Genomic DNA, 57,671 nt, shown 5'->3' on the forward strand with positions numbered 1-57,671 from the left:
TTTGGGTTGCGCGCCGAGGGGCCACCGAGCCAGTGAGGCGTGTCCGTTCACGTGGAGGCTCATCACAAGTTCACCGGTGTCAGGGTCTCCGCTGATCGGAGTGAAGGACACTCCGGTCGGCCAGTACCGTGGGGTTGCACCTTCAGCCATTTCGTGGACTTGTCGGAGGTGCTCGGGGTCCCGGCTTCTTTCCTTCACTGTCGGCGGTGCGATAGCACCTTCCCAATCGAATACCTCATCGGGCAGGTTTTCGTAGGTGTTGACGTCGGTCAACTCGGCGTAGAGCTTGTCGCTGGAAGATCCCGTGCGGAGGATGAGTCCTGTCTCGTCGTCGATGACGAACTCGATGTTCTCCTCGTGCGACGTCGAGTTCATGATCATTGACCACGCGCGCCGGCCATTCACATAGGTTTCGATGGGGGACCTGGCGGGTGTTGTGTTCTTACTGAGGGTGGAGGGCGAGAGGAATGACTCGGGTCCTACAAACAAGAGAGGACTGATTGGTTTCAGGAGGTGAAGTTGGATGTGACCTGTGTTTCGATGCATCTCACCGTCACGCCAACTGAACGCGAGTTCGCCGTTTCGGATCAAGATCGGCTGACCCGATCTTTCGATACGCCATTGGTTACCGGGTCCGTGCCAGAATTCCCATGTGCCCTCGTCGACGTCGCCCGTGCGAGCGACGTATCGGTAGCTCAAGGCCGCCGAGGTATAGAGCATGTCGCTGGCCGCATGACGGCCCATCAACTCGACCCACGATGGAGTGCTTACGGTCATACTCTGCAACGATACGGTCGAGAACCTATGTCTGGTCGCAGGAGCGATCGTAGACCGGTCATCGATCCGCTTTCGGGACGAGCGCCTGACCCTTCCGGTGCGCGCTGGGCGTCGATCTCGTCCCGGTGCAGGTTCCGCTAACGGCGAGTGCTGCGACACTGTGGCCAAAGGGTGGGGATATTCGACAATGTCGTCCTCGGGGATTGGCGCAGGTATACAAGCGCTCCGCACGTCGGGTCATCGACGATTGTCCGGTGTTCAACTTCCCGAGCTTCGACGCCTGCGTCACAGCCCGCGGAGAGAGACGCACCGCTGAATCAGGACGCCCGGGGTGTCATCCGAGACCCGCATCAATTCCAAGCGCGCCGAGTTCGTGACGGCAATCCATTGCACTGCGGTCGGAATGTTCGGCGACCGGGCTCCTCGACCAGTTCGCGTCGGCCCTGAGCACGACCACCCGATCTTCATACAACGACCCGAAACCGAAGGAACCAGAATGAGCCGCTCCGACACCACCGAGACCATCATCGAGTTCGAGCGACTGAGCGAGACACTCGAGGGCCGCCGTCACCGCACCTTCCTGCGGGCCAGGAGCCGGCGCCGCGTCGACGGCAAGGTGGTGCTGATCACCGGTGGGGCCCGAGGCATCGGTTCGGAGACAGCGAAGGCACTCACGGCCAAGGGCGCGCGGGTGGTCGTCACCGATGTCGACGCTGCCGCTTTGTCGGAGGTCGTCGCCGAGATCGGCGCGGACAAGGCCGTCGGTGTCGTCGCCGACGTCTGCGACCTCGCGGCGATGGAGGCGGCGGTGGCCCGGGGCGTCGAGAAGTTCGGTGGTATCGACCTGGTGCTCGCCAACGCCGGGATCGCCAGCTACGGCTCGGTACTCGGGGTGGATCCGGCCACGTTCAAGCGTGTCCTCGACGTCAATCTTCTGGGCGTGTTCCACACGGTGCGGGCGGCGTTGCCGTCCGTCATCGAGCGCAACGGCTACATCCTGGTCGTCTCGTCTCTGGCGGCGTTCGCACCGGCACCGGGCCTGGCGGCCTACAACGCGAGCAAGGCCGGCGCCGAGCACTTCGCCAACGCCCTCCGCCTCGAGGTCGCCCACCAGGGTGTCGATGTGGGGAGTGCGCATATGTCGTGGATCGACACCCCCCTTGTGCGGGAGGCCAAGGCGGACTTCTCCGCCTTCCGGCAGATGCTGAACTCGATGCCCGGCCCGCTGAGCAAGACCACCTCGGTCGACGCCTGCGTGAAGGCGTTCATCCAGGGCCTGGAACGACGTCAGCGCCACGTGTTCGTCCCCGGCTGGGTCGGCATCATCGCTCAGCTCCGCACCCTCGTGAACTCGAGGATCGGCACCCACGACACCCTCGCGCAGGCGTCCCAGCTCGTTCCCCGGATGGACGCGGAAATCGCCCGGCTGGGCCGCTCGACGAGTGCCCGCAACGTCGGCGCCGCGAGCTGACCCGACAAAAACCACCTGGCAAGGCTGACACCCATCGGAATTATCCGATGGGTGTCGGCGCATTCCCAGGCTATGCCGCACCCAGCTACTGACGAATGTGCTTCCCCCAGTAGATGTGTCGGATATTTTCCTAGTCGATGCCGGGTGCGGAGCGGTCGGTATCCGATGCCTCACCGACGAGCTCGGCGAGGGCGAGTGCGACGCGCAGCTCGAGGGTGCGCTTGTCCACGGACCGTCCCAGTATTTCTTCGGCTTGCCGGAGCCGGTAGCTGACGGTGTTCTCGTGAACGCTGAGTCGTTTCGCCGTTCGGCCGCGGCTGCCGTTTTCGGAGAGGTAGACGCGTACCGTCGCGGCGAGCCGGCGGGTGGTGTCGTCCCCCAATGCCAATGAACCGAGCTCGCGTTCAACGAAGGCGCGGGCATGGTCGAGGTCTGCTGTGGCGAGCGAGCGCAGTGAGATGTCGTCGTAGCGGGTGATGCTGCCCGCGGGGCGCCCGGCCAGCTGGGCGACTCGCTGCGCTTGCAGGGCCTCGGCATGGCTGGCGCGAAACCCTGCGATGCCGCGGGCGGGCTCGCCGATCGAGACGCGGACGCCGGGCGCTGTCGCGGTCCGCAGCCGCAGCTCGTCCAGGACCCGGGACGGCACGACGGATGTGGAGCTGATCCACGCTGCAACGGAAAGTATTCCGAGGGGATGGATGAGGGTCTTGCGGCTGCCGAGTGCGGTGGCGATGTCGCGGATGGCGGCCTCGAGCACGGTGAGGGTGTCGCGTCCCTCCTCCTGGCTGTCGAGCCAGGCGATGGCGCCGAGGTGCACCCGGCCCAGTTCGTGGCGCAGCCGCCGGCCCGCCACGTCGATGTCGATGGGCTGTCCGGACAGGATCGTTCTGATCGTCTCGGCCTGGGTGGCGGCGGTGCTGCGCAGCCAACGATCGCGTTCGGCGACGTAGACCTCCTCGACCAGGCAGAGCGCGGCGTCGACATACGCGAACAGCCACGCCGACAACAGTTCGTTCGCGCGGTTCAGCTCGTCCGCGTCGGCCGCGTGGTTCGCGAGGATCGCGTTGAGGTGCGCAGACGTTGCGGCGTGGCCGAGCCGGTAGCTGCGTAGCAAGGTGGTCAGTGGTATGCCGTGCCTTGCACCGTCCTGCGCGTAGGCGAGGGTCGCCGAGCCGAGGCTGGCGGCGTCCGCGGGGTCTTCGCCGGACTGCAGCACCTCGGCGAAGAGGCGGATACTCACTTCGGTGCTCGCCCGGTTCACCTCCAACGCCTCCGCGTTGGCGAGGAGTTCGGGCAGCCGCTCGCTCGTGTAGGCCGCGACCGCGTCGGCGAGCTCGGGGGCACGGGCGGCGAGTTCGACGGCCGCGGGTTGCAGGACCGTCGACCACAGCCGTCGCTCGCGCTCACCGCGGGCGCCCACCCAGCCGGGTTCCATGCATCTCACGCTATCGCTGCGCGTGTGGCGGTGGTGTGGATATTCGACAACAGCGGGCCGGTTTGTTGGCGCGCACGGACAAGCACTCGATGGCCCTGGCCAGCGACTATTGATGCATGCCAAACAACGGAACCGAGCAGCTCCTCACCGGGGCCAGTATGGACGACTACCCGCTGACCCTGACGAGCATCGTCGAGCGCGCCGAGCGGTTTCACACCGACCGAGAGGTGGTGTCGCTTCGGCCCTCGGGGGCGATCACCCGCACCACTCTCGGTGCCTGTGCCGGGCGCGCCCGGCGCCTGGCCGGCGCGCTGACCGGGCTCGGTGTCCGCGAAGGGCACCGGGTGGCGACCCTGCTGTGGAACCAGAGCGAACACCTGGAGCTGTACTTCGCGGTCCCGGCAATGGGCGCGGTCATCCACACATTGAACCCCCGGCTGTTCTCCGACGAACTTGCCTTCATCGTCGACGACGCGCAGGACACGGTGATCGTCGTCGACGAATCACTGCTCGAGGTGTTCGACACCTTCCGCGCCGGGCACGATTTCGCCCACATCATCGTCGTCACGCACACCGGCGAGACCCCCGAGGGAATGCTCGACTACGAAACTCTGGTCGCAGACGGTGAGCCGGTGCAGTGGCCGGAGCTCGACGAACGCCATGCGGCGGCAATGTGTTACACGTCGGGCACCACCGGCCGACCGAAGGGCGTCACCTACACGCACCGGGCCCTGGTGCTCCATTCCCTGGTCGCGGCGCTGCCCGACCAGCTGGCGGTCTCGGCACGGGACACGATCCTGCCGGTCGTCCCGATGTTCCACGCGAACGCCTGGGGCCTGCCGTATGCAGCGGCTCTGGCCGGAGCGCGGCTGGTCCTGCCCGGGCCGCGTCTGGACCCGCACAGTGTGCTCGGCCTGCTCGCCGACGAGCACGTGACGATGACCGCCGGGGTCCCCACCGTGTGGATGGGCATGCTCGCCGCGATCGACGCCGAACCCGACCGATGGGACCTGTCGGCCCTGGACCGCTTGGTCGTCGGCGGCGCAGCGGTGCCCCAGTCGATGTTCGAGGGATACGACCGGCACGGGCTGACCGTCATCCAGGCCTGGGGAATGACCGAAACCGCACCGCTGGGCACGGTGTGCCGACTGCCGGGCAGCCTCGACGAAAGCGAGGCGGACGACCAGTACCGGTACCGCACCCGACAGGGCATCGCCAGCCCCTTCTTCGACATCCGCGCCCGCGACGACGACGGCCGGCTCATCGCGTGGGACGACGCCGCCATGGGCGAGCTCGAGGTCCGCGGCCCCTGGGTCGCGGCGAGCTACCACCGCGGCAAGGGCGCCGACAGCTTCACCGCCGACGGCTGGTTCAAGACCGGAGACGTGGTCCGCATCGACAGCCGAGGGTGCGTCCGGATCTGCGACCGGTCCAAGGACCTCGTCAAGTCCGGGGGCGAGTGGATCTCCTCCGTCGACCTGGAAAACCAGCTCATGAATCACCCCGCGGTCGCCCAGGCAGCAGTCATCGCCATACCCGACGACCGGTGGGGCGAGCGCCCCCTCGCAGTCGTCGCACTGCGCGCCGGGGCCGAAACCTGCGCGGACGAGCTACGTGAACACCTTGCCCAGGAGTTCGCCAAGTGGCAGTTGCCGGACCGCATCGAGTTCGTGGACGCGATCCCCTGCACCGCCACCGGAAAGTTCAAGAAGACCGCACTACGCGACCAATTCACCTCAGCCTGAACAACCACCCCACCCCAGGGTCGACCGACCCGCAACAGAAGGAACCCACCATGAGCCGCTTCGACATCACCCAGACCAACCGCGCCGTCGAACGATTGATCGAAACGACCGACAACAAGCGCCACCTCTACCTCCTGCACGCCTACAACCGTCACCGCTACCTGGAAATGGCCGGACGCTTCGAGGAAATCTTCGCCCCCGACATGACTGTCGCCAACCCCGTCTACCACTTCAACCTGCTCGGCACCACCACCACATTGGAGGGCGCCGACGCCGTCAAGGAGGTCTACCGCGAGTGGACCGGCACGGCCCAGTGCGTGTTCTACGTGGACGACGAGAAGCTTGCGGTCAGCGACCACATGATCGTCTCGACCTCGACGATGTACCAGCAGACCCCCGGCAGTGTCCTCGCGGCCGGCGGGGCACCCGTCGACCCCGACGCCACCTACCTGATGAAGTCCGCCGAGCACATGATCTGGCCCTACGACGACCAGGGCCGCCTGATCGGTGAGGACGTGTGGGAGTACGACGAATCGGTCCGCGAGATCATCGCACTCGATCCGAGCGAGGTCCTCACCGTCGAGCAGTCCGCCGCGCTGCTCGCGCCGCTCATCAAGCCCCTTCCGGCGTTGAACCCGTTCACCGCCTGACCACAAGCGCACGAACATCGCGGTTCCCCTTCGACGACCAAGTCGTTCATCGACGGGGGACCGTGAGCGAGGCTGCGATGCGCAGGCTCATCCCCCGCCGGCCACGGACGTTCGCCAATGAACGCGTGTCCGAACTACACGACATCGCAGTCCCCGCAATCGAAAGCGCACCAGTGACGTTGACAACCCCGATCACCAGTCCCGACGAGCACGCAGCACCGCTCGACCTCCTGCTCACCAACTCCACCCGCGGTATCGCCGGCCGAATGCTGCCGCGCGGGCCGCTGACCCGGCTCGGTGTCAGCCTCGCCAAGCAGCCCCGCACCCTCGCCGGACGCGGCTCCCTCCTCGCCCGCGAACTGGGCGCCATTGCGGCCGGCAAGTCCGCACGGGTTCCCGCGAAGAGCGACAAACGTTTCGCCGACCCGGCGTGGCACGCGAATCCCTTGCTGAAGCGGACCATGCAGGCCTACCTGGCGGCGGCCGACACCGCCGACGCCGTGTTCACCGACGCGGACCTGGACTGGCGGGACTCGGAGAAGGTGCGGTTCGCCCTCGACAACCTCATCGAGGGTTTGGCACCGACCAACAATCCGTTGCTCAGCCCCCTCGGGTGGAAGGCGCTGATCGACACAGGCGGACTGAGCGCGATCCGCGGAGTGAAAGCCTTCGCCCACGACATGGCCTCCCACCCACGGGTCCCCGCGATGGTCGACCCGGACGCCTTCGCGGTCGGGGAAACCGTGGCCACCACCAAGGGGGTGGTGGTGCTGCAAACCCGGGCGTTCGAGCTGATCCACTACGCACCGCAGACCCCGGCGGTGCACGCGGTCCCGCTGCTGGTGGTGCCGCCGGTGATCAACAAGTACTACATCGTCGACATCGCCCCCGGCCGCAGCATGATCGAACATTTCCTGCAGCAGGGCCAGCAAGTCTTCGCGATCTCCTGGCGCAACCCGCAGGCCCGGCACCGCGATTGGGGCTTCGACACCTACGGCGCCGCGATCATCGAGGCACTCGATGCGGTGCAGACGATCGCCGGGACCGACAGTGCGCACCTGCTCGCCACCTGCTCGGGCGGCATCCTCGCGGCCATGGTCGCCGCGCACCTCACCGACATCGGGGAGGGCGAGCGGATCGCGAGCCTCGCGCTGGCGGTGACCGTGCTGGATCAGACCAACGCCGGTTTCGCTGCCGCCGCGATGAGCGACCGCGCGGCCCAGGCCGCCATCCGCACCTCCGCCGCCAAGGGCTACCTCGACGGCCGCACGTTGGCCGAACTCTTCGCGTGGCTGCGGCCGACCGACCTCGTGTGGCGGTACTGGGTCAACAACTACGTCCAGGGCCGCTCACCAGCCGCGTTCGACGTGCTGTTCTGGAACTCCGACACCACCAGAATGGCGGCCGCCCTGCACAAGGACATGGTGCTGCTGGGGACCGGCAACAAGCTGACCACTCCCGGAGCCGTCACCATGCTGGGGACGCCGGTCGACCTGTCCACCGTGACCGCAGACTCCTACATCGTCAGCGGGATCGCCGATCACATCTCCCCCTGGCAAGCCTGCTACCGCAGCGCACAAATGTTCGGCGGCAAGGACAACCGATTCGTTCTCTCCACCAACGGGCACATCGCCGCCCTGGTCAATCCGCCGGGCAATCCGCGGGCCTCGTTCCGGGCCGGCAGGGTCGACGAGTCGAGCGCCGACGAGTGGTTCGAGTCGTCGGAGAAGACCAGCGACTCCTGGTGGTCCGACTACACCGGCTGGCTCGCCGACCGCAGCGGCCCGCAGATCGAGGCGCCGCACACCCTCGGTGGCCGCGACCTCCCCCCGCTCGCGCCGGCTCCCGGCACCTACGTCCACCACAACTGACCGCCGACCGAAAGACCACGATGACCACCCATCTCGACACCCCCACCGCCCTCTTGGATCTGTCCGGACACACACTCGGCACGACCGACTGGCTCGACATCACCCAAGATCAGGTGAACCGCTTCGCCGACGCCACCGACGATCACCAATGGATTCACACCGATCCCGCCCGTGCGGCCGAGGGCCCGTTCGGCGGCACCATCGCCCACGGCTACCTCACGTTGTCACTCGCACCGATGGTCCTGGCGGAAGTCCTCGAGATCGACGACACCACGGCCGCTCTCAACTACGGCCTCAACAAGGTCCGCTTCCCCGCCCCGGTACCGGTCGGAGCGCGGCTGCGCGCCACGGTCACCGTCACCTCCGCCCAGCAGAAACCCGCCGGCATCGAGACGGTGTTCGGACTCACGTACGAGGTCGAAGGCGGGCGGGCGCCCGGCCTGCATCGCCGACGTCGTCGTGCTCTACCGGTGACGGCCGCCCACCCCGGGCCCGTCGAAGAGAGCTATATCGCGGCGGGCGGGCAGCGCATCAGGGTCAGCGTCCGCCGCGGCACCGGGGTGCCGGTCGTCTTGTGCAACGGCATCGGCGCCAGCTACGAGGTGCTCGACCCCCTCGTCGCGCAGCTCGACCCCGATACCACCGTCATCCGATTCGACGTCCCCGGCACCGGCGGATCACCGGTGTCCCTGGTGCCGTATGGCTTTCCGTACCTCGCCTGGATGCTGGGCCGGCTCCTGACCCGGCTGGGCGTCGGCGTGGTCGACGTCCTCGGTCTGTCCTGGGGTGGGGCGCTGGCACAGCAGTTCGCGTTCCAGAATCCGCGGCGCTGCAGGCGCCTGGTCATCGTTGCCTCCGGGACCGGCATGCTCATGATCCCCGGCCACCCCCAGATCCTGGTCAAGATGCTCACACCCCGCAGATTCCGCGACCCCGACTATGCGGCGTCCATCGCCGGCGACCTCTACGGCGGCACCGCCCGCACGCAAAAAGACGACGTCGCCCAACTCTTCCTGAAGCAACTCCACCCCGGATCGAAAATCGGCTACACGCACCAACTCCTCGCGGGATCGGTCTGGACAAGCCTGCCGACACTACCGGCAATACGACAACGGACGCTGATCATCGCCGGAGCCGACGACCCCATCATTCCCGTCGTCAACGCGCACATCATGAAAACGCTTCTCCCACACGCCACCCTGCACCTCCACGACGGCGGACACATCGACCTGATCACCAACGCCACCGAACTCGCCCCAGTGATCGAGACATTCCGTCATACCTAAGAAACCAGCGGTAGCAGCAATACGGAGGGGACGACCGCGCCGGACAGGATGCCGAAGCCGATCTGTTGGCACACCAGGAGGACGACGGTCCCGCGCCGATCGCACCGACTCGGGCGAACGGAGCCATTCTTCATCCCCTCAACCGCTATTGGAGGTCGGCGTAAGGTGTGAAACACCTCATTTGCTCGATCGTGCGAAGCGGTGTGGGCGGTGTCGAATCATCGCATTGCCGGTCCTGAAGACGACGAGCTCTACCAACCAGCCGCGGCCTGTGGTGATCGGTTTCTGATCAACGGCCGGGACTGGGGCGGCGGGTTCTCGTTGGTCGAGCACCGTTTGCCGCCGAGGGTGCTTGCGGCTCCGTTGCACAGGCGCATTGATGGGTGTGCAGTGCTCGTCGATCGCGCGGATGTCAGAATGCGGCGAACTCGCCGTGCTGGCCTATCGGGGACCCGAGCCCTCGCCGACGACGTTCGCCCCGGGAAGGGGTTCGCAACCCGGGTATGCCGCTGCCAGCGGGTCGGTCATCGTGTGCGCCGATCGGGTCCACGAGACCCGATTCTCCACGGCCGGGATGACCGGGCGCCGGCTGCACAGCGGGGTGTGCGTTCCGATCGGCTCCGAAGCGGTGTGGGGTGTGTTGACCGCGCACAGTCGTCGTCCTCGCGAATACACCGACCGTGACCTGACCTTTCTGCGCTCGGTGACGGCGGTGCTGTCCGCGGCGATCCGCCGCATCGAGGCCGAAGCCGCGTTGGTGCACCAGAGCTTGCACGATCCGCTGACCGGGTTACCCAACCGCGCGCCGGCCCGCCGTCGGCTCGACGAGGCCCTGGTCGCCGCGCCGCGCGGCGGCACGCGCGTTGCGCTGTTGTCGGTCGATCTACACGACTTCAAGGTCGTCAACGACAGCCTCGGCCATGCCGGCGGCGACGACGCGCTGATCGTTCTGGCCAGGCATCTGCGGTCGGCGGTGCGCCCGGGCGATACCGTTGCCCGCCTCGGCGGTGACGAATTCGTGGTGGTGTGTGAGGACGTCGCAGGTGCAACGGAGGGGGTGGCAATTGCCGCCCGGATCACCGGAAGCCTCGCCGACCTGACCCGGGCCGAATCTCCCGACTGGCCGATCAGTGCCAGTATCGGTGTCGCACTGTCCGATCCGGAGTGCACCCGCGAAGAACTCGTCCGCCGGGCGGACTAGGATGTATCGGGCGAAAGCTGCAGGGCCGGGCGGTTACGCGCTCTACGACGGCACCTTCTAGGGCGGCAGCAGAGCCCGATCGGTGCACTGCGGCCGACGTGGCAGGAAGTCGCGGCCGCCGATAGGCACCCTAGGGAGGGGAAATTGTCATCTTGACGCGGCTCCCGACCCGTCGAATACTTTCTGGACAGGGCGGATCCCGTCGACCTACGACGAAAAGACTCCGCGCTTCGCCCTTGTGACAGAAAGATATTCGCGTCGTCGACTGCTCGTGAACGCATCGGCGTGTCAGGTCGACCTGCATCAGAGGTGAAAGCGATGAACACGAGTGTGCACGTCGGCACGAAGCCTGCCCAGCTCGGCGTGCGTCCCCGCGACGTCGTGGACGTCGGACGGAATTGAGGCGCCCGATGGCCGATTTCGACTCAGATGCGACCCAGGCGGCGTCGGTTCGTGCGGTCGGCCGCGGGATCGTGGCCGAATTGGACGCTGCCGGGTTCGCAGGTGCCGAGGAGGTCGGCCGGGGCGGGTTCGGTGTCGTGTACCGCTGCCTGCAGCGTTCGCTCGGGCGAATCGTGGCGATCAAGGTGCTGACATCGGACCTGGACCCCGAGAACCGCGAACGCTTCCTGCGGGAGGGGTACGCGATGGGTGGGCTCTCCGGTCACCCGAACATCGTCAACATACTGCAGGTCGGCGTGACCGACGCCGGTCGACCGTACATCGTCATGCACTATCACCCCCGCGATTCACTGGCGGTCCAGATACGCCGCGAAGGTCAGCTGCCCTGGCCGGAGGCGATCAGCATCGGGGTGAAGCTGGCGGGAGCCCTGGAGACGGCGCACCGCACCGGCACGCTGCATCGCGACATCAAACCCGCGAACATCCTTCTCACCGCCTACGGCGAGCCGCAGCTCACCGATTTCGGCATCGCGCACATCGCCGGCGGGTACGAAACGGCCACCGGCGGGTTTACCGGGTCACTGGCATTCACCGCACCAGAGGTGCTGAACGGGGAATCGCCGACCGCGAGGTCCGACGTCTACGGACTGGGCGCGACGATATTTTCACTGATCGCGGGGAGGGCGGCGTTCGAGCGGAAGACCGGTGAGGAACTCGTTGCGCAATTCGTGAGGATCAGCAGCCAACCGGTGCCCGACCTGCGCGCCCAGGGCATCCCGGACGGCGTGTGCGCCGTGATCGAGAGGGCGATGGCGACGAATCCCGCTGCTCGGCCGGGGTCCGCCGAGGAGTTCGGACACGAACTCCAAGCCGCTCAGCGACACATCGGACTGCGTTCGGACGCGATGGCGCTGGCACCCCGGGAGGCCGCGCAGGCGACCGAGGAGCACCCGTCGGATTCCGGTGCCGATGGATACCGTCGAATCCGCTACGAAGGTTCGGACAGCGGTCAGCGTCCGTGGGGCGAACCGACCCAGCAGCTCCAGCCGGATTCCCATCCGTCGGGACCGCCGTTCTGGCCGCCGAATGGCCCGCCGCCCTGGCCGCCGACCGGAGAATCGGGCAGCATCGGAGAGTCCCGCACAGGTCGGCGCGCGGTCCTGACCGTCCTGGCACTGGTCGTCGCGCTGGTGCTGGCCGGCGGCGGGTACCTCGTGCTTCGAGAAACCACCGGCCCAGGCACCGCACGACCTACCGTCCAGGACGCCGGCGCTTCTCCTGCCGTCGACCCGACCGCGGCGTGGCGACCGGTCGAGGATGCCCGTGTTGCCCGCCAGCAGACGGCAACGACAGTCGCGGACGGGACGATCTGGGTCTTCGGAGGGTTGGACGACAACGGCGTCTCCGCCCAGCAGGAGGGCTACGACCCGGCCATCGACACCTGGAAGGCCGGCCCCGACCTTCCGGTCCCGCTCAACCATGCGATGGCTGTCACCTACAACGACGAACCCGTACTGATCGGCGGTTGGAAAGCGGAAGGTCAGAACCTGACCGCGGTCGACTCCGATCAGGTGATGGCCATGCGAGACGGCGGGTGGGTGGACCTGCCGCCGCTGAACGCACCGCGGGCGGCTGGGGCCGCGGCCGTGGTCGGCAACAAGATCGTGGTCACCGGGGGACAGGCGAACGGTCAACTGGTGGCGACGACCGAGGTGTTCGACGGCATGAAGTGGACGACCGTCGCGCCTGTCCCCACGCCACGCGAGCATCTGGCCGGGGTGTCGGACGGGACATATTTCTATGCGATCGGTGGGCGGGATCTGGCGTCGGACCAGAACACCGCAGCGGTGGAACGGTTCGATCCCGCCGCGGGAACGTGGACGACGTTGCCGGCCATGCCCACTCCTCGCGGTGGGCTCGGTGCGGTGTTCATCGACGGCCGCATCGTCGCGGTCGGTGGTGAAGAACCGACTCGCGTGCTGTCGACGGTCGAGGCCTACGACGTGGTGGCCGGAACCTGGTCGCAATTGCCGGCCCTGCGCACACCGCGGCACGGGATGGCGGTCGGCGCGGTCGGCAACACGGTGTATGCCGTCGGCGGCGGTATCAAACCGACACACGCCGAATCGACTGCTGTGTCCGAGGCCCTCCAGCTCGCTCCACGCAAGACCCAGTGGGCGCCGGCGTGGCGTCCGCTGAAGGATGCGCCGATCGCCCGTCAGCAGACGGCGACGGCCGTCGCGGACGGCACGATCTGGGTGCTCGGCGGACTCGCCAATGCGGGGTCGACCCCGAAGGTCGAGGGGAACGACCCCGCCATCGACACCTGGAAGGCGGGCCCCGACCTTCCGGTCCCCCTCAATCACGCGATGGCCGTCGAGTACGGGGGCGAGTTGGTGGTCCTCGGAGGCTGGGTGCCGGAAGGTCCGAACCTCACCGGGATCACGTCGGACCGGGTGCTCGCGCTGCGGAACGGCAAGTGGGTGGATTTGGCGCCGATGAACGAGCCGCGGTCGGCTGGGGCCGCGGCCGTGGTCGGCGACAAGATCGTGGTCGCCGGGGGACAGGCGGACGGCGCGTTGGTGGCGACGACCGAGGTGTTCGACGGCACGAAGTGGACGACCGTCTCGGATATCCCGACCACTCGGGAGCATCTGGCCGGGGTGTCGGACGGGACGTACTTCTATGCGATCGGTGGACGGGATCTGGCGTCGGACCAGAACACCGCAGCGGTGGAACGGTTCGATCCCGCCGCGGGAACGTGGACGACGTTGACCGCCATGCCCACTCCTCGCGGTGGGCTCGGTGCGGCGTTCATCGACGGCCGCATCGTCGCGGTCGGTGGTGAACAGCCGACCAAGGTGCTGTCGACCGTCGAGGCCTACGACGTCGACTCCGGCACCTGGTCACCATTACCACCCATGCCCACGGGAGCTCACGGGATGTCCGTTGCGACGGTCGGTCACACCGTCTACGCCATCGGCGGTGCGTTACGGCCCACCCATGCGGAGTCCACCACGACTGCACAGGCACTGGATTTCTGGTGAGAGTGCCGGCGCCGACGGGTCGATCTTCCACCGGTCACGCACGCTGAATGTCTTCTGACCGTGTAGTTGTGCTCAGTAGAGGGGGACTAGACTTGTCGTGGGAGGGGCGAGTTTCGCAGGATACGGGCCGGGTAGGAAGTGGTTCGTGATGAAGGTGACGGCGAAGGCCACCCGTTGTGGCGGCTGGTGGGTGGTGGAGGTCCCGGGAGTCGAGGCGGCTCTCACCCAGGCGCGGCGGCTCGATCAGATTTCTGCCATGGTGGCGGATGCTGTGCATCTGGTCGAGGATGTGCCGGCCGAGGACATCGAGGTGGTCCTCGACTACGAGATCGGGGATTCGGCGGCGCTCATGGAGGCCCGAGCGGCCCACTTGCAGGTCGAGTCCGCCGCCCACGCGCAGGAATGTGCAGCGCGGGCCTCGCGGGCCGCGGTGGCGCATCTGCGCCGATCGGGGCTTTCGGTGCGTGATATCGGCGTCATCCTCGAGCTGAGCCCTCAACGGGTCTCTCAACTCGACCGCGCCGGCGCTCGTACCCGATGACAGTGCGAGCGACGGGTGCATACTCGGGGCCGTGAAGTCGGTCTCCGAGTGTGGTCCCGGTACTCGTGCTGTCGCTGAGGATTTCGATGTCCGACACCCTCACGATGTTCCTCGCCGGCGACGTGATGACCGGTAGGGGCGTCGACCAGATCCTCCCCTTTCCCGGCGACCCGGAGTTGAAGGAGCGTTGCGTCCGCGATGCCCGCGAGTACGTCGCGTTGGCGGAGAAGCGAAATGGTCGGATCCCCGGCCCCGTCGGGTTCGGGTGGCCGTGGGGTGAGGCGTTGTCGATCCTCGACGCGGCGGCACCCGACGCCCGCGTCGTCAATCTCGAAACGACCGTCACCACGTGTGCTCGATTCGCGTCCAAGGGAATCAACTACAGAATGCATCCGTCGAACCTGGGGGTGCTCACCGCTGCGCGGATCGACGTCTGCGTACTGGCGAACAATCACCTACTCGACTTCGGCGCCGATGGTCTCGTGGAGACCCTCGACGTGCTGACCCGCAACGGCGTGCGGACCGTCGGAGCGGGGCGCACCGTGGCGCAGGCGTGGTGTCCCGTGGTCGTGGGGGGCGGACCGGGTCGTCGGCTGTTGATCTGGGCGGCAGGTATGTCGTCGAGCGGGGTCTCGCCGCACGGCGCGGCCCGCCGGGATCGGCCGGGTGTCGCGTACCTTTCCGAACCCACCGCCGCCGAGGCAGACCGTGTCCTCGACCGGACGCGGCTGATACGGAAGAACACGGACGTGGTGGTGGTCTCTCTGCACTGGGGTTCGAACTGGGGATACGACGTGCCGGATTCGCATGTCGAATTCGCGCATCGGCTCGTCGACGGTGGTGTCGACGTGGTCTTCGGGCACTCGTCTCACCACCCGCGGCCGGTCGAGATCTACCGCGGCCACCCGATCCTGTACGGCTGCGGCGACCTGATCAACGACTACGAGGGTATCGGGGGGCACGAAGGCTACCGCGACGATCTGCGGCTGCTCTACCTGGTGACGCTGGACGCGCGCACGCACGAACTGCTCGAGCTACGAATGGTGCCGATGAGATCCCGGCGGATGCAACTGCAACGCGCGTCGACACGTGACACCGAATGGCTGCGGCGGGTCCTCGACGGGATCAGCCGCGGCTTCGGCACCCGCATCGATGCAGGCGACGACGTCCTCGTCGCCCGCGCGAGGCACGCGAAGTAGAGACCGTCGGGGTACCTTCCGCGGCGCCCGAGTCGAAATCGGACGCCGCCGAAGAGTGGAATCAGGTTACCGATCAGCGTCGACGCCGCCGCGAATCCAGTGCTGGATCCGCCAGATCACGTTGTACAGATTCCACGGTGCGACGTCGTAGGTGTCCCACGGCTGACCGACGTGTGCGGTCCATTCGGGAATCCGCCCACAACAGATCCGGTGATCGAACACGGAATAGAGTGCATTGCAGAATGCAGTACGCATCAGGCTTCTCCTGAGTCGGGGCGGTCCCGGACCGGGACTAGCCTAGGTGCGTTCTGCGCATACGAGCACACTACCGGGCTCCAACGAGAACCTATGGCCCCCACCGCCTAGAATTTCGGGTGCACGGACCCGCAGACGCGGCAATTTCGATCGGCGGAGAGTGGCAATGCAAGTTGGAGCGCTATTCGGGAGATACCGGCTGGACCGTTCGCTGACGGTGGATGTGAGCGGCGAGGTCTGGGCGGCGTTCGACACCGTCACGTCCCGGCAGGTCGTGGTGCGGGTGCTGCCGCCGGATGCTACCGAGGACGACGAATTCTGCGAACGATTCGAACGGGATGTCGGAATCGCGGCGCAGATCCGGAACCCGCACATAGTGCCGATCCACGATTTCGGGCAGATCGGAAACCGACTCTTTCTCGCAACGCCGACGACGCAGGGAACGAACCTGCGGACGATCCTCCAGACCACCGGGCCGATGGAGGTATCACGGGCGGTCGGCGTTGTCGAGCAACTGGCGTCGGCGCTGGAAGCCGTGGGCGCGGCCGGGTTGGTCGAGCAGGAAGTGTCGCCGGCGAATGTGATCGTGCAGGACGGCGGACTGATCCAGCTCACCGACGTAGGGCTCCCCACGATTCTCGGGGCCGCATCGGGCGTCTACGGCCTGACCTGTGTGTTGTACGAGTGCCTCACCGGCGAGGCGTTCCCGACCTCGGCGGTCCCGACGCCGCCCGTCGGCATGGCCGCCGTGATCGCACGCGGGACGGCGGTCGACCCCGCGCGCCGCTATCGGTCGGCGGGCGAACTCGCCGCCGCCGCCCGCGTCGCGGTGCCACCGCAACAGCCTGCCGTCGAGCCCGCTCCCGCGACCCCTCCGATCGACCGGAACCGTCGCCTGATCGTCGCCGGACTTGCGCTCGCCGCGATCATCGCTGTCGCTATTGTCGGTGGCCTGATCATCGGGTCGGGAACATCATCGCCCCACGTTGCCGTGCCTACGCCGTCGTCGAGCGCGGCCGGGCCGGTATCGCCGTCGTCGTCACCGACCGCCATGGCGAACCCGACCGCTGCCGAGCAGGTGCCGCCGGTGCAAGCACCAGCACCGACTCAGGCGCCGGTGGCGGAGGCTCCCATTCAGGAGGAGGCCATACCGACACCGGCGCCGCAATCGCCACCGGTGGTGCCGGCACCCGCACCGCCTCCGGGAGCGTTCGCTCCGCAGGTGCTGCCGTGCTACCCGGGTTACGAGCACACTCCGCCCCCGGACGGTCCGTGTCTCCCGCCCGGCTCGCCACCGGCGAATGCGCCGGCCCCTGCGCCCGCTCCTGCCCCGCAGGTGCTGCCGTGCTATCCCGGTTACGAGCACACCCCGCCCCCTGATGGGCCGTGCTGGGCTCCCGCGGGCCCGTGAAGTCTCACCGACGATTGTCGGTGGCGATCCAGGTGTCGTAGACCTCGCTGACTGCTGCGGCGATCGCCGGACCGTGCAGTGTCCGCGCGGCTCGTGATTGTTCGATTTGGATTCCGCCGGCAGCGTCGATGGTCAGGCGGTTGACGAGGTTGGATGGGGATTCACCGCTATGTCGTTCTCCGGGTTCGGCGACCCGAACACAGATTCCGCTTCCGTCGAGTGCCTTCGCGATCGCGTTCCGGACGTCCGACTTGCGCCGCGCGGGCGCGAGGCCGCCGATGAGGACGTCGTGTCCTCGGTAGCCGTGAAACGACAGCGCCCACCGGAATCGTCTCGCCGACAGGGAGCGTAGAAGCGGAAAGCTGTGCACGCTGAGATCGCTCGAGGAAATGTGCCATGCCCGGTAGGCATTGCCTACCGGTCGCCACCCTTTACACACCCACAGCGTCGAATCGCGTGATCCGAGCGAAGCGACGACCTGTTCAGCCTGCTGATCCGTTCGGGTTTCGATGGCGCCGCCGTGCGGTGCCAGGACCACGAGACGGTGATGTCGCCCGTCGTCTTCGAGCCGCTCGATGAACTCACCCCCGATTTCGGCCTCTTCCTCGGTCATCGCGGAGGCGGTGCACCGAAGGTCGAGAATCACCGTCTGTCCCGGCGCCGCGCCGAGCCGACGACAGCCACCCTCCGTTATCCCGATGGTGTCGATCTCTTCCACATCGGTATCCGGGATCAAAGTGAACAGTGCGGTCGTTTCCCCGTGGCTCACGCGAGCCTGTTGACGCGGCTCCGCTCCCATCCGAGTCAACATCCGCGGGTGAATCCCGATACGTTCGCCGGCGGATGCCCTGGTGGAGTGATCGTGACGGACTGCGAGGCGCAAAGGCATCGAAACCTGCTGAAACGAACGATGTTCGAACACCCTTTCAGGTTAGGCTCGAATCTGTTGTGGGTGCGGTCGAAACAACTAAACCGCCATCGATCTCGACGGGCGAATCCGGTGACTCGATGAAGCCCCCTTGTCGGCAGTCCTCGTGCGGCGAAGACTCGAATCCATGAGTAATAGAGCAGTGGTCAGTCTCACCACCGGTCTCGAGGACGCCGAGAAGGTGACGGTTGCGTTTCTGGTCGCGGTCGGCGCGGCAGAACAACAGCGCGAGACGCTGATGTTTCTCACGAAAGAAGCGGTACGGCTCGCGCTCGACGGCACGATTCAGGGCGTGGCCTGCGAAGGTTGTCCGCCGCTTCCCGATCTGGCGGCACGATTCGCGACCGCGGGCGGCATCTACATGGTGTGTCCGATCTGCTTCGAGGCCAAGCACCTCGACAAAGACGCGCTGGTATCCAATGCCGAACTCGCCGGGACGGTACCGATGTGGAAGTGGATCGGCGACGAAGGGGCGGTGACCTTCAGCTATTGACCGACGGAACGGGCGGGAGCCGGGTCCAGTTACACTGCGCGCGAGGGTGATCGAGTCGATTCGATCAGGGATCACGGGGGACAGGACCGGCAGTGACCGACCGTTACGTACTCGTCGACACCGACGCCGGCGTCGACGACGCGCTTGCATTGCTCACCATTGCACAGCACGCCGGAACCGAAATCGTCGGTGTCGGAACCGTGTTCGGGAACTGCACCGAAATGCAGGCCGCGCGGAACGCCCTCACCGTTCTGTCCGTCGCCGGCATGCGTGGCGTTCCGGTGTGCGTCGGACAACCACGCCCAGGGCCACCACCTGCCACCAGCTCCCCACACGGACTCGACGGACTCGGGGACCGCGGATATCGGCCACCACCGGGCGTGGGCCCGGCGTCCGAGTCCGCCGTCGATCAACTGCTCCGCGTCGCGCAGGACCGGCCCGGTGCGGTGGACCTGCTGTGCCTGGGTCCGCTGGCCAACATCGCCGCCGCTGTCACATGCGACCCACGGATCCTGACCCGCTTCCGTTCGGTCACCATCATGGGCGGCATGGGACCCGTCTCCCGTAGAGCTGTCGTGGCTGCAGAACAGCCACAATTCCTCGAGAAAGGTGACACCAATACCAACCACGATCCAGTCGCGGCCACGGTGGTTGCTGCAGCGCCTGGGCAGATTACTTGGGTGGGAATGAATGTCACCGGCCGACTCCGATTGGCCTGGGCCGATCTCGTCGCTCGTTCCGCGGTGGGAAAGACGGCGACGTTCGTCCGCGACATCACCGAGGACTATCGCCGGTACTGCACGGGCACATATCGCTCCGAGGACCCGATCTACACCGCGCACGATTCCGTCGCGGCCGCCGTGATGCTCGAGCCCACGGTGGTGCTGTCCGCCGTCGGCGCCCAACCCCAGGTGCTCCACGAGGACGGCCGGGCCGCGGTGTGGGGCGTCGCTCCAGCGCAGGGCCCGGCACACCGATTCGTGACCGACCTCGATTTCCGTTCGATCGGTGAGCGGATCACCGCCGCGCTCGACGCAGATCTTCCCCAGCCGGGCACGACCGGCTAGCAGTGCCCGTGTTCGACGGCGTCGACGCCCTCATGCGGAGGCGTCGAGCAGATGCAGTTCCTCCGCCACGATCAGATCGACCTCCTCGCTGGTCAGTCCGGACAACAGATGTGCCGCCAACATCGCTCTCACCTCCTCATGTGCTCCTACTTATTCGTCGGGCACATTTTCGGTAGGTGAATTTCGGCGTCGAACGCGGGAACCCGATCTCGACCGAAGTGGTGTGGGAACGTCTGCGGACGCGGCTACTCGCCGGCGACCGGAACGGCGTCCGCACCCGGTGCGGAGGGATCGAACGGTGGCGGATCGGCCGGGTCGAATCCACCCCGCACCGTCGAGCAGGTTGCCCCCGGTTCCGGGTAGGTGTTCGGGTTCTGTCGCAACGCGGTGAGGAAGTCGGAGATCCGCGGATCGGCTACGTCGTCGAGTTTCAGTTGGTGACCCCACGACTGCAGGGACACCGCCGAGTCGAGACCGGGGTACGGCGACATCAGGGTGTACGGTTCGCCGTCGACGTTCGCTGCCAGAGCCGCGATGTCGTCGTCGTCCAGCCGGTCCGGATCATAGGTCACCCACACGGCGCCGTGCTCGAGGGAGTGCACGGCGTTCTCGCTGCGGATCGCTTCGGGATAGACAATGCCGGTGCAGGTTGCCCAGTACTGGTCGTGTGCACCGCCGAACGGGGGACTCTGGTCGTAGGCCACCCGCTGCGGTGCCTGCACATGGGCGGCGGGCGGATAGTCGACGGTGACGACCCCTTCGATTCCCAGTGACGGATCAGGATTGTCCGCGCTCGGCGAGAAGTCGCGGGCTTCGTCGTCGGCTCCGGAAGTCAGCACGTAGGCGACGACGGCGACCGCTGCCACGACGACCACCACGACCGCCAGTAGCAACCAGGGCAGGCGCCGCCGCCCTGCGGACGGTCGAGATTTCGGGTCCACACTGCGGTCGTTCGTCATTGCCGATCCTTCGTCTCACCGGGTGCCCTGACCGCGCATCCCCATCTGCGAAGCATGGTAGTAGACGGTGAGGCAACGCCCGGTTCCGCGATGACCTGGCGATCTACCGGCGGGCCATTGCTGCGATACGCAGATCGCGGGTCCGCGCCTGGTGGGCGATCATCAGGATCCGCGCCATTTCGGCCTTGCCGCTCTGCACGGCGGTCAGGATCTCGCGGTGTTCCGTTTCGATTTGCTGCAGATTGGAGGAGGCCTGGGCTTCCTCCGCGTCATAGACCCGCAACCGAGCAACGTCTCCGGTAGCGGTGTACGGGACCGTCCGAGTCCGCGCCGATGGTCTCCGGTGTAGACGTCGCGGAAGTGTCTCGAACACAACGTATTCGGTGCGTCGGGACGATTCATCCGCGATGCCCGCGAGAACCACCTCGTTTCGGATTCGAGGACATCCGCGTGAAGCACATCGAGATTCACGGGGTGGAACAGCCGACGGCCGACTCATTGGCTGCGAAATTCGAGGCGTCCTGCCCGATCTACAACACCATCAGGCGGGGAAGTGGAATCGAGTTGACCGTCACTGCCCACTCCTAGCTGGAGTCCTTCGTTCGGACGTGGGTGCCGCAGGAGGTTCAGAGTGACGGGCGCGGGCGGGAGATCGCGGTGTCGATCACGGCGAAGATGTCGCGCTGTTGAACCGTGCCGCCTGCGTCGGCCGTCTGGGCCGCCTCGATCAGATCATCGATGAGGCTGTCGAACAGTAGCGCCGTACGAGGGTCGGTTCGGTGGCCGGGATCGTCGAAGGCATGCAGCGCATCGACCGCGTCGCGGTACCGGCCCAGCCCGTCGGGCGCCGCGCTCACCTGCATCGTTTGCACGTTCATCGTGCTCAGCTCCGAACCATGCTGTTGGACAGCCGGGCTTCGTTCACTGCTCGACTGGCGGGATCGCAGCGGTACTGACCGGTCGTGGTGTGCCGGTAGCCCGGGCCATCCTTGACGACGGCGTGCCCGCAGTAGCGGCATTCGTGACCGGACTGCCCGATGCGGATGGTTTCGATGGTTGGGTACGTGTTGGTGCTCATTGTTCTCGTTCGTCGGTGTGGTGGGTGGTCTGTGACAGTGGGGTTGAACGACTCGGGTGGACTTCGCGGCGCCACTGCCGTAGGCGGCCGCGTCATGCGTATTCGGCGAGGGGTGCGGCCGAACCGACGTGGGCGCGCTCCAGTGCCTCCCAGACGAGGTCGTAGCGCTTGAGGGTCATCTCGTCCGCGTTCGCCAGCAGGGCGTCGAGGAGGGAGTGTGGGTCGTCCTGCCAGGAGTTCAGCGCGGCCGCGACGGTTCTGTTGGTGAACAGACCCGATTGAGCAAGGGCGTGACTCCACTCGTCGAACAGACCGCTGTAGATGCGTTCGACAGCGTCGTGGTCGAATCCCTCGGCGACGAAATCACGCGCGAAGGTTGCCGTGACGTAATCACCGCAGGTAATCGGTTCTGCATTCATCGGTGCGAGCACCCTCCGTCAGTGGCGGCGTCGGACCAGCGGGCGACCCCGGTTTCGTGAGTATGAGACAGGTCACATCGTCGCGCACTGCGGGGAGATGGCGCATCGGCCGTTTCACCGGGGGGTATACCTATCTTCTGGTCCTCGCGGCCCTCGTCGGGCGGGGATACGGACCATTCTGCCTGGTCACGGCCTCTCGGCACCGTGCACCAGATCTCACCCCCGAGGCCATCGAGGGTGTTCCAGCCCGCTGGGGCACTCACCCGGGCGGCATGTATGCGCGGCTGCGGGCGCACGGTGCCACCCACGATCCGACCCTGGATCGCGCCCTTCGCCGGGTGACCGACGGGCCGGGGCGCTACGCCGTTCGTCCGCGGAGATTCAGCGACTCGCGGCGACTCTGGTCCGGTCGTCGTGCAACGCATCGGTGATCCTGCTGCACCCGCCCTCGCGCCTGAGCACCGTCCTGCCCAGCAGCACCAAACCCCACGGGCCTATCACCCATATCGGCCAGGGGTAGATCATCACGCCGGTAGCGAGCGAGACGACGCCCCAGATCGCGATGTTGATTCCTCCGGCGGCGAGCCAAACGAGCCACTCGATCCGCTGGTGACCCGGGATGCGACGACGCGAGGGGTGGGCCGCCGGTGCCACGGGCCGCGCGAGGGCAACTGGCGGGGGTGCCGACGGAAGATCACGCAACACCTGATGCGCCTGCTGCTGGGTCGTCGACTGGTACACCTGTGCCACCCGCTGGTCGAACTCGCCGATGGTCAGTCGCCCCTCGGTGAGATGCCGCCCGAGCTCACCGACGACCTGCTCACGTTCGGAATCGGATATCCGGATGTTGTCCGCGTACTGCATCGGACCCTCCTCAGCGATGACATTCCACTGTGGAATGTCGCTTCTCACTATGATCGATATGCCACAGTGGAATGTCAACCCCCCGACTGCGCGAAGGACCGTGCCATGGCAGAACGTCCCCTCAACGCCACTGCGGCATCGCTCCTCGGGTTCCTGCACGAGGGATCGAAAACCGGGTGGGACCTGGTCGTCACCGCGCAGGAACGCATCGGCAAGTTCTGGTCGATCACGACCAGCCAGGTGTATCGGGAGCTCGCCGCGATGGAGCGTGCCGGGTTGATCGAGGCGGGGGAACGGGGCGCCCGCGAGCGCAAGCCCTACACGCTCACCGAGGACGGTCGCCGGGCGTTTTCGGAGTGGATCGAGCGCGACCCCGGCCCGGAGAACATCCGTTATCCGATGCTGCTCACCGTCGCGTTCGGCGCGCACCTTCCGCCCGAACGGTTGGCCGAGATGCTGGACTCGCACCGGGCAGCGCACGAGCGTCAGCTCGCCGAGTACGAGCGTGACGCCGTGGTCCACGGTTCCAACCGATTCGCCATGGCCACGCTCGACTTCGGCATCGTGTACGAACGTGCAGTACTCGAATGGTTCGATCGCGTCGGGAACCGTCTGGGCCAGGAAAGTCGCTGATAGCCGCGCTGCTCGCCAGTTGCGGGTCTCGGCAGTTCAGCCGATCACGCCGTCCTCGGTAACGACAGCAGTCGGCAGGTCCACCCGTTGCGGAGCGCCGGCTTCGTCGCAGATCACGGTGACGAATGCCGGAAACACTATTCGCCACGAGCCGCCGACGGGCGACAACGCGCTCGCGGCGAATTCGGCCCACTCCTTCGGCAGCAACGTCACTTGTTCGTCCTGCAGCCATTGCGGCGTGGGAATCCGGCGGTTCTGTTCCTCGACGGGATCGACGACGAACCGCACGTCGGTGGCGGTACCCGTTCCGACGTTGCGGAGCCGGAACCGGTCGACGGGGCCCCGAATGCGGCGGACTTCGAACTCGACGTGCTGCGGTTGTGGGAATGCTCGCTGCGCGGCTTCGGCGATCCGGGTCAACGCGGTGACCTGTTCGAGCGCCACGTCCAGTGCAGCCTCGGCCTCGCGCCTGGCCTGATCGGCGAGGGTTGCCTTCCGCCACGCTGCGGCAGCGGTGGCACCGAACAGCACCGCAGCCGCCGCGCCGACCCACGATGCGGTTTCCATGCGCGGAAACTTACCCGAACGCATTTCGGGGAGACTCGCTGGTGATGTCTCCACGAACGGTGAGGCGCAGGCCGACGGACCTTGCCAATCCCACGACTGCGCACAGCGCCAGCACCAGCAGCGCGAGGCTCACACCCGCCACCCTGCCCGTCGGCGGTGCCGCGTTCCGGTCCTCGACGCTCACAGGTTCGTCGGGGATGACGGGCAGGAAGAAGAGTCGATGCGGCCCGGTTTGGGTGAGGACGAACATCCCGTACAGAACCAGCGAGGCCACGGCCGCGAATATCGACTGAGCCGAGGAGAATTCGGGGCCCGGCCGGCTCGTCGTGAAGGTCGGCAGCACCAGGCTCAGGGTAGCCAGTGACGCCACGGTCGCCAGTGCCGCGCCCGTACCCTCCGCATTGAACAGCGCGACCCCGTATCTTCGCGCGCCGACGAACAGAGACAACCCCATGATGCCGTTGACGGTGAGCATCACCGCCGCGAATGCCGTGTCGCGGGCCAACGAGGCCGTCGCCGGACCACCCGAGATCATCAGTGTCACGATCAATCCGACCTCGATGACAGTGACGGCGACAGCGAGAATCAGCGATCCGAACGGCTCGCCGACCTTGTGTGCAACCACCTCGGCGTGATGAACAGCGGCGAGCACTGCGCCGACCAGCACCACCGCCACGACGACCACCAGCACCGTGCCGATGTCCCGGCCCCAGGTCACGCCCAACACCGCAACGGAGACCGGTGGAATCACCAGCGGCCACTCTGCAGTGACCGAACGCCACCCGAACGCCATGATCAGACCTTGCCGGCTCCATCCTCTCGGGTGGACCGCAATGCGGAACCCGCATCACCCATCCGCGGCGAGCCGGCGGTGAGTTGGGCCCGGGCCGACTGGGTTCGGGTGAGTGCGGCTCGCGTGGCGGCCTCAACCGTCATCACGATGAAATCGCGTCGGCGCGAGTCCCGGTCGCGGCCACACGGAAGAGGTGTCGAAAACAGCCGGTCTGCGGTCTGGAGAGCTACCCAGCCGTCGACGAGGGTGATCACGGTGATGAGCAGTTCCTGGGCGTCGCTCTCGGAAAGTTCGGGGACAGCTTCCCGTGCGCTGGCGACTATCGCCTGAGCGTGCTGCTGTCGCGATGCTTCCGCGACAGGCGCCTCGAGTTCGAGTCCTTCCCAGAACAGCAGACGGGTGAAAGTGGGGTGTTCGCGTTGGTAGTCGAATCGGCGACCGGCGTAGTCGGCGATGGCGACGACCCCGTGGCCGGACAGTTCGACAGCGGCCAGTGTGGTTGCGAGTTCATGTTCGAGGACCGCGCTGAAGAACGCTTCCTTCTTGCCGAAGTACTGGTAGATGCGCTCTTTGTTCACGCCTGCTTTCTCGGCGATCCGATCGACACGAGCACCGGCCAGACCGAACGAACTGAACTCTGCAACTCCGGCCTCGATGAGAAGTCTCTTGGTTCGTTCGGTATCCCATGCCACGGCTGCATCCTACGACAACTCCAACTGTCTGGTTGCAATCTGTAAGTCCAGCCCCTACGGTCGAAAGGCAACTGAATAGTTGGAGTTACGAGAAGGGCTACCTCCGGATGGAATCTCTTGCTCTCGCATCTACGGTGGTCGAACATTTCGCTCCGACGACCACGAAGCGCCGGCCTCCACGAACGGAACGTGCCGACGGGCATGCTCTGGATCTCGTGCCGGCGAGGGCCCCGTCCATCCACTTGCGGGTGGTCGTCACCTGGGTGTCCATCTTCCCGCTCGTCACGGTGGGCATGACCGTCATGACCTTGTCGGGTCCGATCACGGCCACCTGGCCGACCTGGTTGCGGGCTTTGTCGCTCACCGGTGTCGTCGTTCCCACGGCGGTGTATTTCGTCGTGCCACGTGTGCTTGCCCTGTCCGTCCGGTGGATGAGCTGGCGGTGCCGGAACGGTACTTCGCGGTGCAGCTCCTGAGTGGCGCGAGCGCGCGCCGCAGATTCATGTCGGAGGGGCGAGGTACGTTCTCGTTGCGACGAAAGAGGTCGCCACTCACACCCACGTATCCGAGGCATTCCGGCTCGGGTGGATACGAGGTGCACCCGCGCCTCGTATCTTGGGGAGTGGCGACCTCTCTCGGCTCGCCACCAGCTACTCGTGGTTTCTACGTGCCGGATCAGGCCGGCTCGGCGGCGACCCGCCCCGCTTTCACCGCGGCGACCAGTGTTGCGTGGTCGGCTTCGGTCTGATCGGCGTAGCTGACGGCATACCGTCCGATCACCTCGTCCAGTTCCGTGTCGCTGGCGAAGTAGCCGGCGAGAACCCGCGGATCGAGCGAGCGGGTATGTGCACGCGCGAGCAGGGCGCCGGCGAGCCGGCCGTAGTCGTCGAGATGGTCTTGCTCGAGACCGGTTGGATCGATGTCCCCTTTGAGGTTTCGGAACTGCCGCACGATGTAAGGGAGGCCGTCGATGGTCGTCCAGCCCAGCAGAATGTCCGATTCCGCCTGCACCAGCCGGGCGCCGTGCACTATCCGCTTGCCCTCGTGTTTCGGCTCGTCGACCGGTAGGTACGCCGACAGTGCGGACGGCCGGGCCTGTTTCAGTTGAAGTACGAGCACCTCATCCCGATTACCGTGCAGCAGGGCGATATAGCTGCGCAGACCGACGCTGCCCGTTCCGACGATCCGGAACGCGACGTCGGACACGGCGAATCGGGCGATCAGGTTCCTGCGGGACTCGCGCAGTGAGTCGACATAAAGTTCCAGACCGTCGGTCACGGCATCGGCGGTTGCGCGATCGACGTGGGTGAGTACCGGCGGATCGGCGATGAACCGTCGTCGGCGTATCCCGGTCTCGTGATCTTCGATGTGAGCGGTCCACTTCGCCGCCACCTTCTCGCTGGTATTGCGCCGCGCCTTCTGTGCGGCCTTGTCGAAGTCGTCGAGCAGAGCCTCGGCCTTGGCCCGCTCGAGCACCGACTTGTCCGGGAGCGCATTCCAGGACTGAAGGAATGGCAGTTCGGCGAGATCGCGAATGGTGCGCCGATACGATTTGACGGCGTCCTCGGCGGCCTCGATGCAGCCGTTCTCGGACACACCGCCTTCACGTCCGGCGAGGACCAGGCTCGCGGCGAGGCGTTTGAGATCCCACTCCCACGGACCAGGGAGGGTTTCGTCGAAATCGTTGATGTCCATGACGATTTGACCGTCCGGTGTCCCGTACAGGCCGAAGTTGGCCGCATGCGCGTCACCGCACAACTGCGCTGTCAATCCGGTAACCCGAGAGTCGGCGAGGTCGGCCGCCATCAGGCCCGCGGCGCCGCGGAAGAAAGCGAACGGGGAGGCGATCATCCGACCGATTCGCAGCGGGATCAGATTCGCCAGCCTTCCTCGATTGCTGGCCTCGACGAAATCGAGCACATCCGGCCGTCCCGCGCCGACCGCGGCGCTCCCGTGCGCACTCGACGGCACAGCGGCACGCAACGCGTCGCCCCGCGCGAAGACGTCGTCCGCCTCGATCTGGGTTCGCAGGTCGACGGCTCGCGCTCGATTCTTCGTCACCTCGGCGACACTATCCCAGGCCCAGTCACCGTGTACCTCGTCAGCATTCGCTCGTCGCCGTCTTCGCCACACGACATTGTGGTGAAAGAGTGGTTATGCTTCGGTTTCCGGTGGTCGGCAGCATCCGGCGCCGGAGACACGTTCCGGCGGCATGCCGTGCCGTCGGGCCTTCCTTAACGGAGGAACGTCATGTCCGCTGAATCCGTCGCCGCCACCCCCGAGCCCGCCGGTGGGCACATCCGATTGACCTCACACAGCGGCGGTGTCGGCGCCCTGTCGATCCACTGGGGAGCACCCACGCCGTCCGAGCGCGGACCGGTGGTCGGTACCACCACCAACCGCGCCCACCGCAACGTGATCGGAACGCACAGCGGCTCGTACAGCATTTACCGGGCACTGGCGGTGGCGTCGGGCGCGCTGTCGCGCCATCACAAGGCCGACCTCACCGATACCGCGCCCACGAACATCATCGGCCCGTACCCGCAGTGGAGCGAGCCCGGCAAGATCGTGAGCCTGGACCCGTGGGGTGCCACGGTGGCCGAGGTCTTCGCCGCCGAGTTGGCGGCGGGTCACGACATCCGCCCGAGCATCGCTGTCACCAAGGCGCATGTGATCCTGCCGGAGGTCATGGAGGCCATCCAGAAAGGTCGCCTGCACCCGGACGGCCGCTTCCTGCTGCCCAGTGGTGCTGCGCTGGTAACCAAGGCGGCGATCGAGCCCGTCTGGCACCTGCCGGGTGTGGCGGAGCGCTTTCACTGCAGCGAGACGGACCTGCGCCGCGTGCTGTTCGAGGAGACCGGCGGCATGTACCCCGAGCTCGTGACGCGCTCGGACCTCGAGGTGTTCCTGCCCCCGATCGGGGGTCAGACCGTGTACATCTTCGGCGATGCTCGTGACCTGGCCGATCCCGGGGTGGAGCTGACCGCACGCGTACACGACGAGTGCAACGGCTCGGACGTATTCGGTTCCGACATCTGTACCTGCCGCCCGTACCTCACGCATGCGATCGAGGAGTGCATCCAGGGTGCGCAGCGCGGTGGCGTGGGCCTGGTGGCGTACTCCCGCAAGGAGGGCCGGGCGCTCGGCGAGGTGACCAAGTTCCTGGTCTACAACGCGCGCAAGCGCCAGGTGGGCGGCGACACGGCCGACCAGTACTTCGCCCGCACCGAATGCGTGGCCGGCGTGCAGGACATGCGCTTCCAGGAGATGATGCCCGACGTGCTGCATTGGCTGGGCGTCAGAAAGATCCACCGCCTGGTCTCCATGAGCAACATGAAATACGACGCCATCACCGGCTCGGGTATCGAGGTCGCGGAGCGGGTGGACCTTCCCGCGGACCTGATCCCGGCCGACGCACGCGTGGAGATCGACGCCAAGATGGCGGCCGGCTACTTCACGCCCGGCGCTGTGCCGGACGCTGACGAATTGGCGAAGGTCAAGGGCCGGGAGTTGGACGGATGAGCGTGACCGGCGTCGGTCCCGTCCTGGACACCGGGCGGGCCGAGGATGCGGCCGCCGCTCTACGTACCACGTCGGCCGTGCGGGAGCGAGCACGACAACTGCTGTCCCGTGCGCGCGAGGGCGATTCACTCTGGTTCGGCGTCGACGACGACGCATTGGAGGCGGCCGCGGCGGAGGTCGCCGCCGTCACGCGTGCCCGCTATCCAGACCTGACAATTCCGTACCACAGCCGCTGGCGCCATTTCGAAGCCGGCGGCGTGGACCGCAAGGCCGAGCTGGATGCACGACTGACCGCGCTGGACGCGCCGGGCCGCGCCCGCGCGATGATCGACCTGGCGGTGGTCAGCGTCCTGCTCGACGCAGGAGCCGGTCCCGACTGGCACTACCACGAGGTGGACGGCGGGCAGCGCTTCGCCCGTTCCGAGGGACTGGGCGTCGCGAGCTGGCACGCATTCCTCGGTGGCCTGTTCTCGAGCGACGCGGCGCACCCGCTGCAGGTCGATGCGGCCGGACTACGCGGGCTGGATACCGACCGGCTGGCCGAGGTGTTCCAGGCCGGCCCGTCCAATCCGTTGGTGGGTCTCGAAGGTCGCGTGCTGCTGCTGCGACGGCTGGGCGAGGCGCTCGCCGCGCAGCCCGAAGTGTTCGGCCCGCACGGCCGGCCGGGTGGCCTGTTCGATGTGCTGGTCGCCCCACAGGGTGCCGCCGCGGCGACGGTCGCCGCCCACGACATCCTGTCGCAGCTTCTGACGTCGCTCTCGGGCATCTGGCCTACGGGCAACGCCATCGGTGCCGAACCGTTGGGCGACGTCTGGCGCCACGACGCGGTGGCCGGTCCGGGCTTGACCCGGGGCTGGATGCCGTTTCACAAACTGTCGCAGTGGCTGAGCTATTCGTTGCTGGAGCCCTTCCAATGGGCGGGCGTTCGGGTGGTCGGGTTGGACGAGCTGACCGGCCTGCCCGAATACCGCAACGGCGGTCTGCTTCTCGACACCGGTGTGCTCCGTCTGCACGATCCGGCCTGGGTTGCACATAACTGGACGGCCGGAGACGAATTGGTGGTCGAGTGGCGCGCGTTGACGGTAGCCCTCCTGGACGAACTGGCCCCGCTGGTGCGCGCACGTCTGGGCGTGGATTCCCGAGAGATGCCGCTGGCCTGCGTCCTGGAGGGCGGCACCTGGGCGGCGGGCCGCGCGCTGGCACAGCGCTCGCGGGGTGGGCTGCCGCCGCTGAACGTCGTCAGCGACGGCACGGTCTTCTAGAAGAAACGAGGACGACTACATGGGCACGGTACACGTGATCGAGCACCCGCTGGTGCAGCACAAGCTCACGATGATGCGCCGTAAGGATGCCTCCACCAACAGCTTTCGTCGACTGGCGAACGAGATCTCCGCGCTGATGACGTACGAGGTCCTCCGCGACATCCCGATGCAGGAAATCGACGTCGAGACACCGCTGGAATCCACCACCGGAAAGGTCATCGACGGTAAGAAGCTGGTCTTCGTCTCCATTCTGCGCGCGGGCACCGGCATCCTGGACGGCATGCTGACAATTGTGCCGGGCGCGCGCGTCGGCCATATCGGTCTCTACCGCGATCCCAAGACCCTCGGAGCTGTGGAGTACTACTTCAAGATGCCCGGCGATCTGCAGGAGCGCGACGTGGTGGTGATCGACCCGATGCTTGCCACCGGCAACTCGGCCGTGGCGGCGGTGGAGCGGCTGAAGGAATGCGGCCCCAAGTCCATCAAGTTCGTCTGCCTGCTGACCTGCCCCGAAGGCGTTGCCGCCCTGCACAAGGCGCATCCCGACGTCCCGATATACACCGCCGCCGTCGACCGCCAACTCGACGAGCACGGCTACATCCTGCCCGGCATCGGGGATGCAGGCGACCGTCTCTTCGGCACCAAGTAGCGGGCCCGGTCTTCACGGGGCAGTGGTTTCCGGCGCTTCGAGTTCGGTGTCCGGGGGTGTGGGGAATCGCAGCGCGAGCGCTGTCTTGATTTCGATGTGACGCAACAGGAAGGCGCGCTCGTCGAGCCGCTTGCGCCGCAGCCAGCCGGTGACTTCGTCGTTGCACTTACTGGCGTTGCACGAGCCGCAGGCCGGGGCGATGTTGTCGAGGGTGTAACGCCCGCCGCGGGACAGCGCCTGCACGCAGTCGCGTTGCAACGGCGTGTCGGTCGCGCCGCAGTATGCGCAGCCACCCCACGCCTCGGTGAGCGCACTCCACTGCTCGGCGGTGAGGTCGTGCTCGACACTCTCCATCCGACGCTTGCGTTTACGGGCGCCCCTGGCCCTGCGACTCCGGTTGACCGCCATCGCCCCAGCGTAGGACTCGGGACGGGTCAACCGGCGACAGGGGGCACGCTCTGTTCGAAGCTGAACACGTTCTCCGGGTCGTAGGTGGCCTTGACCTCGCGCAGCCGCTCGCGGTGCGATCCGTAGTACTCGCGTTCCCAGTCCGACGCGGCGGCGTTGGGCACGTTGACGTAGGCTCCGTCGCCGTAGGGGCGCAGCGCCCGCCAGAAGTCGGCCGCCCAGCCCAGTGCCGTGGAGTTCAGGGCGGGGTCGTTCCAGGCGGCGCCCGGCTCGCAGTAGAACAGCGCGTCGCGGTGCGGGAACGCGGACCCACCAGGCGGAGCGTGCCGGACGGCACCGCCGAAGCTCGAGCAGAAGAAATTGCTCGGCGGGCTGGGCGTGTTGGCCATGTAGTGGACGATCAGATCGATCGCCTCATCGGGGAAAGGTTGGGTGACGAACTGCGAGTAGAACTTCCAGAGGAAGACGTCGTTCGGCCCCCTGTCGACGTCGCCGTACACGGACGGCCAGGGGCCCTCCGTCACGGTCACGTCGGGATTGCCGATCGCCAGCAGCGACCGAAGTTGGTCCTCGAGGTCCCGCCGCGCACCGCCGTACAGCAGTGCAGACAGCTCGACCGCGGTGGAATCGACCTCCAGCGCGCTGGTCAGCCGGTCGTCGGCGACCGGCGCGTCGCGCTGCCACCCGCGAAGCAGGGCGCCCAGGTGGTCGTGACCGGTCCACCTCGCGACGAGGAATGTGACGTTCGAGAGCTCGTGCAGCCTCAACGTGTAGGACGTCGCAATCCCGAAGTTGCCGCCGCCCCCGCCACGGCACGCCCACAGCAGGTCGGAGTTGTTGTGCTCGGTGGCCTCCACGACCTTCGCCGAGCGCGCGCCGTCGGCCACCACCACCTCCGCGGCAAGCAGGTTGTCGCACGCCATACCCATACTGCGGGTCAGTAGTCCGAAGCCACCCCCGAGAATCACGCCACCGAGACCGACGCCGCCCTCGGAGCCGGTCGGAACGACGAAGCCGTGTTGCCCGAGGGCCGCGACCGTCTCCTGCTGCGTCAGCCCCGTCCCGACCGTCGCCGTGCGCGCCGCTTCGTCGATCACGATGCTCTTCATCCGACTGACGTCGACGACCAGCCCGCCGTCGATCGACGACCAGCCCTCGAGGTTGTGGCGACCGCTGCGGGCACGCAGGGCGATGCCTTCCTCTCGAGCCCAGCGGACCGCGTTGACCACGTCCTGCGTGTCACAGCAGAACACGATCGCCTCGGGATAGCGGGAATACAGGCGGTTCCAGCCCACCCGCGCCGCCTCGTAGCCGGAATCGCCGGCACGCACGACGTCACCGGTGAGCATGGTGGTGGTAGTCAGGGGGTTCATCTCTCGGTCAGTGCGAGAAGACATCGGCGTCTCCCGGCTCGGTGTCCAGTACCTCGCGTTTGAAAATCAACAGGTACGCGAAGTACAACCCGCCCGCGAGGAGCAAGCCGACCGCAATCAGGATCGAGGTCAGAGCACTCGAGGGCGAGACGATCACGAACAGCACGACAGCCGACCACACCAGTGCGCTGATCGCGACCGGCAACTCGAAGCGCCCGAGATCGAACGCACCCGCCTTCCGATCCAGTCGCCTCCGCACCGCAAGGTAGAGGACGATTATCGCGCCGTAGAGAACTGCCGAGATGACCGTCCCCACCGTGAGCAACTCCAGAAGGGCGCCACCCGGCAGCACGGCCATGAGGACGACCCCCACGACGACGATCAGGATGGTCGCCGGAATGGGTGTCTGCGTGCGCGGGTTGACCCGACGCATCAGTCGGTAAGCAGGAAAACGTGCGTCGCGCGACATCGCGAACACCATCCGCGAGCAGGTGGCCAGGGTCACCATCCCGGCGCCGAAGAATGCGAACGCGATCGCGACCAGCAGCGACCTCTCCATGACCGGACCCAGCTGATCGCGCAGGATCGCCGCCACCGGCGTGTCACTATCGCTCACCCGGGGGATATCTTTGATCGCGATCGTGAGCGCGATCAGGAACACCAGTCCCAGCACAGCCGCCGCCACGACCGATCCCACGATCGCGCGCGGGACGCTGCGAAACGGATCCTTGGCCTCCTCAGCCATATTCGCCGCGGAGTCGAAGCCGACGAGCGTGGCGAGCCCCATGATCATCGCAGCCATCAACCCGCCGCCGACAGCGAAATAGTTGGGGGCGCCCTCGGTGATACCGCGCGAGGTGAGATTGCCAACCGAGCCCTCGCCCGAGATTGCGACAGCGACGAAAAGCCCGATCGCCAGCACCACCACGATCACCAGTTCGAGCCCCACCGCGCCCGACGTGATCAAGCCGACGAGGCGCGTGGAGAACACGACGAGCACGGCCTGAACAAGCACCACGACGAGCGTGATCATGCGCGCCGTGCCCTCGTCCGGCTGCATGCCGAACAGTGGCATGAGGGCGCTGCTTGCCATCGCATTGTCGACCGTCACCACGCCCAGCGCCAGGTAACAGAAGGTCAGCCAACCGAACAACCAGCCGACTTTCGGGTTGGCCAGCCGCGAGGCCCATTGGTAGGAGGAGCCGCTGAGTGGGATGCGGGCCGCGAACTGGGCGATCACGAGCGCCACCAGGGTCTGCCCCAGCGCCACGATGACCCAGAGCCAGATCCCCACCGGCCCCGCGTCTCGAAGCACGTCGTCGTAGGTGCCGAAGATCCCGACCGCCACCGAGATGAATGCGAACGAGACAGCGAACACCTGAAAGGAGCCCAGAGTTCGCTTCAGCTCCGGTTTGTAGCCGCAATCTTCACATTCTTGATCGGCGCTCTGTGCGCCCATCACGTTTTCTGCCGTCATCTCGGCCGCCTCACGTTCAGTCGGGAACTGCGGAGAAGTCGATTCGCTTGAAGCGACCCGTCACAACGAGACCCGTTCCACGATCAGAGCGAGACCGGTCTGTTTCATCCTCCACCTCATGGATTCGGATGTCATCGATGGTTCGTCTTTCTAAATACTCCGAGATGCGCGCGGGGCGCGTCAGCGCACACGTCTCGGCCGCCGAGGCCAATGGCCCCGGCGGCCGCGAGAGAGTGCTATCGATCCAGAGTGAGTCGGTGTCGACCGGATGTCACATCCAGGGCATATCGGGATCGAGCGAGTGGGAGATTACCCCGTCGTCGGGCTCGAGGGGGTAGTAGACCTGGTGGATGGTGGCACCCTGCTGGGAGTTCACGGTCGCGGCGGCGGGGCCGTAAAGGGTTGTGCCGCCAGGCTCGACCAGAGTGGTGCCGGGCTCGACGAGGGTCACCTGCGGGGGCACGTCTTCGTCGGGGGCGTCGCAGGCGACCATGGGCCACGCGTTTGCGCAGCCGATTCGGTCCCTGACCTCGACCTTGTACGGCGAGAGTCCGGATTCGGGGGAGACGACTTGCGGGAACGTCGACTGGGCGGGTGCGGCGGCGGCAGTGGCGCTCTGGGCCATGAACATTCCCAATCCGAGGGCGGCGCCCGTTGCGGCTGCTGCGGCGATGCGTGTCTTCGTCGAGTTCATTGCGTTGCTCCTGAGTGTGGTGTGTGAATTTCCGTGTCCCTTGTGGACGAACACCAGTCTTCGCCGGAAGGGGGGTCCGGCAACGCCCCCTGAAGGGGTGGTCGGACATCCATCCAGGGGTGGATGTTTCCACCCCTGGGGGTGTTTCGCATTCACGAAAGAACAGTGCTCTGCCGCGGTCGGCGACGTCAGAGGTAGAGGTCGACGAGGGTACTGATCACCGACCAGTGCGTCGTCCGTGCCCGCACGGTCCTCAACTCGGGGTAGACGATGCGGAAGGTGCGCGCGAGGGCGACGCTGAGTCCACCGGTGATGTCTGGAAGTCCCGATCGGGTTTGGGTTGCGAGGACGCCGTCGAGGGGCGGGTAGTCGGCCAGTCGTTCGACGATCGGATCTACCCGGAGGCCGGGTCCGAGTTCGCGGAACAATCCGATGTTCTCCTGCAGGCCTCGGGTGATCGGCAGGTCGGTGGGTTCGACGATGTGCCGGTGCTGGGCGGCCGCGCTCTCCTGCGCGACGAGGAGCAGATCGTAGAGTTTCGCGGTGACGACGTCGTCGAATCGGTGAAAGTCGTCCCGGACGACGCCGAGACTGGCGACGTCCCGGAAGATGTCCGCGAACTGGTCGAACGTCATGAGCGTCCCATGGCTTCCGGCCTCCGCACGTTCCATGAGGTGATCATCCTCCGTGATGCGGTCACACATCCGACGAACCGCGCGCAAATGATGCCCGGTCCGGAATCCCGTTGTCCGGCACGATGTCCAGCGTCCGCTGCGAGTGCTTCCCTGGCCGGGCCCCGTAGAGAGAACCTGTCCTACCTGGCCGGTCGGCCCATGGGTTGTGCAGGACCACGACCAGCGAGTACAGCGAAAGGTATGACGTCGACGAAATGGACGCGGTGGTTGCCGTTGGCCGCCGTCGCGGTGCTCGTCGTCGTGCTCGCGGCGAGCGGGATGGTTCCCGTCTGGCCTGGACTGCTGCACCTGGTCGCGCTGCCACCGCTGGATCAGTTCACGGACCTGCGACTTCTGCTGGTGCGTACCGACTCGTGGCCGCAGTTCCTGGTGCTGGTGGGCCTGGTGTCGGCCGTGCGGGTCCTGCTGATGGCCTGGCTTCTCGGTGGACTCGATGCCCGACGCCTCCGCTTCGCCGCGATGTTCTACGCGGCGGCGTTCGGCCCCGTCCTTCTTGCGGCGCTCGGTGACGCGACCGCCTACGCGACGCTGTACTCGCGGGCGTTCTGGCCGGCGGTGGCGTTGGTCGGACTGCTGGTCGTGATCCTCGGCCCGGTCCCGTGGCAGGGCGGGGTCACCCTGCGCGAGGCGATGGCGCGGGCGTGGCGCCGCGGCCTGCGGATCGAGGTGATGGTGCCATACTGCGCGGCGGTCCTCGGGCTCGGCGCTCTGGCCGACCGGGCCCCGGCCCTCACCGTGCTGCTCGTGCCGGTCTCGGCTGTGGCGACGGGACTGACGGTGTGGGCGATGGACCGTGCGCCGGTCACCCGGCCCGTTGCGGCGCTTGCTGTCGTGCTCGTCATGGTGACGGCGGCGTCGGTGATCTTTGTTCGGACACGAGGATATGACGATCCGGAACCCGGATCCCGACAGGCCGGTTCGCTGTTCCTCATGTCCGGAATCAATTCGCGATCGGGGCAGGGGAGCATCCCCCGGGCCGACGTGCACCGGCTGGGTTACGAATGCGATCAGGTCTACTACTTCTCCTACGCCGGCCCCGGCGACGGGCAGCCGCAGCGCGACTCGACGTGTCCGATCAGGTCGGGGGCCCCTTACGAATCTGCCGACACGCAGCGCCCCGTCGAGGAACAGGTCGCGTTGTTTGCCGAACAGACCGCGAACCTGCAGCGGCCGTTGACCGTTGCCGCACATTCCCACGCCGCGTGGATTGTGTGGGACGCGGTTGCCACCGGGCGGGCGCAGGTCGATGTGCTGGTGCTGGTGGGCGTCTTTCCGCAGACCCCGCTCGGCTTTCCACCCCCGGATGGCGATCGACGGGGCAGGGTGTTCGGCGACCTGTTGCGGTGGGCGGCGCCGGTGACTGACCTCGTCTTCTTCCACTTCGACCCCGACACGCCCGCGGCGCGGCAACTGCTCGGCACCGCGGGCAGTGCGCAGGCCATTCTCGGCGAGCCGCTGCCTGGGGAGGTGCGTGTTCTGAGTATCACCTCGGCTGCCGATCTTCCCCTGATGCCGCACGGCTGGCGGCTGGACGTCGAACGCAATGGCTGCCCGGTCCGCGCCGCGCACTCCGCGTTGCCCACCTCGGCTGCCTTCGACGACGAGGTGATCCGGTTCCTGGACCACCGGGATTCTCCACCGTGCCCGATGTGGCGGGACTGGGGTGCGGTCGTGATGCACGCGTTCGGGGTGCCGCCGAGTGGGAGCTGACAGACAGCGGTGCGACTCAGCTGTCCCGACCGACGACACCGAATTGTGTCGAAGCGGACGAGGCGATTTCTCGGACGCCGGAGCACGCCGCGGAGTTAAATGGAATGACGCAGGCGTAATGGATTTCGGCAGCGAGTAAGCCCAACTCAAGGTCCGCCGCCGCCCGCTCCGGTCGCGTCTCAACCGTGCGGGAGGCATAGCGTCGGGGTGCGCGATGATCGAAGCAGTGACAGGGCTCCTTGCGAGGAGAACCGAACCCGCCGATGCCCGACCCGATCCGCCCGAGCACATCGATCACGATGAAGGTGTCCGCGGTGTCGCACTCGGAAGACTCCTGGCGGTCGCGATGTTGACACGAGCGCAGGCTGCACTACTCGTCGCGGATGCGCTCGATCAGCTCGAACTGGCGCGCGGCGAGGGGCCCTACCCATTCCGCCTCCGGAACGCGACGGTGTCCGACGCCGGGCATCTCACGATCGAGTGCGCGGGCAGTGCGTCCCGGCGAGACATGAACGAGGCGGTGGTCGAACTTCTCCGCAGCATTGCGACGAACTGTCCCGGTACGGCCCTGGCCGACCGGTTGCACGAATCGCTCGCCGAAACAACAGATCTGGATGCGTTGGTGCACCGGGTTCGTCAGGCGATCGCACCCGACGTCGACCCAGCCGAGGAGAGAAGGAAACGCTGCCAAATTGCCGGGCTCGTCGCGGCCACCACAGGACGGCCGCGTCCGGACACAGGGGTGGTGGAGGAGCGGACGGACGTCCGGGACTGGCCGTATGTGGCGACGGGTTCCACGCTCGCACCGTCAGGCTGGTTGCCACCGGTCCGGAATCCGTGGCATCGCAAAAGGAGACGGCCGTCGCGGCGACAGGGAGCACTCGGCCTGATCGCGATCCTGATACTCGTCGCTGCAGCGTGGATGGCTCCACGGGTGTGGTCGGAGCTGCGCCGGGGATGGGACGCCGTCCTGAATCCCGTGAATCCCTCGGAGCAGAATCAGATTCGGCCCGTGTCGCCGCCTCCACCGGAACCCCGGGCTGATCAGCCACCGCCGGTGACGAACGATGTCGGCCGGCCGCCGCCGCCCGTCGACATCGGTGCCCCCGGGAGTGCGGGGCCGATCACCCTCGTCACGGTCACGCGCGCCAACGGGGAGTGCCTGCCCGGGCAGGCGTGCGCGATCCGAGTCGACATTCGCCTCGATCCGGCAGCAGCTGTCGGCAGTGTGACCTGGCGGGTGAACGTGTACGACCGCTGTACCGGCGAGGTGCGGCCCGCCAGCGAAGTGACGCTGCCCGTTCAGCCCGGGTCACAACAGGTCTACGGCATCGTCCGGACCGATCTGCCGCCGGGCGCTGCACTCGCCCTCGCGGCCGTCACCAGCGCCCCGGCGACGGCCGCGTCCGAGCCGCTGCTGGTGCCCGCCGAAAACGCTCGCTGCTGAGCGCCGGGGGAGGGGTGGGATGCACGACGACAAGCACGACGACAAGCAAGACGACAAGCACGAATCCGACCCGTGGATCGTCGGTGCGGCGATCGTTCTCGTCGTGCTCGGCCTTCTGAATTTGCTCTCGACAGGGAAGACGGCAGACGCTGTTCGCCACACGCTCTTCGCCGTTGCCGGTCTCGGCATCATGTATGTGGTGTCCCGCCTGCGGATGAGTGATCTCCGCGCCTTCGGCTGGGCAGTGTTCACCGTGGCGACCGTGTTGCTGGCGGTCGTGCCGCTCGCGGGGGTCGCGACCAAGGGTGCTCAACGCTGGCTGGACTTCGGCGTATTCACCGTCCAGCCGTCCGAACTGGCCAAGCTCGCCCTGGTTCTCGTGCCCGCGAGCATGCTCGCCGGTGGGTTCACGCTGGCACGATTCATCGCGACCTTGGCGATCGGGGGCGTACCCATTGCACTCGTCGCACTCCAACCCGACCTGTCGACTGCCGTCGTTCTCGTTGCGACGGCAGGATTCATGCTCATCCTCGCCCGCGTCCCGCTGCTGCCCCTGGTTCCGTTGTTCGTGCTGGGTCTCGCGTCGCTTCCGCTGGCCGTGCTCTTCCTCCGCCCCTACCAGCTCGAACGGGTCCACGTGTTCCTGTCGAGCAACGCCGACCCCGCCGGCGCGGGATGGGCCGAGTTGCAAGCGAACATCGCGATCGGCAGCGGTGGCCTGTGGGGGCTGGCGCGCGACCCGATGTACGCGGTGCGGGCCGAGTATCTTCCCGAATCGGAGCACGATCTCGCGTTCGCCAGCCTGGTGTACGGGTGGGGTTTGATCGCCGGGTTGGCTGTCGTGGTGGCAACGTCGGTCATCGTGTGGCGGGCTGCACTCTCCGCGCGCACGGCGCGCACGCGCGAGGCCGCACTCGTCGCGGCCGGAATCGGCGCGTTGTTCGGCATCCACGCGCTGGTGTCGATCGGTCAGAGTCTGTCGCTTCTGCCCCATACCGGCATGCCGATTCCCCTCTTCAGTTACGGGGGCACCGCCGCCATCGTCGGTTTCGTCGCCATCGGACTGGTGCTCGCGGTGCGCCGAGACGGCGTCGCGCGACCGCTGTGGACCCCGGATCCCCGACGGCGACGCCGCCCGCGTGGAATGTCGGCGGGCACCCTGACGATGACCGCGGCACTCGTCGCGATGTCGGTGTTCGCCTGGCAGTTGCAACACGACCGGGGTACGGAATTCCGGGCGATGAGCGACCAGCAGATGATGCGGTGCATCCGCCTGCCCGCAGAGCGCGGACTGATCCTCGACCGCAACGGTATTCCGCTCGCAGTCAATGTCGCCGAGTACGCCGTGGCGGTGGTCGCTCGGATGTTCGAGGAGAACGACGACGACACCCGCAACCGGTTGGCCGCTCTGCTCGCCACGTCTCCCGACGAGTTGGCGGGCCTCATCGAGGCCGGTGGCGAGGGGGAGTCTCAGGTGGCCGTGGGCAGGGTCGCGCCCGACCAGGCGCGGCGCATCGTGGATGCGCGACTGCCCGGTGTGCTCGTGGTGCCGTCCGGTCGCAGGCAGTACCCGTACGGTGCCGTGCTCGCCTCTGTCCTCGGACACGTCGGCGTCGCCGACGCCGACGACATGGAACGCTGGCCGCATCTCGTACTCGGGTCACGCGTCGGCAAGGCGGGACTCGAGAAGCAGTACGACGCTCTGCTCCGCGGCAGCGACGGCAAGCAGTGCATGTATGTCGATCCGTCCGGGCATCCGGTGGCCGCCGGCGAACGCGTGGACCCGGTACGGGGCCACGATCTGCGCCTGCACCTCGACATCGGGGTCCAGAACCTGGCCACCGACGCGCTCGTGGAGGCGATGCGCACCAGTAAGGGCGACCTCGGTGCCGCCGTCGTGATGGACGCGCGGAACGGAGCCGTGCTGGCCCTCGCCAGTGTCCCGGGGGCCGACAACAACGTCTACGGACCTCCGGCCGACCTCGTCGCCCTCGCGGCGCAGAGTCAGACTCCGGGGCCGAGCCCGTTGCTCAACAACGCCACCCAGACCGCGGTCCCGCCCGGCTCCACCTTCAAGATCGTCGTCGCGGCGGCGAATACCCAGTACCCGGTGCTGTCGCCGGACACGGTGATCGACACCGGCGCCGCCTACACCTACGGCGGCCACACGTTCCGGAACTGGCAACCGATGGGCCCGCACAATCTGCTCCAGGCGATTCAGTGGTCCGACAACGTCTACTTCTACAAGCTCGGTGAACTCTTGGGCCCGGAGAAGATGGCGGACGTCGCGGGGCAACTCGGCGTCGGCCGGCGGTCCGGGATCGACCTGCCCGGCGAGGCCGAGGGGTTCCTCGGCACCCCGGAGAACGTCGGAAGTATCGGGGCCACCTGGTATCCCGGGTCGACCCTGTTGATGGGTATCGGACAGGGCACCGTCAGCGCGACCCCGATACAGGTGGCGCGCTGGACGTCGGGGATCGCCACCGGCGCGATGGTGACGCCCCAGCTCGCCGCGGCGTACGGGTCGGACTCGGTGCCCATACCGACAGCGGCGCCGCAGCGTCTACCCTTCGCCGACCTGCTCGGTCCCGTCCGGGCAGGCATGCGGGCGTCCGCGTCGGCGGGGACCGCCGGGCAACTCGCGGACCTCCCGGTCCCGGCAGGCGCGAAGACCGGCACGGCGGAGGACCCGTCGGCGCCCGGAGAAGGACTGAACGCCTGGTTCTCCGCGGTCGCGCCTTTCGACGCACCCCAGATCCAGGTGTCGGTGCTGATCCGCGGTGGTGGCTTCGGGTCGGCGACGGCGGGCCCCGTGGTCAAGAAACTCCTCGACCACTACTTTCCGCGACCACCCGCGCCGGCGCCGATTCGGTGATCAGGCGCTGTAGGCGGCAACCACCTCAGGGTGCACCAGACAGGCAGTAGCGCCCTCGGCGACGCAGGTGAGCGGGCGCTCGGCGGTCTTCACCGGGAATCCGAAGGACTCTTCGAGCAGCTGGGACAGCCCGCGGAGCAACGCGCCGCCACCGATGACGAGCAGCCCCTCCGACATCACGTCACCGATGGCCTGCGCGGGGAGGTCGTCCAGGCATTCCGTCAATGTCTGCACGATTCCGGTTGTCGTGGGCCGCAACGCCTCCACGATCTCTTCGGTCTCGAGTGTCACCAGGCGTGCGCGGCCGGTCACGGCGTCGCGGCCCTCGACGACGAGCGACTGCCCCTCGGCGCTGTCGGGTTCACCCAACTTGGCACGCTCGGCGGTGAGTTCGCCGACGACGATCTTGTGCTCTGCCTTCAGGTACTGGTATAGCGCGTTCGTCAATTCGTCGCCCGCGACGCGGCAACTACGGTGAGAGAGAATGCCACCGAAACAGATGGCGGTGACTTCCGAAGTGCCGCCGCCGATATCGACGACGAGGTGTGCGCGTGGTTCCATCGGGTTGATTCCGCAACCGAGCGCACCCGCCACCGGCTCCGGTACCAACCCCACTTTCCGCAAACCGGACTCGTGGCCGACCTCGAGCAGGGCCCGACGCTCGAGCGGGGTGGCACCCGCGGGGACCGAGATGACTCCCTTGGGCCGCAGCCCGTATCGCCTTGCAGAGGAGACCCGTTTGATGACGGCCGTGACGAATGCCCGCGCCGACTCCAGGTCCACGATCACCCCGTCGCGCATCGGTCGAACCGGCGTGATTCCGATAGGAGTGCGGCCGACGAGACTTCGCGCCTCCGTGCCGATTGCGAGAGCACGGTGCGGATCCTTCGTTCGAACGAGCATGAAGGACGGCTCGTTCAGTACGATGCCGTCGTCGGGAGTTCCGACGACAGTGTTGGCAGTTCCGAGATCGATACCAAGTCCACCCACGTCGGCCTCCAGAGGGATTCCAGCGAGATGATGTTGATGTTACGCAGCCGCAGCGTCGTTCGGAAGGTATTGCGTGACACCGAAGACTCCCGGCAGCGATCAGGAGGGCCGCGGGATGTCCTCGGTGCGTCGTCGTGCCCGCTCCCACGGCCACGTCATCAGGGCCCACACCGCGAGAATCAGTGTCGTCGCGCTCAGTAGGTACAGCGGCCAGGGACCCAGAACGTCCAGAAGGGTCGCGGTGGCGGGCTTTCTGTTGAGGAAGCCGTAGTTGGTTCCGGCGACGCGGTTGAACGTGAAGGTCACTGCCGCCCAGACGACGGTGACCAGGACCGTGAACCGGTAGCTGCGCCACCGGGGCGGCATCCTTCGACCCCACGTCAGATAGATGGCCGCCCAGACCACGAGCAGGTGAATCGCCCAGAACGCGAGGAACTGGTAGTGGGGGAAGTCCGGGCCGGTCAGAACAGGTGAGATCAACGCCTGGGTGCTCAGCACGAGTCCCCAGTAATACGTGAGCGCGTAGGCCCACTGCGCCCGGGACCACAGGGCACAGGCCGCCGCCACGGTCGCGAGATCGGTCAGGCGCAGCGGTACCGAGCCGTCGATCGTGGGCGGAATCGAGAAATGAACCAGCGTCGCGCCGTATATGGCGGCCGTCAGCACCGCAAGGACTCGGCCCAGGCGCCGGGCTTGCGATTCGGTCTGCCTCCGTCCGAGCCAGACCAGAACCGCGGCCCCCACGACGAAGAGCGCGATCATCGCCCAGTACGACGGGCCGTACGCCGTGAATTCCCTGTCCGATGAGAACACTCTCGATCAGCTCCGCACCGTCGTCACACGAAATCGAAAACCGGTGGGAGAACGCCGACCATCAACGCCGCCCACACGCCGAAGACGGGAAGGTAACGGGTCTGCCAGCGTTCGGTGGAGCTGAATCCGCGGCGGCCACGCAGGAACCCGAGGATGAGATGAGCCGACCACGTCAGGTTGACGAGGAGGACCAGGTTCATTCCGAGTGCCGCCACCTTGTTCGGGGTGAAGCCGAATTCCGCGATGCGAGTCAGCATGGCGAACAGCATCAGCAGGTCGACCGCGAGGGCACTGACGACGAGGACGAGTTGGAGGCGGTCGAACAGGTCGGGCGGCAGGTAGGGGTCACGGGCCGAAATTGCGTACAACAGCAATCCCAGGACGACGACGAGGATGAGATCCATCAGGATCAACAGGTTTCGGTCGACGTCGACGACGCTGCCGGTCGTCGCGAATGCCGTCAGCAGCACCAGCAGCATGAGTGTCGTCAGCGGGGTGAACACGCGGGTGAGGACAGGGGCGATGTTCTCGACCACATTTTGTTTCGCCTCCACGAGCCATGCGGCGACGATGACCGCGCCGGCCGCTCCGAACGGCAGCACCCAGTCCTCGATGAACCACTCGACGCTCAGGCCGAGCGCGTCGAACGCACCGATCGTCAGGCCGATGAGGACGCCGCCGCCGAGGGCGAGGAGGGTCAGGTAGACGACCCATTCGCCGGTGAAGCGGATGAAGTCCATTCGCCGCCGGTCCGATCGCCACTGACCGCCGACATATGCGAGGCCGACGGCGAACCACAGCGCGATCGGTGCGTGGATCGCCGCGATCACCTCGGTGGAGCCGTTCGATGCGAACGGGAAGACGTTCAGCAGTACCGCCGCCAGCGCGAACGGCACCAGCAGTACCGCGGCGAGGCGGGGTGTCATCTGTCGCTTCCAGGCGAAGTATCCGGCGAGGAACGGAAGAACGAACAGGCTGAGATTGCGCGCGAGGTCCTGCTCGTCGAGTGTCGCCACGCCTGCCTTGACCGACAGTGCCGCGCCGACGGCGAGCCCGAGAACGACGAACAGCTCACGTGTGGGGCGAGTGCCGTCGCCATCCGACGCCGCGGGCATCAGGACGAGTTGCTTCCACAGCCGATCGGAGTGCTCGCGAGCGAACTCGCGGGAGATGTCGTCGACGTTGCCCATGCGTTTGACCGCTACCAGGAATGCCTCGTCGGTCCTCAGCCCGGCGGCGGACAGGTCCGAAATCTGATCACGGAGATGGTCTTCCATCTCGTCGGTGTCGGCCGCGGATATCGCGTGACGGCGCTCGACGTAACCCCGCCACTGACCGATCTGCGATTCCAGCTCCTTGTCGGTATCCATCACGACCATCCTTCGACGGTGGCGGGGGGTAGTTGGACGGAGCGCCACACCTGGCTCAGCGCGTCCGCGACGACGTCCCATTGGGCGCGTCGTTCCGCGAGCATCTCCCGGCCCGCAGCGGTGATCGTGTAGTGCTTGCGCCTTCGCCCGCTGTCGGAAGCCCCCCACGACGCCGACACGTACCCCAATCTTTCCAGGCGATGCAGGAGGGGGTACAGCATTCCGTCGGTCCACTGAATCCGCCCGCCGGACAGGTCGTTGACTCGTTTCAAGATGGCGTACCCGTAGGACTCGCCTTCCGCGAGAATTCCGAGCACGAGGGGAGTGGCCGAAGCCGCCACCAGATCCTTCTCGATATGCATAGAACCCCTATCCCTAGATCTGCTAGTCATTAAACTAGCAGAGCGGATCGGGGGTCGGTGCGCAGCTCGCGGAAGCCGAAAGCGACAACCTGGGGTTGACGCTCGCTGTGCGTCAACCTAGAGTTGACGCATGGAGAATTCGGATCGCACAACCCCACCCATCCGACTCGACGAGCTCATCGACGCGATCAAGAAGGTGCACGCCGAGGCCCCGCTCGAGCAACTCGCCGACGCGGTCCTCGCCGCCGAACACCTCGGTGAACTGGCCGACCATCTCATCGGCCACTTCGTCGACCAGGCCCGCCGCTCGGGGGCATCGTGGACCGAAATCGGAAAGAGCATGGGCGTCACGAAGCAGGCCGCGCAGAAGCGGTTCGTCCCCAAGGATCCCGGGCAGGCCTCCGACCTCGACCCGAATCAGGGATTCAGCCGGTTCACTCCGCGCGCACGACAGGTGGTGGTGATCGCGCAGAACGAGGCCAGGGCGGCACGCAACGCCGAGATCCTGCCTCAGCATCTCGTCCTCGGACTCCTGGCCGATCCCGAAGGACTCGGCGCCCGGGCGATCGCCGCGCAGGGCGTGGAACTGGATTCGGTCCGGCACGCCGCGACCGCGACGCTGCCCCCCGCCGCCGAGGAGGTGCCCGCACTCGTTCCCTTCGATGCTCAGTCACGCAAGGCGCTCGAACTGACGTTCCGTGAGGCACTACGTTTGGGGCACAACTACATCGGCACCGAGCACATCCTGCTGGCCCTGCTCGAGGTCGAGGACGGGGTCGGTGTGCTCACCGGACTGGGTGTCGACAAGGCTGCCGCCGAGGAGAACATCGCCGCCAACCTCGACGCCATCGTCGCCGCCCGCGAAAAGGAGTGACCTCGCAGGGGCTCCCTCACCGCCGCGGTGCTCAGGTGAAGGGCGTCCCGCCGGTGACGCCGAGCACTTCTCCGGTGACGTAGCTGGATTCGTTCGATGCCAGGAATACGTACGCCGGTGCCAGTTCGGCCGGCTGGCCGGGTCTGCCCAGAGGCACGTCGTCCCCGAACTGCCGATAACCGTCGGCGGGCATCGTCGCGGGGATCAACGGCGTCCAGATGGGCCCCGGTGCAACGGCATTGACCCGGATTCCCCGCTTCGCCACGTCGGCCGCCAATCCCTTGGTGAAATCGATGATCCCTGCCTTCGTGGTGGCGTAGTCGAGAAGCCCGGGTGACGGATTCATCCCCTGGATCGACGAGGTGTTCACGATCGTCGATCCAGGATCCATGACCGCGACGGATTTCTTGCACAACCAGAACAGCGCGTAGAGGTTCGTGCGCAGGACACGATCGAACTGCTCGGTGGTGATATCGGCGATACCACCCGTCTGCACCATCTGAAAGGCCGCGTTGTTCACGAGAATGTCGAGACCGCCGAGTTCACGGACCGTCAGGTCCACGAGAGTCTGACAGTGGTCCTCCGACGTGATGTCGCCAGTCGCGACGACGCCTCGTCGTCCGGCCTCTTCCACCAGTCGCACGGTCTCCCGTGCATCCGACTCCTCGTCGTCCAGACAACTGACCACGACATCCGCACCCTCGCGAGCAAACGCGATCGCCACCGCTCGCCCGATGCCCGAATCCGCGCCGGTGATCAGGGCGCGGCGACCGTCGAGGCGACCGCTTCCCCGATAGGACTTCTCGCCGTGATCCGGGGCGGTCACCATGTCGGAGGTCAGTCCCGGGTGCGGCAGCTCCGGTTGGTGTTCGCGATCGGGGGCGGGGTACTGCGTAGTGGGATCCTGCCGGGCGTACTGGTCGGTCATTCTCGTACCCTTCTTCGTCTTCTGTCGAATCGGCAAGCAGGACTGATAAGTTCGCCGAATCAGAGGCGCTTCCCGCCACGCTTACCCCTTCCTGAGCACCCGGAAACCGGCTGCATCCGCGACCGGAAGCCGTGCGTCGACAGATCAGGGCAGGGGGCCGGTTTCCGACAGTGCGGTGTTTCCGCGTAGGCCGTGAGCGTCTTTGCCGGGGGAGGCGCCGAACAGACGGCGGTATTCGCGATTGAACTGTGAGGGGCTGTCGTAGCCGACGTGATGCCCGACGCTGGCGACGTCACCGGGGTGACCGGGGGAGTATCAACGGGATGTCACCCCTCAATTCGCCGGCAATATCCGCCGAACCGCGCGAATCGTGGCCGCCGGGATCGCCGGATGCCACACCTCGCGATCAGAGTAGGACCAGGCGTACGTCGGACTGCCGTCGCAAATGCAGTCGAGTAGTCCCGGCTCGTCGAGTTCATCGGCCGACCATTCGTACAAATGCTGCAGCCGCGGCCCGATCAGACCGTAGTCCAGCATCTCACCGACGTTGTGCTCAGCGGCGACATACGCCGCGACGTCGTCTCCGAGGGGATATCGGTCGGGAAGGACCCGAGAAAGGGACAGGAAGATCCCGGTCATCGAGAGGCGAGGATCTCCCAGAATGGGGCCGGCCGGCGCGAGCCGCCCCAGCGCCAGACGCGGCGCCGCGACCAGGGCATGGGCGTAGAGAACACGGAGCAGTACCACGTTGAGAAAGAAGCGCTCCGGACGGCTCTCGGTACAGGCAAGGTCGCGATGGTCCAGGTAGGCGGAGGCAATGCTCGCATTGTGGGCCCGGTACCACGTACGTGCGGTCGGATCGGCAACGAACAGCATCCACAGATCGACCGTGTGCGAGGACGGCGTCCCTCCCATTCCGCCGCTCCGGGCGACGGCCTCGCAGCCGTCGCGCATCAGCCGTTCGTTGACCGCTCGCCACCACGGACTGCCGGGCGGCATCGCACCGAGCGGCGCCAGCACGCCGCGACCGATCTGCCAGCGCATGAACGACAGTGCCGCCCGGCGGAACGGCAAGTGCCGGGGTGCGTTGCCGATCGGACCGTGATAAGTACGGGCGATCAGCGCGAGTCGAGCTGCAGGATCGTCACGCACAGCGTGGACCTGATCGACTGCCCACTCTGCGGCGGAACGTCGCGAACTCACGCTCCCTATTGTCGGACCCGCCGGTCCGAGGAGGAAGGGTGCGATTTCTACTCGGCCCCCTCGCCGGTCGGCCGCTGATCGGTTGCCGACACGGAGAGAGGTAACCGGCCAGGCCTGCCGAGGCGCCGAAGCCATCGTGCCGAGACACGCGCGGGACTACGGTAGCTCCTCGACGGTCACCCATCTCGGGTCTATCCCGGCCCGAAATCCCTTCCACGACGGATGGCGGAGCCGCCGGTCCAGGGTGAACTCGCGGTACTCGACGGTGCCGACGAGAATCGGTTCCACCCAGCGCGCGTGAGTGGCAAGCTCATCGGGAACATGATTGTCGAAGGGGCTGGTAGGGCGCTCGAGTGGCCGGAGCAGCATGAGCGTTCGGCGCCGGTGGGATTCGGTGAAGCCGGAGCCGACGTGCCCGACGAATATCAAGCCGACCTGGTCCGCGTGGGCACCGACGATCAGCGACCGCAGACCGCCGCGGCTGGTCGCTTCCCACCCGCCGACGACCACTTCGGCGCTGTTGCGTAGCGGAGTTTTGATCCAGTCCGGTGAGCGGCGTCCGGGGCGATAGGGCGAGGTCATTCTCTTGGCGACAATTCCTTCATGGCCGTGCGCGTCGGCCAACCGGAGCATGTCCTCGCCGTCGACGTCGACCCAGTGTGGCGGGACCAGCAGAGCCTCACCCTCCAGACCGAGGTTCAGGTCGGCCAGGAGTTGTCGGCGCTCGAGGTACGGCCACCGCAGGATCGGCGCCCCGCGGTGCACCAGCAGATCGAAGATGTTAAAGGCGACCGGTACGGCGCGCTGCAGCGCGGCCGGTGGATCCTGGATGGGGGTCCGCTGTCGGAGCAGGTCGAAGCGCGGTCGGCCGCTGCCGGCAGCGGGCGCGACGATCTCACCATCGACTGTTACGCCTCGGCCTGGGTTGATCTCGGAGAGTCCGGCGGCGATCTCCGGGTATGCGGCGGTGATGTCGGCGCCGTCGCGGCTGAACAGGTGCACCGCGGCCGGGGTGACGGTGGCGACGGCGCGTACACCGTCGAATTTCATCTCCACCGCCCAGTCGTCTCCACCCGGCGGTGAGCCGAGCGTCGCGAGCATCGGTTTCACCGGGCGGAGAGGTAGTGCGGGCTGATGGGCGGGCACAATGCTGATTCTCCCCCCTCGTTCTGCCCCGGCGCGGCATCGCCCGGATCGACGTCAGGTGGATGCCGATCACCCTCGCCACACTCCACATCCCGCCAGAACTGCCGACCCCAGCTATCTCAGCGATACGGTCGTCGGAGCACGCGACAAAAAGCCGCCCACCGACGCTAATCAGTGTTTCTGGCGTGCTGGCGGTGCCGCTCGCGGAAACGAGCGCGGTGCCGCTCGAGGACGACGACGTCGGTATCGCGGAGAGCCTGCCGTTGTCCGCGGGCGATGGCGTATCGCACGGCGGCACTGCGCCGCCGCAACATCTGTGCGTGGGTGGCTGCGAAGTCGTCGTCGAACAGAATCGCTGCGGCCTCGTCGCATTCGATCAGCACCCACTCGTACGCCAGCCGGGCCGGGGCAGCGTCGTCGAAGAACAACGGCATCACCGTGTCGTCGACGAGGTGGAAGGGAATGCGCGCGATTCGGTACTGGAGGCGGCCGAGCGCTCGTGCCGCGGCTGCGACTCCCATGCATTCGATGGTAAGTGGTACGACGTGCACGCGGTATCAATTCCGCTGCCTCACAGTCGGACCGGGTTCCTTGTGAGCGGCCCGCCGCTCAGCCCGCCGACAATTCCGCTGCTGAGGATCGACACGCAACCAGGTGTGCCGACAATCGACCGGATGGTGTAGCAGACAGTGGACACACTATGCGACCACGTCGAGTTCCCTCGGTCCTGACACCCAGCACGTGTCGCTGTCCGTGTGCGTGCCGTGCCCCGTCACCTGCATGTCATCAGGCTGCTCGACGACGGCACGTCGAGCACACTGGGCAGCTCGCATGCTCCGCGGAAGTGCTGGCGGCTCTGCGCGGGCGAATTCCCACACCGGAGGGGAGCGCGGCCTAGGGTCGGAAGCATCCGGTCTTCGTCGGCGTCGTAGAAGGAGGTGACAATGTCACCTGCGACTCTGGTGTGTCTGCCGTACGCGGGGGTGGGCGCGTCCTTCTTCCGCGATTGGCAGAGTTGTGCGCCGCGTGGACTCGACATCCTCCCCGTGCAGCTACCCGGCCGCGAGGAACGCTTTGGTGAGGACCTGCTCACCTCGGTCGACGCCGCCGTCCACGACATTGCGCCGCGCGTGCTGCCGGTCCTCCGGGAGTCTTCCGAGGTGGCCGTGTTCGGGCACAGCCTCGGTGCGGTCCTGGCCTATGAGCTGGCGCATCGCCTGACCGCCGACGGAGGCGTCGCGCTGACCCGCCTGTTCGTGAGTGGATCGCCAGGTCCGGCGACCGTGCGGGAGATCCGGGCGTCGTCGTTGGCGGATGAGGAATTCCTCGACCAGGTGGGTGAGCTGGCCGGGTACTCCCACCCTGCGCTGGCGAACGCGGAACTGCGCGAGCTGCTGTTGCCCGTCGTCCGGGCCGACGTCGAGATGCACGAAAACTATCGGCCACCACCACATCCACCGCTGGACGTCCCGATCACCGCCCTCCGAGGGCGGGGTGATCACCTCGTCGGTGCCGCTCAGTTGGCGGAGTGGGCGGCGACGACGACCGCGGGGACGTCGGTGATCGAGGTCGACGGCGGACACATGTACCTGACCGAGCACCCGCACGCGCTGGTACGGCTGCTTGCCGCGCAGCTCGCCGAGGACGCTCGGTGAGCGCCGACCTCGCCGGAAAGACGGCCTTCGTGACCGGCGCAGCGCGGGGTATCGGCCGTGCCTGTGCCGTCGAGTTCGCGGCGGCTGGGGCCGATCTCATGCTCGTCGACATCACCCGGAATCTGGCCGGGGTGCCGTACCCACTCGGTTCGCAGAGTCAGCTCGACTACACCGCGGAGTTATGCCGCGAGCACGGTGCGACGGTTCTGACCCAGGCGGTGGATGTCCGCGAGCTCGCAGAGATCACGGCAGCAGTGCAGGTCGCACACGAACGATTCGGTCGCCTCGACGTGCTGCTCAACAATGCGGGAATCGCCGCACCGTCCGGAAAGGTCGCACACGACATCACCGAATCCGAGTGGCGTCTGATGATCGACGTCGACCTCTCCGGGGCGTGGCGGACCATCGCGACGGCCGGACGGATCATGGTCACCCAGCGCAGCGGAAGCATCATCAATGTCGCCTCGACGGCAGGGCTCGTCGGGTACCGCCACTTCGCCGGGTACGTTGCGGCGAAGCACGGCCTGGTCGGCCTCACCAAGGCCGTCGCCCTCGACTATGCGCCGAGCGGGGTCCGGGTGAATGCGCTGTGCCCGGGATCGGTGCGGGACAGCAGCGAGTACGAAGGGCGGATGCTGGCGGAGATCGCGCGCTCCCTGGGTGTCGGCGTCGATGAGCACGAGTCGGTTTTCGTGCAGGCCCAGCCGACCAACAAGCTCGTCGAACCCGGCGAGGTCGCGGCAGCGGCGCGGTGGCTCGCGTCCGACGATGCGCGTGGAGTCACGGGTGCCGTGGTGACGGTGGATGGCGGCTTCACGGCCCGGTGAGAACGATGAGTCCGTGTCCGCAGGCCCCAGTCGCCGCGCGTCTGTCGACTACGATTGCTTCATGCACCAATCTCCTTGGGGGAGGTCTGGACCGGTGCGCACGGCGTTCGGCCATGCGATGACGGTGCGGGTGCCCCGCGGAGTGAGCTCGGACATGCTTGCGGTGCGGTGGGGTACGGCGTCCCGTCGCTGGTGGGAGCGCGCGACCAGGCCGACGCGGCTATGGGTGGTGGATGTCCTGGCCGGTTCGGCGTCGGAGGAGGCACGACGCCGGCTTGCCGCCGAGTGCCGGCGGCCCGTCGCTGTCGATGGTCCGGCGGTGCGCGCCGTCGTGATGCAGTACCTCGACCAGGTGGCCGATCTGGTCGTGGTTGCCGACCGCCGTGATCTCGACACTGCCTCGCTCACGCTCGTGTGTGACGTGCTCGTCGGCGCGCGCGACGCCGACACGGTGACCGCGAATCCCGTGGGTCGACATCGGCACGGTCGGGCACTGGGTGGATGGAGCGCGGAGGTACTGCGTTCCTCCCACCCGCTGGTCGCGGCCCGTGAGGATATGACGGCGACGGTGGCCGCTGCCGCCGCGGTGGTGACCGGTAGGCGTGACGACCTCTCCGCGGTGACGGTTCCGGTGTGGCGGGTCGACCGGACGCGGCCGCCACGAACGCTCGGCGGATTCGAGAGCTGGGTCGACCTGGCCTTCCACACTTCCCTGGACCGCGCTCTGGCCGAGCTGGTCGAGGAAGTGAAAAGCTCACGGCAACATGAGGTCTCGTGGGACTTCGCGAAGATTGGAGAAATGGGCAGTACGGCAACCGGGGTGCTGGGGACGGTTACGCGTGACTCCGGACGTGAGTACCTCCCCTGCCAGACGGCACCGTTTCCACTGACACTCGTACCGGTGGTCGACACCGGCGGGCGCGTCACACTGGAGGTCTACGCCGACCCGGTGACTGTGGACGCCGACACGGCGGCGCGGTTTGGGCAATGGGTCGCCCGGGTGGTGGACGGACTTCGCGACCCGTCACCGGGACGACGTCGTGTGTTCGGCGCGGCGGTGGCACCGGTGGGTGCCGGTGTGCGAGCGCCTGTCTCCGGCGGGAGGATCGAGGATCTCGTCGTCCGGCACGCTCACGAGCGTCCCGACGCGGTCGCGGTGACCCATGGCCGGCGCACATTGACTTACCGTGCACTCGAGGAGCAGTCGGCCTGGATGGCGCGAGGTCTTCACGATCGGGGAGTCGGCCCAGGGGACCGGGTCGGAATCTGTGTGGATCGGTCGGTCGACCTCGTCGTGACGATGCTTGCGGTGTTGCGCAGCGGTGCGGCGTTTGTTCCGATGGACGTGCGGCATCCTCCGGATCGGCTCGCATACACGGCGCGTGATGCCGGTGTCCGATTGGTCGTGACCGAGTTGGAGGGCGAAGTCCGGTGGGCCGGAGTACCGGCGGTGACGCCGGCGGAGTTGCCGGGATCGGTATCGGGCCCGGGTGACGTGGATTGGGCTGTGGGAGGCGACGGCGCCCCCGCCTACGTGGTCTACACGTCGGGGTCGACGGGTCGGCCGAAAGGCGTGGTGATTCCGCATCGTGCCGTGCCGGCGCTGATGTCGGCCACCGCAACCGAATTCGCGCCGACTCCCGGGGACACCTGGTCGATGTTCCATTCGCCCGCCTTCGATTTCTCGGTGTGGGAGATCTGGGGCTCGTTGTCGACCGGTGGCCGACTCGTGATCGTGCCGTACTGGATCTCGCGGTCCCCAGTGGAGTTCCACACATTGCTCGCCGACGAACGCGTCTCCGTCCTCAGTCAGACGCCGTCCGCATTCGTCCTCCTGGCCGCGGCTGACCGGGATCTCGAGCCGCTGTCCGCGCTCCGCCTCGTCGTGTTCGGCGGTGAGACTCTCGACCCCCGGGTGGTACTGCCGTGGCTCGACCGGTATCCGGAATCACGATGCCGGTTGGTGAACATGTTCGGGACGACGGAAACCACCGTGCACGTCACCGCGCACACCGTGACGCGGCGCGACGCCCTGACCGGGTCGCGCACGGTGGGGAAACCACTACCCGGCTGGGAGACGGCGGTCGCGGACGAGTTCGGCGATCCTCTGCCGAACGGTCTGACCGGTGAGATCTACGTCGGCGGGGCCGGTGTCGCGCTCGGGTACCTCGACCGCGCCGGACTGACGGCCTGCCGCTTTGTCGCTGCACCCGGCGGGTCCCGCTGGTATCGCACGGGCGATCGCGGAAGAATTTGTGGCGACGGCAGCCTCGAGCATCTCGGTCGCGTCGACGCCCAGGTCCAGATTCGCGGGTTCCGTGTGGAACTCGACGAGGTGCGTTCCGTGCTCCTCGACGATCCCGTCGTCACGGCAGCGGCCGTGGTGCCCTCGGGAAGGTCGGAAGACCCGGCCGGAATCGCGCTCGACGCCTACGTCGTTCCGGGCGGGTCCGCTGCGGCCGGGGAGACGGAGACGGTCGCAGCGATACGCGAACGCGCGGCCCGATTCCTACCGGAGCACATGGTGCCCCGTTCTATCACCCTGGTCGACGCTTTGCCGCTCACCATCAACGGAAAGCTCGACGTGGCAAGGCTTCCCGATCCGGTCCTTCGGTCTCTGCCGCTCGATGTCGTCGAACCGCAGGACGGTGCCCCCCTCACTGATGGTGGAACAGCGCACATGCTCACCGACATCTGGGAGTCGGTGCTGGGAGTCCCGGTGTCGCTGGACGACAACCTCTTCGAGCTCGGAGGGAACTCGCTGTGCGCGATCAAGGCCGACGGCATGATGCGGCGGCTCGGCCTTCCGGCCCTCCCGATGCGGGAGCTGTACCGGCACCCGAGCATCCGCGGAATCTGCGGCACTCTGGCGCGGCTCTACCCGCCCCGCCCGGATACGTAGTTTTCGACGAGCATGCCGATCGCACGTGCTGGTTTCGGTTGCATCATGTCGTTGTGTCCGCACTCGACGTGTTCTTCCTGCACGGTGCCGGTGATCGAGTCGCCCCATCCGTCGTCGACGGACGGCGCGCTGCCGGCGCGGGGACCGACGACCGCGGTGATCAGAAGCGCGTCCCCGCGAAAGACTCTCGGGGCGAATCGCGTCGACAGCCGGGTCGACCGGTCATATCCCTCGGCGATGCGCCGCAGCTGGTCTGCCGTCACGGCGGCTGCGGGACCGTAGGCCTCGCCGAGGCGGTCGTGGGCGTCGGAGTACGTGAGCGGTCGGGCGTCGTCGCCGGGTCCGACGTCGACCCCCAGCCCACGCAGAAGGTCGCCGACGTCCAACGGGTCGGGTTCCGCAGTCGGTTCGCCCACGTAGCTGTCCAGGAGCACGAGGGACGCGACCTCCTCACCCCGGTCCTGCAGCTCGGTGGCCATGGCATGCGCGATCAGACCGCCGAGCGACCAGCCGAGCAGATGATACGGTCCCGCCGGCTGGACGGCACGGACCTCGTCGAGGTATCGGTGCGCCAGGTCCTCGATCGAGTCGTAATCGGGGCCGCCGCCGAGGGAGGGCAACTGCAGTCCCCACACGGGCCGGTCCGGTGAGAGATGGCGCACCATGCCGGTGTATGCCCACGCCAGGCCCATCCCGGCGTGGACGCAGAATAGAGGTGCGAGCCGGTCACCACGGCGCAGCGGCACGACAACCCGGAGAGCTTCGTCGGTGGTGCCGGGCACTTCTGTGGCGAGGCGGGCCGCGAGCCCCGCGGGAGTGGGGTCCAGGAAGAGGGCCGGAAGCGGCACCGGCCGGCCCAAACGGAGCTGCAGGCCCGCGGCGACGCGGACCGCGGACAGTGACGTGCCGCCGAGCGCGAAGAAGTCGTCCTCCACTCCGATCGGGCGGTCCTCGCCGGTGTCGACGACTTCCGCGAAAGCCTCGACGACGGCCCGCTCCACGGCCGTAGACGGTGCACGGAATCGTTCGGGCCGGGGACCGAACTCGGGTTCGGGGAGGGCCGAGCGGTCGAGCTTGCCGGCCGGGGTGAGCGGCACCTCGTCGAGTACGACGACCGCGGCGGGAGCCAGATACGGCGGAAGCTGCGCGGACAACGCCGTGCGCACCGCACTCGCGTCGACGTCCGCGCCGTTCGCACCGCGGACGTAGGTGACGAGTATCGGTTGCCCGTCCGGACCGGTTCGCCCGACGGTGGCCGCGAAACCGATGTCCGCGCGCGCCGTGAGGATCGAATCGACCTCGCCTGGTTCGACCCGGAATCCGCGCACCTTGATCTGGAAGTCGGTGCGGCCGAGGTGTTCGAGCGTGAGGTCGGGCCGGGTGCGTACCAGGTCACCGGTGCGGTACATCCGCGACCCGGGGGTGGCGAACGGGCAGGCGACGAAATGGGTCGCCGTCGTGGCGGGGCGAGCGTGGTAGCCGCGGGCCAGGCCGGGCCCTGCCAGGTACAGCTCACCCGGGGTTCCCGGGGGAACGGGATGCAGCCGGGCGTCGAGGACGGCGGCGGTGAACCCGCGGACGGGGCGCCCGATGGTGACGGGTTCCGCCGGTGCCAGTGGTTCACTGACATGCGACCAGATCGTCGTCTCGGTCGGACCGTACAGGTCGAGCATGCGTCGGCGGGGCGCCCATCGCCGGACCAGGTCGGTCGGGCACGGTTCACCAGCGACGGCGAGGACCCGCAGCGAGTCGAGTCCCGTCGGCTCGAGCGTGGCGAGCGCGGTCGGGGTAATGAACGCGTGGGTGATCCGCTCAACGGCGAGGATGTCCGCCAAGGCCGCCCCGCCGAAGGTCAGCGGGGGTACGAGCACGACCTGGGCACCCGCACAGAACGCCATCGTCAACTCGAACAGCGACGCGTCGAAACTGGGGGACGCGAGGTGCGAGACCCGCGCATCGGGCGTGACGTGGAGGTGGTGACGTTCTTGCTCGAACAGGTTTGCCAGACCCCGGTGCGACACAACCACGCCCTTCGGGGCGCCGGTGGACCCGGACGTGTAGATGAGATAGGCGGGGTTGTCCGTGCGCAGCGGAGCTGTGCGGTCGAGGTCGGTCACCGGCGTGGCAGGAAGGTGCCGCATCTGCGTCTCGAAGTCGGGATCATCGAGCACCAGCCACTCGACCGTGTCGGGCAACTGTGCGCGATACCCAGCGACGGTGAGGCCGAGCACAGCGCCGGCGTCGGCGAGCATATGGGCGATCCGGGTGGGCGGATACGTCGGGTCGACGGGTACCGACGCCGCACCCGAGCCGGCGACCGCCCACACGGCACGGACCCACGCGATCGACCGCGGCAATGCCAGGGCGACGAACCTTTCCGGTGCGGCACCCCGAGCGATGAGCAGCCGGGCGAATTGCGCGGAGTCGGCGCCGAGTTGGCGATAGGTGAGCGTGCGACCGGCATCGGACACGGCCACCCGGTCGGAGTGCCGCTCCGCCGCCCCGGCCAGCAGGTCGGGCCACACCCGCGCCGGGAGGCCGGGCGGTCCGGAGACAGGTGCGTCCTCGTCCTCGTCGCCGAGCGTGAGGTCTCCGACCGGGTCGTCCGGGTCGGCGACGACCGCCGCGACGAGACGGGTCAGACGATCGGCGAAGCCCTGCACGGTCGCGGCGTCGAAGATGTCGGTGGCATAGGTGAATCCGGC

The 57,671-nt window shown here is 67.1% G+C and carries 52 protein-coding genes and 2 pseudogenes (2 of these 54 running past the window's edge); 26 read left to right on the top strand and 28 right to left on the bottom strand.

Features of this window, described 5'->3' with window-relative positions; genetic code table 11:
* Positions 1 to 777, bottom strand: the 5' portion of a protein-coding gene (locus QM841_RS25050; RefSeq protein ID WP_283334163.1) for a hypothetical protein. 132 nt of this gene lie to the left of the window's left edge; the window shows 777 of its 909 coding nt (coding positions 1-777); the start codon lies at positions 775 to 777; the stop codon falls past the left edge of the window.
* Positions 778 to 1,273: 496 nt separating this feature from the next.
* Here QM841_RS25050 and QM841_RS25055 point away from each other — a divergent pair, with 496 nt between their 5' ends.
* The gene (locus QM841_RS25055) at positions 1,274 to 2,248 is read left to right on the top strand and encodes an SDR family oxidoreductase (protein WP_283334165.1); all 975 of its coding nucleotides are present in this window, start codon (positions 1,274 to 1,276) and stop codon (positions 2,246 to 2,248) included.
* Positions 2,249 to 2,378: 130 nt separating this feature from the next.
* Here QM841_RS25055 and QM841_RS25060 read toward each other — a convergent pair whose 3' ends face one another.
* Positions 2,379 to 3,683 (bottom strand): PucR family transcriptional regulator, encoded by a 1,305-nt coding sequence (locus QM841_RS25060; protein ID WP_283334167.1) that lies wholly within the window; start codon positions 3,681 to 3,683, stop codon positions 2,379 to 2,381.
* A gap of 116 nt (positions 3,684 to 3,799) precedes the next feature.
* Here QM841_RS25060 and QM841_RS25065 point away from each other — a divergent pair, with 116 nt between their 5' ends.
* From QM841_RS25065 to QM841_RS25105, 9 genes and pseudogenes are all read left to right on the top strand, one after another.
* Positions 3,800 to 5,428, top strand: a complete 1,629-nt coding sequence (locus QM841_RS25065) for a long-chain fatty acid--CoA ligase (protein ID WP_283334168.1) — start codon at positions 3,800 to 3,802, stop codon at positions 5,426 to 5,428.
* 50 nt (positions 5,429 to 5,478) lie between these two features.
* Positions 5,479 to 6,078 carry a hypothetical protein gene (locus tag QM841_RS25070; protein WP_283334170.1) on the top strand — a complete coding sequence of 200 codons (600 nt, stop codon included), beginning with the start codon at positions 5,479 to 5,481 and terminating at the stop codon, positions 6,076 to 6,078.
* A 173-nt stretch (positions 6,079 to 6,251) separates the two neighbouring features.
* Positions 6,252 to 7,949, top strand: coding sequence for a PHA/PHB synthase family protein (locus tag QM841_RS25075; protein ID WP_283334171.1), 1,698 nt, complete (start codon positions 6,252 to 6,254; stop codon positions 7,947 to 7,949).
* A gap of 20 nt (positions 7,950 to 7,969) precedes the next feature.
* A pseudogene (locus QM841_RS25080) lies at positions 7,970 to 8,423 on the top strand (MaoC family dehydratase).
* Positions 8,420 to 9,235, top strand: coding sequence for an alpha/beta fold hydrolase (locus QM841_RS25085; RefSeq protein ID WP_283334173.1), 816 nt, complete (start codon positions 8,420 to 8,422; stop codon positions 9,233 to 9,235). Before QM841_RS25080 ends, QM841_RS25085 begins: the two are co-directional and overlap by 4 nt.
* Positions 9,236 to 9,614: 379 nt before the next feature.
* Positions 9,615 to 10,436, top strand: a complete 822-nt coding sequence (locus tag QM841_RS25090) for a sensor domain-containing diguanylate cyclase (protein ID WP_283334175.1) — start codon at positions 9,615 to 9,617, stop codon at positions 10,434 to 10,436.
* A gap of 410 nt (positions 10,437 to 10,846) precedes the next feature.
* Entirely contained in the window at positions 10,847 to 13,885 is a 3,039-nt protein-coding gene (locus QM841_RS25095; protein WP_283334177.1) for a serine/threonine-protein kinase, read from the top strand.
* A 148-nt stretch (positions 13,886 to 14,033) separates the two neighbouring features.
* Positions 14,034 to 14,426 (top strand): hypothetical protein, encoded by a 393-nt coding sequence (locus QM841_RS25100; protein WP_283334226.1) that lies wholly within the window; start codon positions 14,034 to 14,036, stop codon positions 14,424 to 14,426.
* An 86-nt stretch (positions 14,427 to 14,512) separates the two neighbouring features.
* The gene (locus QM841_RS25105; protein ID WP_283334179.1) at positions 14,513 to 15,625 is read left to right on the top strand and encodes a CapA family protein; all 1,113 of its coding nucleotides are present in this window, start codon (positions 14,513 to 14,515) and stop codon (positions 15,623 to 15,625) included.
* A gap of 66 nt (positions 15,626 to 15,691) precedes the next feature.
* Here the strand turns inward: QM841_RS25105 and QM841_RS25110 are convergent, their stop codons facing one another.
* Complete coding sequence (locus QM841_RS25110; RefSeq protein WP_009472838.1) at positions 15,692 to 15,880, bottom strand: hypothetical protein; 189 nt, start codon at positions 15,878 to 15,880, stop codon at positions 15,692 to 15,694.
* A gap of 166 nt (positions 15,881 to 16,046) precedes the next feature.
* Here QM841_RS25110 and QM841_RS25115 point away from each other — a divergent pair, with 166 nt between their 5' ends.
* A complete protein-coding gene (locus tag QM841_RS25115) occupies positions 16,047 to 17,291 on the top strand; it encodes a serine/threonine-protein kinase (protein ID WP_283334182.1) in 1,245 nt (414 codons plus the stop codon).
* Positions 17,292 to 17,295: 4 nt separating this feature from the next.
* Here QM841_RS25115 and QM841_RS25120 read toward each other — a convergent pair whose 3' ends face one another.
* Positions 17,296 to 18,180, bottom strand: a complete 885-nt coding sequence (locus tag QM841_RS25120; protein ID WP_349307416.1) for a poly-gamma-glutamate hydrolase family protein — start codon at positions 18,178 to 18,180, stop codon at positions 17,296 to 17,298.
* A gap of 166 nt (positions 18,181 to 18,346) precedes the next feature.
* Here QM841_RS25120 and QM841_RS25125 point away from each other — a divergent pair, with 166 nt between their 5' ends.
* Positions 18,347 to 18,712: a DsrE family protein gene (locus tag QM841_RS25125; RefSeq protein ID WP_283334186.1), complete on the top strand. Its 366-nt coding sequence runs from the start codon at positions 18,347 to 18,349 to the stop codon at positions 18,710 to 18,712.
* A 92-nt stretch (positions 18,713 to 18,804) separates the two neighbouring features.
* Positions 18,805 to 19,779 carry a nucleoside hydrolase gene (locus QM841_RS25130; protein WP_283334187.1) on the top strand — a complete coding sequence of 325 codons (975 nt, stop codon included), beginning with the start codon at positions 18,805 to 18,807 and terminating at the stop codon, positions 19,777 to 19,779.
* 245 nt (positions 19,780 to 20,024) lie between these two features.
* Here QM841_RS25130 and QM841_RS25135 read toward each other — a convergent pair whose 3' ends face one another.
* Positions 20,025 to 20,738, bottom strand: a complete 714-nt coding sequence (locus QM841_RS25135) for a thioredoxin-like domain-containing protein (protein ID WP_283334189.1) — start codon at positions 20,736 to 20,738, stop codon at positions 20,025 to 20,027.
* A gap of 103 nt (positions 20,739 to 20,841) precedes the next feature.
* Positions 20,842 to 21,021: a hypothetical protein gene (locus tag QM841_RS25140; RefSeq protein ID WP_283334191.1), complete on the bottom strand. Its 180-nt coding sequence runs from the start codon at positions 21,019 to 21,021 to the stop codon at positions 20,842 to 20,844.
* A gap of 167 nt (positions 21,022 to 21,188) precedes the next feature.
* On the opposite strand from QM841_RS25140, the gene QM841_RS25145 reads away from it, so the two are divergent.
* Entirely contained in the window at positions 21,189 to 21,326 is a 138-nt protein-coding gene (locus tag QM841_RS25145; RefSeq protein WP_280784237.1) for a hypothetical protein, read from the top strand.
* A 38-nt stretch (positions 21,327 to 21,364) separates the two neighbouring features.
* Here the strand turns inward: QM841_RS25145 and QM841_RS25150 are convergent, their stop codons facing one another.
* The 4 genes from QM841_RS25150 to QM841_RS25165 form a co-directional block, all read right to left on the bottom strand.
* Positions 21,365 to 21,616: a hypothetical protein gene (locus QM841_RS25150; RefSeq protein ID WP_283334193.1), complete on the bottom strand. Its 252-nt coding sequence runs from the start codon at positions 21,614 to 21,616 to the stop codon at positions 21,365 to 21,367.
* Between the two features lie 5 nt (positions 21,617 to 21,621).
* Positions 21,622 to 21,816 (bottom strand): hypothetical protein, encoded by a 195-nt coding sequence (locus tag QM841_RS25155; RefSeq protein WP_105413888.1) that lies wholly within the window; start codon positions 21,814 to 21,816, stop codon positions 21,622 to 21,624.
* 92 nt (positions 21,817 to 21,908) lie between these two features.
* Positions 21,909 to 22,235: a hypothetical protein gene (locus QM841_RS25160; RefSeq protein ID WP_280784239.1), complete on the bottom strand. Its 327-nt coding sequence runs from the start codon at positions 22,233 to 22,235 to the stop codon at positions 21,909 to 21,911.
* A 381-nt stretch (positions 22,236 to 22,616) separates the two neighbouring features.
* Positions 22,617 to 23,099, bottom strand: coding sequence for a DUF1707 SHOCT-like domain-containing protein (locus QM841_RS25165; RefSeq protein ID WP_283334195.1), 483 nt, complete (start codon positions 23,097 to 23,099; stop codon positions 22,617 to 22,619).
* 105 nt (positions 23,100 to 23,204) lie between these two features.
* On the opposite strand from QM841_RS25165, the gene QM841_RS25170 reads away from it, so the two are divergent.
* Positions 23,205 to 23,732 (top strand): PadR family transcriptional regulator, encoded by a 528-nt coding sequence (locus QM841_RS25170; RefSeq protein WP_283334197.1) that lies wholly within the window; start codon positions 23,205 to 23,207, stop codon positions 23,730 to 23,732.
* 36 nt (positions 23,733 to 23,768) lie between these two features.
* On the opposite strand, the gene QM841_RS25175 is transcribed toward QM841_RS25170, so the two are convergent.
* From QM841_RS25175 to QM841_RS25185, 3 genes and pseudogenes are all read right to left on the bottom strand, one after another.
* Positions 23,769 to 24,299, bottom strand: coding sequence for a hypothetical protein (locus QM841_RS25175; RefSeq protein WP_283334199.1), 531 nt, complete (start codon positions 24,297 to 24,299; stop codon positions 23,769 to 23,771).
* Between the two features lie 79 nt (positions 24,300 to 24,378).
* A pseudogene (locus QM841_RS25180) lies at positions 24,379 to 25,092 on the bottom strand (calcium:cation antiporter); the annotation flags it as partial.
* A gap of 2 nt (positions 25,093 to 25,094) precedes the next feature.
* Positions 25,095 to 25,784, bottom strand: a complete 690-nt coding sequence (locus QM841_RS25185) for a TetR/AcrR family transcriptional regulator (RefSeq protein ID WP_283334201.1) — start codon at positions 25,782 to 25,784, stop codon at positions 25,095 to 25,097.
* A 215-nt stretch (positions 25,785 to 25,999) separates the two neighbouring features.
* Here QM841_RS25185 and QM841_RS25190 point away from each other — a divergent pair, with 215 nt between their 5' ends.
* Positions 26,000 to 26,260 (top strand): putative antibiotic biosynthesis monooxygenase, encoded by a 261-nt coding sequence (locus QM841_RS25190; protein WP_283334202.1) that lies wholly within the window; start codon positions 26,000 to 26,002, stop codon positions 26,258 to 26,260.
* A 199-nt stretch (positions 26,261 to 26,459) separates the two neighbouring features.
* Here the strand turns inward: QM841_RS25190 and QM841_RS25195 are convergent, their stop codons facing one another.
* On the bottom strand, positions 26,460 to 27,845 hold the full coding sequence (locus tag QM841_RS25195; protein ID WP_283334203.1) for a DUF2252 domain-containing protein: 1,386 nt from the start codon (positions 27,843 to 27,845) through the stop codon (positions 26,460 to 26,462).
* 189 nt (positions 27,846 to 28,034) lie between these two features.
* Here QM841_RS25195 and QM841_RS25200 point away from each other — a divergent pair, with 189 nt between their 5' ends.
* From QM841_RS25200 to upp, 3 genes are read left to right on the top strand one after another with little or no spacing between them, the layout of a single operon-like run.
* Positions 28,035 to 29,306 carry a GTP cyclohydrolase II gene (locus QM841_RS25200; protein ID WP_283334204.1) on the top strand — a complete coding sequence of 424 codons (1,272 nt, stop codon included), beginning with the start codon at positions 28,035 to 28,037 and terminating at the stop codon, positions 29,304 to 29,306.
* Positions 29,303 to 30,568 (top strand): URC4/urg3 family protein, encoded by a 1,266-nt coding sequence (locus QM841_RS25205; protein WP_283334205.1) that lies wholly within the window; start codon positions 29,303 to 29,305, stop codon positions 30,566 to 30,568. The genes QM841_RS25200 and QM841_RS25205 overlap by 4 nt, the downstream gene beginning before the upstream one ends.
* A gap of 19 nt (positions 30,569 to 30,587) precedes the next feature.
* Entirely contained in the window at positions 30,588 to 31,217 is a 630-nt protein-coding gene (gene upp / locus QM841_RS25210) for a uracil phosphoribosyltransferase (protein ID WP_105413894.1), read from the top strand.
* A 12-nt stretch (positions 31,218 to 31,229) separates the two neighbouring features.
* Here the strand turns inward: upp and QM841_RS25215 are convergent, their stop codons facing one another.
* The 5 genes from QM841_RS25215 to QM841_RS25235 all read right to left on the bottom strand — a co-directional run bounded on the left by QM841_RS25215 (position 31,230) and on the right by QM841_RS25235 (position 35,840).
* A complete protein-coding gene (locus QM841_RS25215; protein WP_283334227.1) occupies positions 31,230 to 31,571 on the bottom strand; it encodes an HNH endonuclease in 342 nt (113 codons plus the stop codon).
* 80 nt (positions 31,572 to 31,651) lie between these two features.
* Positions 31,652 to 33,022: an FAD-binding oxidoreductase gene (locus QM841_RS25220; RefSeq protein ID WP_283334206.1), complete on the bottom strand. Its 1,371-nt coding sequence runs from the start codon at positions 33,020 to 33,022 to the stop codon at positions 31,652 to 31,654.
* On the bottom strand, positions 33,006 to 34,475 hold the full coding sequence (locus tag QM841_RS25225; RefSeq protein WP_280784255.1) for an APC family permease: 1,470 nt from the start codon (positions 34,473 to 34,475) through the stop codon (positions 33,006 to 33,008). The genes QM841_RS25220 and QM841_RS25225 overlap by 17 nt, the downstream gene beginning before the upstream one ends.
* 271 nt (positions 34,476 to 34,746) lie before the next feature.
* Positions 34,747 to 35,169: a hypothetical protein gene (locus QM841_RS25230; RefSeq protein ID WP_105413897.1), complete on the bottom strand. Its 423-nt coding sequence runs from the start codon at positions 35,167 to 35,169 to the stop codon at positions 34,747 to 34,749.
* Positions 35,170 to 35,357: 188 nt separating this feature from the next.
* Entirely contained in the window at positions 35,358 to 35,840 is a 483-nt protein-coding gene (locus tag QM841_RS25235; protein WP_283334207.1) for a DUF1931 family protein, read from the bottom strand.
* A gap of 204 nt (positions 35,841 to 36,044) precedes the next feature.
* On the opposite strand from QM841_RS25235, the gene QM841_RS25240 reads away from it, so the two are divergent.
* The 3 genes from QM841_RS25240 to QM841_RS25250 all read left to right on the top strand — a co-directional run bounded on the left by QM841_RS25240 (position 36,045) and on the right by QM841_RS25250 (position 41,896).
* Positions 36,045 to 37,574 (top strand): hypothetical protein, encoded by a 1,530-nt coding sequence (locus QM841_RS25240; RefSeq protein ID WP_283334208.1) that lies wholly within the window; start codon positions 36,045 to 36,047, stop codon positions 37,572 to 37,574.
* Between the two features lie 214 nt (positions 37,575 to 37,788).
* Positions 37,789 to 39,021, top strand: a complete 1,233-nt coding sequence (locus QM841_RS25245) for a hypothetical protein (RefSeq protein WP_349307417.1) — start codon at positions 37,789 to 37,791, stop codon at positions 39,019 to 39,021.
* A gap of 19 nt (positions 39,022 to 39,040) precedes the next feature.
* Positions 39,041 to 41,896, top strand: coding sequence for an FtsW/RodA/SpoVE family cell cycle protein (locus QM841_RS25250; RefSeq protein ID WP_283334210.1), 2,856 nt, complete (start codon positions 39,041 to 39,043; stop codon positions 41,894 to 41,896).
* On the opposite strand, the gene QM841_RS25255 is transcribed toward QM841_RS25250, so the two are convergent.
* From QM841_RS25255 to QM841_RS25270, 4 genes are all read right to left on the bottom strand, one after another.
* Complete coding sequence (locus QM841_RS25255; protein WP_283334211.1) at positions 41,897 to 42,886, bottom strand: rod shape-determining protein; 990 nt, start codon at positions 42,884 to 42,886, stop codon at positions 41,897 to 41,899. It abuts the gene before it with no gap.
* A 99-nt stretch (positions 42,887 to 42,985) separates the two neighbouring features.
* Positions 42,986 to 43,699: a YwaF family protein gene (locus QM841_RS25260; RefSeq protein WP_283334212.1), complete on the bottom strand. Its 714-nt coding sequence runs from the start codon at positions 43,697 to 43,699 to the stop codon at positions 42,986 to 42,988.
* 23 nt (positions 43,700 to 43,722) lie between these two features.
* Entirely contained in the window at positions 43,723 to 45,069 is a 1,347-nt protein-coding gene (locus tag QM841_RS25265; RefSeq protein ID WP_283334213.1) for a permease prefix domain 1-containing protein, read from the bottom strand.
* Positions 45,069 to 45,431: a PadR family transcriptional regulator gene (locus tag QM841_RS25270; RefSeq protein ID WP_105413904.1), complete on the bottom strand. Its 363-nt coding sequence runs from the start codon at positions 45,429 to 45,431 to the stop codon at positions 45,069 to 45,071. Before QM841_RS25270 ends, QM841_RS25265 begins: the two co-directional genes overlap by 1 nt.
* Before the next feature lie 130 nt (positions 45,432 to 45,561).
* Between QM841_RS25270 and QM841_RS25275 the strand changes: the two genes are divergently transcribed.
* Positions 45,562 to 46,305 (top strand): Clp protease N-terminal domain-containing protein, encoded by a 744-nt coding sequence (locus tag QM841_RS25275; RefSeq protein WP_283334214.1) that lies wholly within the window; start codon positions 45,562 to 45,564, stop codon positions 46,303 to 46,305.
* 31 nt (positions 46,306 to 46,336) lie between these two features.
* Here the strand turns inward: QM841_RS25275 and QM841_RS25280 are convergent, their stop codons facing one another.
* The 4 genes from QM841_RS25280 to QM841_RS25300 form a co-directional block, all read right to left on the bottom strand.
* Positions 46,337 to 47,233 carry an SDR family oxidoreductase gene (locus tag QM841_RS25280; protein WP_280784264.1) on the bottom strand — a complete coding sequence of 299 codons (897 nt, stop codon included), beginning with the start codon at positions 47,231 to 47,233 and terminating at the stop codon, positions 46,337 to 46,339.
* A gap of 333 nt (positions 47,234 to 47,566) precedes the next feature.
* A complete protein-coding gene (locus QM841_RS25290) occupies positions 47,567 to 48,436 on the bottom strand; it encodes a hypothetical protein (protein WP_283334215.1) in 870 nt (289 codons plus the stop codon).
* Positions 48,437 to 48,592: 156 nt separating this feature from the next.
* Complete coding sequence (locus QM841_RS25295; RefSeq protein WP_283334216.1) at positions 48,593 to 49,582, bottom strand: ATP-dependent DNA ligase; 990 nt, start codon at positions 49,580 to 49,582, stop codon at positions 48,593 to 48,595.
* Between the two features lie 167 nt (positions 49,583 to 49,749).
* A complete protein-coding gene (locus QM841_RS25300; protein ID WP_280784267.1) occupies positions 49,750 to 50,103 on the bottom strand; it encodes a hypothetical protein in 354 nt (117 codons plus the stop codon).
* A gap of 423 nt (positions 50,104 to 50,526) precedes the next feature.
* Here QM841_RS25300 and QM841_RS25305 point away from each other — a divergent pair, with 423 nt between their 5' ends.
* The 3 genes from QM841_RS25305 to QM841_RS25315 all read left to right on the top strand — a co-directional run bounded on the left by QM841_RS25305 (position 50,527) and on the right by QM841_RS25315 (position 54,966).
* A complete protein-coding gene (locus QM841_RS25305; protein ID WP_280784268.1) occupies positions 50,527 to 51,237 on the top strand; it encodes a thioesterase II family protein in 711 nt (236 codons plus the stop codon).
* On the top strand, positions 51,234 to 52,064 hold the full coding sequence (locus QM841_RS25310; protein WP_283334217.1) for an SDR family oxidoreductase: 831 nt from the start codon (positions 51,234 to 51,236) through the stop codon (positions 52,062 to 52,064). Before QM841_RS25305 ends, QM841_RS25310 begins: the two co-directional genes overlap by 4 nt.
* A gap of 94 nt (positions 52,065 to 52,158) precedes the next feature.
* A complete protein-coding gene (locus tag QM841_RS25315; protein ID WP_283334218.1) occupies positions 52,159 to 54,966 on the top strand; it encodes a non-ribosomal peptide synthetase in 2,808 nt (935 codons plus the stop codon).
* Here the strand turns inward: QM841_RS25315 and QM841_RS25320 are convergent.
* The coding region annotated (locus QM841_RS25320; protein ID WP_283334219.1) for a non-ribosomal peptide synthetase crosses the window boundary (this coding region is incomplete at its 5' end): on the bottom strand, positions 54,942 to 57,671 show 2,730 of its 3,316 nt. The annotated region continues 586 nt past the right edge of the window. The genes QM841_RS25315 and QM841_RS25320 overlap by 25 nt on opposite strands.

This window comes from Rhodococcus sp. IEGM 1307, from assembly GCF_030056915.1.
GTDB classification, from domain to species: domain Bacteria; phylum Actinomycetota; class Actinomycetes; order Mycobacteriales; family Mycobacteriaceae; genus Rhodococcus_F; species Rhodococcus_F opacus_D.

Bases quoted from the DNA above. Each gene is read 5' to 3' on its own strand.
- QM841_RS25055 (WP_283334165.1), top strand. From the start codon at position 1,274: ATGAGCCGCTCCGACACCACCGAGACCATCATCGAGTTCGAGCGACTG.
- QM841_RS25060 (WP_283334167.1), bottom strand. From the start codon at position 3,683: ATGGAACCCGGCTGGGTGGGCGCCCGCGGTGAGCGCGAGCGACGGCTG.
- QM841_RS25065 (WP_283334168.1), top strand. From the start codon at position 3,800: ATGCCAAACAACGGAACCGAGCAGCTCCTCACCGGGGCCAGTATGGAC.
- QM841_RS25070 (WP_283334170.1), top strand. From the start codon at position 5,479: ATGAGCCGCTTCGACATCACCCAGACCAACCGCGCCGTCGAACGATTG.
- QM841_RS25090 (WP_283334175.1), top strand. From the start codon at position 9,615: ATGGGTGTGCAGTGCTCGTCGATCGCGCGGATGTCAGAATGCGGCGAA.
- QM841_RS25095 (WP_283334177.1), top strand. From the start codon at position 10,847: ATGGCCGATTTCGACTCAGATGCGACCCAGGCGGCGTCGGTTCGTGCG.
- QM841_RS25100 (WP_283334226.1), top strand. From the start codon at position 14,034: ATGAAGGTGACGGCGAAGGCCACCCGTTGTGGCGGCTGGTGGGTGGTG.
- QM841_RS25105 (WP_283334179.1), top strand. From the start codon at position 14,513: ATGTCCGACACCCTCACGATGTTCCTCGCCGGCGACGTGATGACCGGT.
- QM841_RS25110 (WP_009472838.1), bottom strand. From the start codon at position 15,880: ATGCGTACTGCATTCTGCAATGCACTCTATTCCGTGTTCGATCACCGG.
- QM841_RS25115 (WP_283334182.1), top strand. From the start codon at position 16,047: ATGCAAGTTGGAGCGCTATTCGGGAGATACCGGCTGGACCGTTCGCTG.
- QM841_RS25120 (WP_349307416.1), bottom strand. From the start codon at position 18,180: ATGCCTTTGCGCCTCGCAGTCCGTCACGATCACTCCACCAGGGCATCC.
- QM841_RS25125 (WP_283334186.1), top strand. From the start codon at position 18,347: ATGAGTAATAGAGCAGTGGTCAGTCTCACCACCGGTCTCGAGGACGCC.
- QM841_RS25135 (WP_283334189.1), bottom strand. From the start codon at position 20,738: ATGACGAACGACCGCAGTGTGGACCCGAAATCTCGACCGTCCGCAGGG.
- QM841_RS25150 (WP_283334193.1), bottom strand. From the start codon at position 21,616: ATGAACGTGCAAACGATGCAGGTGAGCGCGGCGCCCGACGGGCTGGGC.
- QM841_RS25155 (WP_105413888.1), bottom strand. From the start codon at position 21,816: ATGAGCACCAACACGTACCCAACCATCGAAACCATCCGCATCGGGCAG.
- QM841_RS25160 (WP_280784239.1), bottom strand. From the start codon at position 22,235: ATGAATGCAGAACCGATTACCTGCGGTGATTACGTCACGGCAACCTTC.
- QM841_RS25165 (WP_283334195.1), bottom strand. From the start codon at position 23,099: ATGCAGTACGCGGACAACATCCGGATATCCGATTCCGAACGTGAGCAG.
- QM841_RS25170 (WP_283334197.1), top strand. From the start codon at position 23,205: ATGGCAGAACGTCCCCTCAACGCCACTGCGGCATCGCTCCTCGGGTTC.
- QM841_RS25175 (WP_283334199.1), bottom strand. From the start codon at position 24,299: ATGGAAACCGCATCGTGGGTCGGCGCGGCGGCTGCGGTGCTGTTCGGT.
- QM841_RS25200 (WP_283334204.1), top strand. From the start codon at position 28,035: ATGTCCGCTGAATCCGTCGCCGCCACCCCCGAGCCCGCCGGTGGGCAC.
- QM841_RS25205 (WP_283334205.1), top strand. From the start codon at position 29,303: ATGAGCGTGACCGGCGTCGGTCCCGTCCTGGACACCGGGCGGGCCGAG.
- upp (WP_105413894.1), top strand. From the start codon at position 30,588: ATGGGCACGGTACACGTGATCGAGCACCCGCTGGTGCAGCACAAGCTC.
- QM841_RS25215 (WP_283334227.1), bottom strand. From the start codon at position 31,571: ATGGAGAGTGTCGAGCACGACCTCACCGCCGAGCAGTGGAGTGCGCTC.
- QM841_RS25220 (WP_283334206.1), bottom strand. From the start codon at position 33,022: ATGTCTTCTCGCACTGACCGAGAGATGAACCCCCTGACTACCACCACC.
- QM841_RS25225 (WP_280784255.1), bottom strand. From the start codon at position 34,475: ATGACGGCAGAAAACGTGATGGGCGCACAGAGCGCCGATCAAGAATGT.
- QM841_RS25230 (WP_105413897.1), bottom strand. From the start codon at position 35,169: ATGAACTCGACGAAGACACGCATCGCCGCAGCAGCCGCAACGGGCGCC.
- QM841_RS25235 (WP_283334207.1), bottom strand. From the start codon at position 35,840: ATGGAACGTGCGGAGGCCGGAAGCCATGGGACGCTCATGACGTTCGAC.
- QM841_RS25240 (WP_283334208.1), top strand. From the start codon at position 36,045: ATGACGTCGACGAAATGGACGCGGTGGTTGCCGTTGGCCGCCGTCGCG.
- QM841_RS25245 (WP_349307417.1), top strand. From the start codon at position 37,789: ATGATCGAAGCAGTGACAGGGCTCCTTGCGAGGAGAACCGAACCCGCC.
- QM841_RS25250 (WP_283334210.1), top strand. From the start codon at position 39,041: ATGCACGACGACAAGCACGACGACAAGCAAGACGACAAGCACGAATCC.
- QM841_RS25265 (WP_283334213.1), bottom strand. From the start codon at position 45,069: ATGGATACCGACAAGGAGCTGGAATCGCAGATCGGTCAGTGGCGGGGT.
- QM841_RS25270 (WP_105413904.1), bottom strand. From the start codon at position 45,431: ATGCATATCGAGAAGGATCTGGTGGCGGCTTCGGCCACTCCCCTCGTG.
- QM841_RS25275 (WP_283334214.1), top strand. From the start codon at position 45,562: ATGGAGAATTCGGATCGCACAACCCCACCCATCCGACTCGACGAGCTC.
- QM841_RS25280 (WP_280784264.1), bottom strand. From the start codon at position 47,233: ATGACCGACCAGTACGCCCGGCAGGATCCCACTACGCAGTACCCCGCC.
- QM841_RS25300 (WP_280784267.1), bottom strand. From the start codon at position 50,103: ATGGGAGTCGCAGCCGCGGCACGAGCGCTCGGCCGCCTCCAGTACCGA.
- QM841_RS25305 (WP_280784268.1), top strand. From the start codon at position 50,527: ATGTCACCTGCGACTCTGGTGTGTCTGCCGTACGCGGGGGTGGGCGCG.